The 54,536-nt window shown below is 65.4% G+C and carries 54 protein-coding genes, 1 tRNA gene and 1 pseudogene (1 of these 56 cut by a window edge); 33 read left to right on the forward strand and 23 right to left on the reverse strand.

Translation table 11 applies throughout. From position 1 onward, the window contains the following. Positions 1 to 127: 127 nt before the first annotated feature. Together K410_RS0105670 and K410_RS0105675 are read right to left on the reverse strand one after the other, a co-directional pair. A complete protein-coding gene (locus tag K410_RS0105670) occupies positions 128 to 400 on the reverse strand; it encodes a GlsB/YeaQ/YmgE family stress response membrane protein (protein ID WP_196235992.1) in 273 nt (90 codons plus the stop codon). Between the two features lie 42 nt (positions 401 to 442). Further along, positions 443 to 1,039: a YidB family protein gene (locus tag K410_RS0105675; RefSeq protein WP_028133945.1), complete on the reverse strand. Its 597-nt coding sequence runs from the start codon at positions 1,037 to 1,039 to the stop codon at positions 443 to 445. A gap of 161 nt (positions 1,040 to 1,200) precedes the next feature. Between K410_RS0105675 and K410_RS0105680 the strand changes: the two genes are divergently transcribed. Both K410_RS0105680 and K410_RS38310 read left to right on the forward strand, forming a co-directional pair. Next, positions 1,201 to 2,208 (forward strand): 2-dehydropantoate 2-reductase, encoded by a 1,008-nt coding sequence (locus K410_RS0105680; RefSeq protein ID WP_028133946.1) that lies wholly within the window; start codon positions 1,201 to 1,203, stop codon positions 2,206 to 2,208. Positions 2,209 to 2,225: 17 nt separating this feature from the next. Next, positions 2,226 to 2,441: a hypothetical protein gene (locus tag K410_RS38310; RefSeq protein WP_080672125.1), complete on the forward strand. Its 216-nt coding sequence runs from the start codon at positions 2,226 to 2,228 to the stop codon at positions 2,439 to 2,441. A 114-nt stretch (positions 2,442 to 2,555) separates the two neighbouring features. Here K410_RS38310 and K410_RS0105685 read toward each other — a convergent pair whose 3' ends face one another. Beyond that, positions 2,556 to 3,176: a hypothetical protein gene (locus K410_RS0105685; protein WP_028133947.1), complete on the reverse strand. Its 621-nt coding sequence runs from the start codon at positions 3,174 to 3,176 to the stop codon at positions 2,556 to 2,558. A 244-nt stretch (positions 3,177 to 3,420) separates the two neighbouring features. On the opposite strand from K410_RS0105685, the gene K410_RS0105690 reads away from it, so the two are divergent. The 8 genes from K410_RS0105690 to K410_RS36550 all read left to right on the forward strand — a co-directional run bounded on the left by K410_RS0105690 (position 3,421) and on the right by K410_RS36550 (position 11,881). After that, a complete protein-coding gene (locus tag K410_RS0105690; protein WP_028133948.1) occupies positions 3,421 to 4,938 on the forward strand; it encodes an AMP-binding protein in 1,518 nt (505 codons plus the stop codon). Positions 4,939 to 4,957: 19 nt separating this feature from the next. Continuing rightward, the gene (locus tag K410_RS0105695; protein WP_028133949.1) at positions 4,958 to 5,596 is read left to right on the forward strand and encodes an RraA family protein; all 639 of its coding nucleotides are present in this window, start codon (positions 4,958 to 4,960) and stop codon (positions 5,594 to 5,596) included. 27 nt (positions 5,597 to 5,623) lie between these two features. Further along, positions 5,624 to 5,995 (forward strand): cupin domain-containing protein, encoded by a 372-nt coding sequence (locus tag K410_RS0105700; RefSeq protein WP_028133950.1) that lies wholly within the window; start codon positions 5,624 to 5,626, stop codon positions 5,993 to 5,995. A gap of 47 nt (positions 5,996 to 6,042) precedes the next feature. Beyond that, positions 6,043 to 6,999: a tripartite tricarboxylate transporter substrate-binding protein gene (locus tag K410_RS0105705; protein ID WP_028133951.1), complete on the forward strand. Its 957-nt coding sequence runs from the start codon at positions 6,043 to 6,045 to the stop codon at positions 6,997 to 6,999. A 105-nt stretch (positions 7,000 to 7,104) separates the two neighbouring features. Further along, positions 7,105 to 7,181 (forward strand) — tRNA-Arg (locus K410_RS0105710). A gap of 256 nt (positions 7,182 to 7,437) precedes the next feature. Next, positions 7,438 to 8,565: a DUF2252 family protein gene (locus K410_RS0105715; RefSeq protein ID WP_049819946.1), complete on the forward strand. Its 1,128-nt coding sequence runs from the start codon at positions 7,438 to 7,440 to the stop codon at positions 8,563 to 8,565. A gap of 123 nt (positions 8,566 to 8,688) precedes the next feature. After that, the gene (locus K410_RS0105720; RefSeq protein ID WP_028133953.1) at positions 8,689 to 9,828 is read left to right on the forward strand and encodes an amidohydrolase/deacetylase family metallohydrolase; all 1,140 of its coding nucleotides are present in this window, start codon (positions 8,689 to 8,691) and stop codon (positions 9,826 to 9,828) included. 64 nt (positions 9,829 to 9,892) lie between these two features. Continuing rightward, the gene (locus K410_RS36550; RefSeq protein ID WP_049819947.1) at positions 9,893 to 11,881 is read left to right on the forward strand and encodes a caspase family protein; all 1,989 of its coding nucleotides are present in this window, start codon (positions 9,893 to 9,895) and stop codon (positions 11,879 to 11,881) included. An 88-nt stretch (positions 11,882 to 11,969) separates the two neighbouring features. Here K410_RS36550 and K410_RS0105730 read toward each other — a convergent pair. Beyond that, positions 11,970 to 12,696, reverse strand: a pseudogene (locus tag K410_RS0105730) (alpha/beta fold hydrolase). A 141-nt stretch (positions 12,697 to 12,837) separates the two neighbouring features. Between K410_RS0105730 and K410_RS0105735 the strand changes: the two are divergent. Continuing rightward, positions 12,838 to 13,818, forward strand: coding sequence for a helix-turn-helix domain-containing protein (locus K410_RS0105735; RefSeq protein ID WP_028133954.1), 981 nt, complete (start codon positions 12,838 to 12,840; stop codon positions 13,816 to 13,818). 16 nt (positions 13,819 to 13,834) lie between these two features. Here K410_RS0105735 and K410_RS0105740 read toward each other — a convergent pair whose 3' ends face one another. From K410_RS0105740 to K410_RS0105760, 5 genes are read right to left on the reverse strand one after another with little or no spacing between them, the layout of a single operon-like run. Then, on the reverse strand, positions 13,835 to 14,980 hold the full coding sequence (locus tag K410_RS0105740; RefSeq protein WP_028133955.1) for an acyl-CoA dehydrogenase family protein: 1,146 nt from the start codon (positions 14,978 to 14,980) through the stop codon (positions 13,835 to 13,837). 13 nt (positions 14,981 to 14,993) lie between these two features. Continuing rightward, positions 14,994 to 15,821 carry an SDR family NAD(P)-dependent oxidoreductase gene (locus tag K410_RS0105745; RefSeq protein ID WP_028133956.1) on the reverse strand — a complete coding sequence of 276 codons (828 nt, stop codon included), beginning with the start codon at positions 15,819 to 15,821 and terminating at the stop codon, positions 14,994 to 14,996. Between the two features lie 21 nt (positions 15,822 to 15,842). Next, positions 15,843 to 16,250 (reverse strand): MaoC family dehydratase, encoded by a 408-nt coding sequence (locus K410_RS0105750; RefSeq protein ID WP_049819948.1) that lies wholly within the window; start codon positions 16,248 to 16,250, stop codon positions 15,843 to 15,845. Next, positions 16,250 to 16,705 carry a MaoC family dehydratase N-terminal domain-containing protein gene (locus tag K410_RS0105755; protein ID WP_028133958.1) on the reverse strand — a complete coding sequence of 152 codons (456 nt, stop codon included), beginning with the start codon at positions 16,703 to 16,705 and terminating at the stop codon, positions 16,250 to 16,252. The genes K410_RS0105750 and K410_RS0105755 overlap by 1 nt, the downstream gene beginning before the upstream one ends. A 7-nt stretch (positions 16,706 to 16,712) precedes the next feature. Continuing rightward, complete coding sequence (locus K410_RS0105760) at positions 16,713 to 17,894, reverse strand: lipid-transfer protein (protein ID WP_028133959.1); 1,182 nt, start codon at positions 17,892 to 17,894, stop codon at positions 16,713 to 16,715. Between the two features lie 89 nt (positions 17,895 to 17,983). Between K410_RS0105760 and K410_RS36555 the strand changes: the two genes are divergently transcribed. The 3 genes from K410_RS36555 to K410_RS0105775 all read left to right on the forward strand — a co-directional run bounded on the left by K410_RS36555 (position 17,984) and on the right by K410_RS0105775 (position 21,045). Then, positions 17,984 to 18,727 (forward strand): TetR/AcrR family transcriptional regulator, encoded by a 744-nt coding sequence (locus tag K410_RS36555; RefSeq protein WP_049819949.1) that lies wholly within the window; start codon positions 17,984 to 17,986, stop codon positions 18,725 to 18,727. Further along, on the forward strand, positions 18,724 to 20,280 hold the full coding sequence (locus tag K410_RS0105770) for a long-chain-fatty-acid--CoA ligase (protein ID WP_028133960.1): 1,557 nt from the start codon (positions 18,724 to 18,726) through the stop codon (positions 20,278 to 20,280). Before K410_RS36555 ends, K410_RS0105770 begins: the two co-directional genes overlap by 4 nt. Before the next feature lie 147 nt (positions 20,281 to 20,427). Continuing rightward, the gene (locus tag K410_RS0105775) at positions 20,428 to 21,045 is read left to right on the forward strand and encodes an alpha/beta hydrolase family protein (protein WP_049820218.1); all 618 of its coding nucleotides are present in this window, start codon (positions 20,428 to 20,430) and stop codon (positions 21,043 to 21,045) included. Positions 21,046 to 21,048: 3 nt separating this feature from the next. On the opposite strand, the gene K410_RS0105780 is transcribed toward K410_RS0105775, so the two are convergent. Further along, positions 21,049 to 22,023 (reverse strand): ketopantoate reductase family protein, encoded by a 975-nt coding sequence (locus K410_RS0105780; protein ID WP_028133962.1) that lies wholly within the window; start codon positions 22,021 to 22,023, stop codon positions 21,049 to 21,051. A 164-nt stretch (positions 22,024 to 22,187) separates the two neighbouring features. Between K410_RS0105780 and K410_RS0105785 the strand changes: the two genes are divergently transcribed. Further along, entirely contained in the window at positions 22,188 to 22,991 is an 804-nt protein-coding gene (locus tag K410_RS0105785; protein ID WP_028133963.1) for an enoyl-CoA hydratase-related protein, read from the forward strand. Positions 22,992 to 22,994: 3 nt separating this feature from the next. On the opposite strand, the gene K410_RS0105790 is transcribed toward K410_RS0105785, so the two are convergent. Continuing rightward, a complete protein-coding gene (locus tag K410_RS0105790; RefSeq protein WP_028133964.1) occupies positions 22,995 to 23,267 on the reverse strand; it encodes a hypothetical protein in 273 nt (90 codons plus the stop codon). Between the two features lie 109 nt (positions 23,268 to 23,376). Here K410_RS0105790 and K410_RS0105795 point away from each other — a divergent pair, with 109 nt between their 5' ends. From K410_RS0105795 to K410_RS0105810, 4 genes are all read left to right on the forward strand, one after another. After that, entirely contained in the window at positions 23,377 to 24,741 is a 1,365-nt protein-coding gene (locus tag K410_RS0105795) for an FAD-dependent oxidoreductase (protein WP_028133965.1), read from the forward strand. 32 nt (positions 24,742 to 24,773) lie between these two features. Continuing rightward, positions 24,774 to 25,778: an ABC transporter substrate-binding protein gene (locus tag K410_RS0105800; protein ID WP_028133966.1), complete on the forward strand. Its 1,005-nt coding sequence runs from the start codon at positions 24,774 to 24,776 to the stop codon at positions 25,776 to 25,778. Positions 25,779 to 25,912: 134 nt separating this feature from the next. Continuing rightward, on the forward strand, positions 25,913 to 26,686 hold the full coding sequence (locus K410_RS0105805) for an ABC transporter ATP-binding protein (protein WP_028133967.1): 774 nt from the start codon (positions 25,913 to 25,915) through the stop codon (positions 26,684 to 26,686). Continuing rightward, the gene (locus tag K410_RS0105810; protein WP_028133968.1) at positions 26,679 to 27,497 is read left to right on the forward strand and encodes an ABC transporter permease; all 819 of its coding nucleotides are present in this window, start codon (positions 26,679 to 26,681) and stop codon (positions 27,495 to 27,497) included. Before K410_RS0105805 ends, K410_RS0105810 begins: the two co-directional genes overlap by 8 nt. Positions 27,498 to 27,649: 152 nt before the next feature. On the opposite strand, the gene gtdA is transcribed toward K410_RS0105810, so the two are convergent. Then, positions 27,650 to 28,690 (reverse strand): gentisate 1,2-dioxygenase, encoded by a 1,041-nt coding sequence (gtdA, locus tag K410_RS0105815; protein ID WP_028133969.1) that lies wholly within the window; start codon positions 28,688 to 28,690, stop codon positions 27,650 to 27,652. A 175-nt stretch (positions 28,691 to 28,865) separates the two neighbouring features. Between gtdA and maiA the strand changes: the two genes are divergently transcribed. Together maiA and K410_RS0105825 are read left to right on the forward strand one after the other, a co-directional pair. Further along, positions 28,866 to 29,498, forward strand: a complete 633-nt coding sequence (gene maiA / locus K410_RS0105820; protein ID WP_028133970.1) for a maleylacetoacetate isomerase — start codon at positions 28,866 to 28,868, stop codon at positions 29,496 to 29,498. Then, positions 29,488 to 30,000 (forward strand): MarR family winged helix-turn-helix transcriptional regulator, encoded by a 513-nt coding sequence (locus K410_RS0105825; protein WP_028133971.1) that lies wholly within the window; start codon positions 29,488 to 29,490, stop codon positions 29,998 to 30,000. Before maiA ends, K410_RS0105825 begins: the two co-directional genes overlap by 11 nt. A gap of 198 nt (positions 30,001 to 30,198) precedes the next feature. Here K410_RS0105825 and K410_RS0105830 read toward each other — a convergent pair whose 3' ends face one another. The 4 genes from K410_RS0105830 to K410_RS0105845 form a co-directional block, all read right to left on the reverse strand. Next, a complete protein-coding gene (locus K410_RS0105830; protein WP_028133972.1) occupies positions 30,199 to 31,812 on the reverse strand; it encodes a benzoate-CoA ligase family protein in 1,614 nt (537 codons plus the stop codon). After that, positions 31,809 to 32,960: an FAD-dependent monooxygenase gene (locus tag K410_RS0105835; protein WP_028133973.1), complete on the reverse strand. Its 1,152-nt coding sequence runs from the start codon at positions 32,958 to 32,960 to the stop codon at positions 31,809 to 31,811. Before K410_RS0105835 ends, K410_RS0105830 begins: the two co-directional genes overlap by 4 nt. Before the next feature lie 197 nt (positions 32,961 to 33,157). Then, positions 33,158 to 34,024, reverse strand: a complete 867-nt coding sequence (locus K410_RS0105840; RefSeq protein ID WP_028133974.1) for a cysteine rich repeat-containing protein — start codon at positions 34,022 to 34,024, stop codon at positions 33,158 to 33,160. 154 nt (positions 34,025 to 34,178) lie between these two features. Continuing rightward, complete coding sequence (locus K410_RS0105845) at positions 34,179 to 35,180, reverse strand: NADP-dependent oxidoreductase (RefSeq protein ID WP_028133975.1); 1,002 nt, start codon at positions 35,178 to 35,180, stop codon at positions 34,179 to 34,181. 434 nt (positions 35,181 to 35,614) lie between these two features. On the opposite strand from K410_RS0105845, the gene K410_RS0105850 reads away from it, so the two are divergent. Next, positions 35,615 to 35,815: a hypothetical protein gene (locus tag K410_RS0105850; RefSeq protein WP_028133976.1), complete on the forward strand. Its 201-nt coding sequence runs from the start codon at positions 35,615 to 35,617 to the stop codon at positions 35,813 to 35,815. Between the two features lie 371 nt (positions 35,816 to 36,186). Here the strand turns inward: K410_RS0105850 and K410_RS0105860 are convergent, their stop codons facing one another. Beyond that, positions 36,187 to 36,990, reverse strand: coding sequence for an ATP-grasp domain-containing protein (locus K410_RS0105860; RefSeq protein ID WP_028133977.1), 804 nt, complete (start codon positions 36,988 to 36,990; stop codon positions 36,187 to 36,189). Between the two features lie 234 nt (positions 36,991 to 37,224). Then, entirely contained in the window at positions 37,225 to 37,377 is a 153-nt protein-coding gene (locus K410_RS39270) for a hypothetical protein (protein ID WP_155253247.1), read from the reverse strand. On the opposite strand from K410_RS39270, the gene K410_RS0105865 reads away from it, so the two are divergent. The 3 genes from K410_RS0105865 (at position 37,376) to K410_RS0105875 (ending at position 40,501) form a co-directional block, all read left to right on the forward strand. Further along, the gene (locus K410_RS0105865; protein WP_028133978.1) at positions 37,376 to 38,149 is read left to right on the forward strand and encodes a ferredoxin--NADP reductase; all 774 of its coding nucleotides are present in this window, start codon (positions 37,376 to 37,378) and stop codon (positions 38,147 to 38,149) included. The two genes, K410_RS39270 and K410_RS0105865, sit on opposite strands and share 2 nt — an antisense overlap. 329 nt (positions 38,150 to 38,478) lie before the next feature. Then, positions 38,479 to 40,167 (forward strand): FMN-binding glutamate synthase family protein, encoded by a 1,689-nt coding sequence (locus tag K410_RS0105870; RefSeq protein ID WP_028133979.1) that lies wholly within the window; start codon positions 38,479 to 38,481, stop codon positions 40,165 to 40,167. 94 nt (positions 40,168 to 40,261) lie between these two features. Beyond that, a complete protein-coding gene (locus K410_RS0105875; RefSeq protein WP_028133980.1) occupies positions 40,262 to 40,501 on the forward strand; it encodes a PilZ domain-containing protein in 240 nt (79 codons plus the stop codon). 63 nt (positions 40,502 to 40,564) lie between these two features. Here the strand turns inward: K410_RS0105875 and K410_RS0105880 are convergent, their stop codons facing one another. Further along, positions 40,565 to 41,860 carry a hemolysin family protein gene (locus K410_RS0105880; RefSeq protein WP_028133981.1) on the reverse strand — a complete coding sequence of 432 codons (1,296 nt, stop codon included), beginning with the start codon at positions 41,858 to 41,860 and terminating at the stop codon, positions 40,565 to 40,567. Between the two features lie 239 nt (positions 41,861 to 42,099). Between K410_RS0105880 and K410_RS0105885 the strand changes: the two genes are divergently transcribed. Continuing rightward, positions 42,100 to 44,175 (forward strand): methyl-accepting chemotaxis protein, encoded by a 2,076-nt coding sequence (locus tag K410_RS0105885; RefSeq protein WP_028133982.1) that lies wholly within the window; start codon positions 42,100 to 42,102, stop codon positions 44,173 to 44,175. 215 nt (positions 44,176 to 44,390) lie between these two features. Here K410_RS0105885 and K410_RS0105890 read toward each other — a convergent pair whose 3' ends face one another. The 3 genes from K410_RS0105890 to K410_RS0105900 all read right to left on the reverse strand — a co-directional run bounded on the left by K410_RS0105890 (position 44,391) and on the right by K410_RS0105900 (position 47,962). Beyond that, positions 44,391 to 46,355, reverse strand: coding sequence for a carbohydrate porin (locus K410_RS0105890; RefSeq protein WP_028133983.1), 1,965 nt, complete (start codon positions 46,353 to 46,355; stop codon positions 44,391 to 44,393). 397 nt (positions 46,356 to 46,752) lie between these two features. Next, the gene (locus K410_RS0105895; RefSeq protein ID WP_028133984.1) at positions 46,753 to 47,016 is read right to left on the reverse strand and encodes a hypothetical protein; all 264 of its coding nucleotides are present in this window, start codon (positions 47,014 to 47,016) and stop codon (positions 46,753 to 46,755) included. Positions 47,017 to 47,155: 139 nt separating this feature from the next. Then, positions 47,156 to 47,962 carry a creatininase family protein gene (locus K410_RS0105900; RefSeq protein WP_028133985.1) on the reverse strand — a complete coding sequence of 269 codons (807 nt, stop codon included), beginning with the start codon at positions 47,960 to 47,962 and terminating at the stop codon, positions 47,156 to 47,158. Positions 47,963 to 48,114: 152 nt separating this feature from the next. On the opposite strand from K410_RS0105900, the gene K410_RS0105905 reads away from it, so the two are divergent. The 7 genes from K410_RS0105905 to K410_RS0105935 all read left to right on the forward strand — a co-directional run bounded on the left by K410_RS0105905 (position 48,115) and on the right by K410_RS0105935 (position 53,878). Beyond that, positions 48,115 to 49,137, forward strand: coding sequence for an ABC transporter substrate-binding protein (locus K410_RS0105905; RefSeq protein ID WP_028133986.1), 1,023 nt, complete (start codon positions 48,115 to 48,117; stop codon positions 49,135 to 49,137). Positions 49,138 to 49,241: 104 nt separating this feature from the next. Continuing rightward, a complete protein-coding gene (locus K410_RS0105910; RefSeq protein WP_028133987.1) occupies positions 49,242 to 50,057 on the forward strand; it encodes an ABC transporter ATP-binding protein in 816 nt (271 codons plus the stop codon). Beyond that, positions 50,054 to 50,872, forward strand: a complete 819-nt coding sequence (locus tag K410_RS0105915; protein WP_028133988.1) for an ABC transporter permease — start codon at positions 50,054 to 50,056, stop codon at positions 50,870 to 50,872. The genes K410_RS0105910 and K410_RS0105915 overlap by 4 nt, the downstream gene beginning before the upstream one ends. Further along, a complete protein-coding gene (locus tag K410_RS0105920) occupies positions 50,872 to 51,861 on the forward strand; it encodes a 2-hydroxyacid dehydrogenase (RefSeq protein ID WP_028133989.1) in 990 nt (329 codons plus the stop codon). The genes K410_RS0105915 and K410_RS0105920 overlap by 1 nt, the downstream gene beginning before the upstream one ends. Further along, positions 51,861 to 52,583 (forward strand): AprI/Inh family metalloprotease inhibitor, encoded by a 723-nt coding sequence (locus K410_RS0105925; protein ID WP_028133990.1) that lies wholly within the window; start codon positions 51,861 to 51,863, stop codon positions 52,581 to 52,583. The genes K410_RS0105920 and K410_RS0105925 overlap by 1 nt, the downstream gene beginning before the upstream one ends. Positions 52,584 to 52,682: 99 nt before the next feature. Next, positions 52,683 to 53,057, forward strand: coding sequence for a hypothetical protein (locus tag K410_RS0105930; RefSeq protein ID WP_028133991.1), 375 nt, complete (start codon positions 52,683 to 52,685; stop codon positions 53,055 to 53,057). Between the two features lie 116 nt (positions 53,058 to 53,173). Next, entirely contained in the window at positions 53,174 to 53,878 is a 705-nt protein-coding gene (locus K410_RS0105935; RefSeq protein ID WP_028133992.1) for a tetratricopeptide repeat protein, read from the forward strand. 80 nt (positions 53,879 to 53,958) lie between these two features. Here the strand turns inward: K410_RS0105935 and K410_RS0105940 are convergent, their stop codons facing one another. Then, positions 53,959 to 54,536 carry the final stretch of a HEAT repeat domain-containing protein gene (locus K410_RS0105940; protein ID WP_028133993.1) on the reverse strand. Its footprint extends 1,057 nt past the window's final position, so the window shows 578 of its 1,635 coding nt (coding positions 1,058-1,635); its start codon lies off the right edge, out of view; it ends in the stop codon at positions 53,959 to 53,961.

Here is a 54,536-nt window from a genome sequence, read left to right on the forward strand (position 1 = left end):
GCCCCCAATGATCAGAAACGACCGCCAGATGAGCTTAAGACTATGCCAAAATTAAACCGGACAGCCGTGGGTCAAGCCCGGGCATGACGATGCGGAGGCAGTGCGCCGCCCCTCTCGATTGAGATTGCTACCCCTTGATGACACCGCTCGCCACCAGCCGATTCCAGATGAACAGCACCACCACCGCGCCGATGGTTGCGGTGATGAAGCCGGCACCCTGGTCGGGGCTGTAATGGCCGATCGCCTGGCCGATCCAGGTGGCCAGAAACGCGCCGGCGATGCCGAGGATGGTGGTGAGGATGAAGCCGCTCGGATTGTTCGGCCCCGGCGCCAGCCAACGCGCGATGAGGCCGGCAATGAAGCCGACGACGATGATCCACAACAGGCCGCCCATGCTCATGAAAGTGCTCCCCTTCCCGAAACCGCGTCGATCGAGGTCCGATTAGATCCTGCCCGAGAGCTCGTCCTCGGTCGGCAGCCGTCCATCCGGCGTCAGATGATCGACCACCTGCGGCAGATATTGGCTGAGGCCGTTGAGCAGCTCCTCCCGCGGCAGGCCGCTTTGGGCGGACAGGCTGTCGATCTGGTCGGCGCCGAGCGCGCTGGCGAGATCGCCTGGCGCGATCGGCTTGTTCTCGCCCTTGCCGACCCAGGACTTCGCGGCGTCGCCATGGCCGCCCTGCTGCAGCTGGTTGAGAAGGTCGCCGAGGCCGCCGCTGAGTACGGTGCCGGCGGCGCCGCCCGCGAGCAGGCCGCCGAGCCCGCCTTTGAGCAGGCCTCCGAGACCGCCAAGACCGCCGCTATCAGGACCGCCGCTGTCGGCGGTGTTCGTGTTGACCGGCGGGGGCGCCGGCGTCGGCGACGGCTGCGGTGCCGTACCGGACTGGTTCGCGGTCATGTGCTTGAACGCCTTCCAGGCCAGCAGGCCGAGCAGCGCCATGGTCATCGGCGACATGCCGCCGGAGGATTTCTCGGTGCTCGGCGTCGAGGGGCCGCGCGGGCCGTTCTGCATGCCGTTGAGGACGTCGAGTAGACCCATGGTGTTCTCCTTTGGCGTCTCGTTCGGCGAGCGCTCGCCGCTGACTGCCCCCGGGGTGAAAACATATGGGGCGGTCATGACCGTTACAAGGCAGCGGCGACGCGATGGGCAGCGGGCTTTGCCTCTGCTATCGAAGGCTCGCCATTCAGGGAGCGAGCTCAGTGATGACGGATCGACCGATCGTGGTGGCCGGCGCCGGCGCCATCGGCTGTTTCGTCGGCGGCATGCTGGCGGCCGGCGGCCGCCGTGTCGCGCTCTTGGTGCGGCCGCGGGTGAAGACCGAGATCGAGCGGTTCGGCCTGCTTCTGACCGATTTCGACGGCTCGGAGAAAAAGCTCAGCTCAGGCCAGCTCGCGCTGTCGGAGAATCCTGCGATCTTCCACAATGCCGGCATCGTGCTCGTCACGGTGAAGAGCGCCGACACCGCCGCCATCGCGGATCAGATCGCGCTGCATGCGCCCGAGGATGCCGTCATCGTCTCGCTCCAGAACGGTATCGGCAATGTCGCGGTGCTGCGCGAGCGTCTCGGCGGCCGCCGCGTGCTCGCCGGGATGGTGCCGTTCAACGTGATCGCGATGGGCGAGGGCCGTTTCCACCGCTCGACCTCCGGCGACATCCATATCGGCGAGGACGCCGCGAACACGGCCGCTGCGCTCACGGTGCCCGGCCTCGCCGTGCGCCCAAGCGCTGACATCACCGGCGTGCAATGGGGCAAGCTGATCATCAATCTGAACAACGCGCTCAGCGCGCTCTCCGACATGCCGCTCGCCGCGCAATTGGCCAACCGCGACTGGCGCAGGCTGTTCGCCGACCAGATGGCGGAGGGACTTGCCGCGCTGAAGGCCGCCGGCATCACGCCGGTGTCCTCGACGCCGATCCCGATGAGCTGGTCTCCGACCTTGCTGCGGCTGCCGGATGCGATCTTCAGCGCGATCCTGGGGCGGACCATGAAGATCGATCCCGAGGCGCGCTCCTCGATGTGGCAGGACCTGAAACAGGGCCGCAGGACCGAGATCGACTATCTCCAGGGCGCCGTGATCGCGCTCGCCGAGCAAAACCATGTCGAGGTGCCGCTGATGCGCCGTATTGTTGCGCTGATCAGGGAGGCCGAGGCGGCCGGCAACGGACCGCCGCGCTTGACGCCGCAGCAGATCCGCGGCGGGACTTGAGCACGAGGAGAGGTGCGATGAAGCGTTACTGGATGATGGGACTGGCGCTGGCGACGCTCTGCGGCGCCGCGACGCTCGTCCATGCAAGGCCACCGACAGTCCAGAACTCTCCCGGCTATGACAGGCGGTTGCAGGAAAGCAGATCGCAGTTGGGCAGTTCGCCGACGACGGTAGCGCCAGTGGATGCGCCGGTGGTGAAACCAAAGCAGCGCAAGAAGAAACGCACGAACTAAGTGCGACGCTCTCGTGGGGTGGGCAAAGCGAAGCGTGCCCACGTATTCTTGCGACCGAGAGCGATGGTGGGCACGGCGCTGCGCACCTTTGCCCACCCTACAAGTCTGCGGGCTTCAGCTCTTCTTCGCAGGCTTGCTCGGGGTCGGGCTGAACAGCTTCTTCAGGTCGTTCAAGCTTTCCGACAGCCGCGGCCACTCGCAGGAGAATGAGCCCTTGGCGCAGGGCGCGCCCTTGCGCTGGCCGACGGTCTGCTGCACCTTCGGCCGCTCGACCGGCACCGGCACGCGCGCGACCTCGGTTCTCAATGCGACCTGCTGGATCTGCCGCGCCTGTTGCTCCTGCTGCTCGCGCTGCTGACGCGCGGTCGCTTGCGCCGCCTCGTTGTTGCGGCGCTCCCTGGCGAGATAGGCGGTGTAGGCTCCGTCGATCTTCTTCTGTTCCTCCGGCGTCGGATTGGGGCCGGCGATGTCGAAGGTGCGATCCTGCAGGAAGTCGTAATAGGAATAGCCGCCGCCCGGCTTGCGGCGGCCGGCGAACTTGGCGTTGCAATCGGCGAGCGCGGACGTCTTCTCGGCCTTCGTCGCGGCCTTCTCGGCGGCGTCGGCGCATTCCTCGAAATCGACCGGCGCGCGCTTCCACCATTGGGCCTGGGCATGCGGCAGCGTCAGCAGAAAAAATCCTGCTATGGCTACGGGAAACAGCGCCGCACGACGCAATGCGATCACGGACGACATTCTACGAGAGCATTCCTTGCAAAACTCAACCCAAACTGAGTCGAGTCGGATTTTTGCCTCTTTATCGCCGGCTTGTCACCCGTGGAACCCGGGAATTTCATGGCTGCGATGCTGACATTTTGTGCTTGACGTGGCGCAGGAGTCACAGCGTCGCGCCGGCCGGCTGCTACACTTCGCCTTGCGAGCGCCTCACCCGAGGCGAAGCCAAATAACACGAACCAAGAACGCGAAATGGAAACGCCCGATGCTGCTGCCCCTGTCCGACGTGCCGCGCTGGTACGCTGAACGCAAGCCACATGGCACAATCGCCGTCCGTCACGGGCAGGACACGCTGACATGGGACGCGCTCGAACGCGGCGCCAACCGGCGTGCGCGCGCGTTCGCGGCCAAGGGTGTCAAGCCCGGCGATTTCGTCGCGATCGGCTTGCCGAACGGCAATGCGTTCTTCGAGACCTCCTTCGCGGTGTGGAAGTGCGGGGCAACGCCGACCTCGCTGTCGTGGCGGCTGCCGCGCGGCGAAGCAGCCGCGGTGCTCGACATCCTCAAGCCCGCGCTGGTGGTCGGCGGCGAAGCCGACTGGAACGCGCCGAACCGTTTGCCGGGGGATTTCGTGCCGGAGGGATTTTCGGACGAGCCGCTCAATCCCCCGGTGGCGCGCTACTGGAAGGCGATGACCTCGGGCGGCTCGACGGGGCGGCCAAAAGTGATCCTCGATCATCATCCGGCGGTGACCGACACCGTCGCGCCGCCGCCGCTCAACATCCCCTTCGGAGTCTCGCTGCTCAATCCCGGCCCGCTCTATCACAACGCGCCGTTCATCGTGTCGCACTACGCGCTGTTCACCGGCGGCAAGCTCACCGGTCTTGCCAGGTTCGACGCCGAGGAGACGCTGCGGCAGATCGAGCGCGAGCGCGTGCAATGGGTCAATTTCGTGCCGACCATGATGCATCGGATCTGGGCGCTGCCAGAGCACGTGCGCAACTCTTACGACCTGTCGAGCCTGCAGACCGTCTTCCACATGGCCGCGCCGATGCCGCCGTGGCTGAAGGAGAACTGGATCGGCTGGCTCGGACCCGAGCGGATCTGGGAGCTCTATGGCGGCACCGAGCGGCAGGGCGCCTGCATCATCTCCGGCACCGAATGGCTGACGCACAAGGGCTCGGTCGGCAAGATCGGCGACATGGCGAAGCTGCGCATCATCGGCGAGGACGGCAACGACGTCGCGCCAGGCGAGACCGGCGAGATCTATTTCCTCAACAACGACGGCAAGGACGCCACCTATCATTATCTCGGCGCCGAGCCGAAGCGCCGCGCCGACGGCTGGGAATCGCTCGGCGACGTCGGCAGGCTGGATGCCGACGGCTATCTCTATCTCGGCGATCGCCTCGCCGACATGGTGCTGCGCGGCGGCGCCAACATCTATCCGGCCGAGGTCGAGGCCGCGGTCTCCGAGGCTCCCGGGGTGCGCTCCTGCGTCGTGGTCGGACTGCCCGATCCGGAATTGGGCCAGCGCGTGCATGCCATCATCGAGCCGGAGGGCGATGCGGACGGGCAGGTTATTGCCGACGGCATGGCGGATTTCCTCAAGGACCGGCTCAGCCGCTACAAGCATCCCGAGAGCTTCGAGTTCGTCAGCGTCCCGCCTCGCGATGATTCGGGCAAGGTTCGCAGAACATTGTTGCGCGACGAGCGCGCGGCGTGGATGAAGGAAGGGCGTGCTTTCCGGATTTGGCCGATGAAGACGCGAGCGCCCGCCGAGTAAGAAGGAAGGATCAAGGGATATGACGATCACCATCGCCGCCAACAGCGTGCCGAAGCCGCCGGCCGAGATCATCGAGGGTTTTCGGGATGCGCCGACCTCGGTCATTTCAGACAATCTGGCCCGGCTGCCGGGCGCGGTCGGGCTGAAACCCTATCATCGCGGGGCTAAGCTGGTGGGCACGGCCTTCACCGTGCGCACCCGTCCGGGCGACAATCTCGCCATCCATCGTGCGCTCGAGCTGGTCGGTCCCGGCGACGTCATCGTGGTCGATGGCGGCGGCGACGAGACGCGGGCGCTGGTCGGCGAGATCATGAAGAACATCGCGCAATGGCGAAAGGCCGAAGGCTATGTGATCGACGGCGCCATCCGCGACGTCGCCGCGTTCGCGGCCGACGACTTTCCCTGCTACGCCCGCGCCGTGATCCATCGCGGTCCCTACAAGAACGGGCCGGGCGAGATCAACGTGCCTGTGTCGATCGGCGGCAGCGTGATTGCGCCCGGCGACATCGTGGTCGGCGACGAGGACGGCGTGGTGTCGTTTCCAGCCGCAGGAGCCGCGGCGCTGCTGCAAGCCGTGCGGACCCAGGTCGCGCGCGAGGAGGAGACCCTGAAGGCGATCCGCGAGGGCCGCTACAAGGGCTCTTACGGCAAGTCCTGATCGAACGAGAATGAAGGAGAGAATGGCGTGAGCCAGAAGGACGAATTCCACAACATCGACGATCCCAGCGACGGCCTCTTCCGCGAGCTCGCCGCCGGCGTGGCCACGCGCATCTTCTCCGGCGAGCAGGCGATGCTGTCGGTGGTGACGCTGGCGCCGCATGCGCAGGGTACGCTGCACCATCATCCCGAGGAGCAGTGGGGCGTGCTGCTGGACGGATCCGCCGTGCGCGTCCAGGGCGATGAGGAGATTCCGGTGAAAAAGGGCGATTTCTGGCGCACGCCTGGCAACGTGCCGCACACCATGCGCGCCGGCTCCGATGGAGCCCGGGTGCTGGACATTTTCAGTCCGCCTCGGCCAGAATACAAGAAAGCGGGGTCGGGCTTCGGGACGACCTAAAGCGCCAAAGAGCAAACAAGCCGGGCGCAACAACAAGGGAGGGGACCATGACGATCACACGACGCACGCTCCTGGCCGCGCCGGCCATTCTCGCAATGACGCCGGCGATGGCGCAAGGGAGCAAGATCACGCTGGTCGTGCCGTTCCCGCCGGGCGGCTCGACCGACGCGATGGCGCGGCTGCTGCAGAGCAGCCTGCAAACCAAGCTCAATCGCATCGTCGTGGTGGAGAACAAGTCAGGCGCGGCCGGGGCGCTGGGCGCCGCGCAAGTCGCCAAGAGCCCGGCGGACGGCTCGACCTTCCTGGTCACGTTCGATTCCCATGCGGTGATCCCGTCGATCCTCGACAAGCCGCCGCTGGATGTCGAGCGCGAGCTGATGCCGGTGCTGTTGATCGGCACCGCGCCCTACGTGATCGCGGCCGGCGCAGGCCGCCCCTACAAGAGCTTTGCCGACGTCGTGGCCGCCTGCAAGGCAACGCCGGGTGCGGTGAAATACGCCTCGGTCGGCATCGGCACGCTCGGCCATCTCGCCATGACCGTGCTCGGCAGCAAGGCCGGTGTCGAGATCACGCACGTGCCCTATCGCGGCGGCGGGCCGGCGATGAACGACGTGCTCGGCGGTCATGTCGATCTCATCGCGGGATCGGCGGCGCTGGTCGCCGCCCAGCTCGGCACCAACATGCTGCGTCCGATCCTGCAGCTCGGCCGCGAGCGGCTGGCAGCCCTGCCTGACACCCAGACCGCGATCGAGGCGGGCTTTCCCGATTTCGAGACGCTGGCCTGGTGGGGCATCTTCGCGCCCGCAGGCACGCCGCCCGACGTCGTCGCAGCCTTCGCGGCCGCGTCCAAGGAGATCCTGAGCGAGCCCGCGACCGCCACCCAGCTGAAGGAGACGCAGCACATGACGCTGCTGCTCCAGGACGGCGCCGCCTTCAAGACCTTCTTCGACAAGCAGGTCGCCACTTGGGGCAAGGTGGTGAAGGACAACAATATCAGGGCGTAACTGGCCGGGCCGGGTCCTTGCGCATTGGTCAGGGCAGAGGGCTTCCGATCCCGCCGCCGCTTTGATATGTACACCCAGGCAACCCGTCCGTGCGGTGGGTTCCGCGGTCCCGTAGCTCAGCCGGATAGAGCGACGGTTTCCTAAACCGTAGGTCGGAAGTTCGAGTCTTCCCGGGATCGCCATTATTTCAGATGCGTGACGTGATTGCTGGGCCGACCCCCGGCGCGACTTGCGTCCTCCCCATCCTCTGGACTCACCCGTCTGTTCGCCTGTCGTCCCTGGCCGACGATGCGAGGTCAGATCATTCCGGCTAGCGGACGAGCAACGGCGGGGCTATCTTGCTCGCTCTCTGGTTGAATGGTCGAGTGTCTTGTTCCTTGTGCAGCAGGTCCTGTCCGCCGGCCTGCTCGCCGTCTTTCGCCTCGGGAAGCTCTCGCCGTGATCAAGCAAACGTCTAACCGAACCGGCGGGATCGCGCCGCGTTCATTTCTCGACGACAACAAGGAATTCGAGCGCTGGCTGCGCTCCGAATGCCAAGTCGTCGCGCGCGACCTCGAGGAAAAGCACAAGAGGATGAAGGACGACCCGTTCGTCTTCCTTCGTGCAACTTTCTTCCGCTGGGCCAGATGTATCGAAGCGATCTGCCCCGAGTTGAAGGACGCGCCGCGCGTGCCGTCGATCGGCGACACCCATATCGAAAATTTCGGGACCTGGCGCGACGTGGAGGGGCGTCTCGTCTGGGGCGTCAACGATTTCGACGAGGCCGCGATTATTGCCTATCCCTTCGATCTGGTGCGCCTTGCGACGAGCGCGCGGGTCGCCCCGAAGGCCAAGAAGAGGAAGGCGAGGGCCATGACCCACGTCGGCAATGGCGGCGCCGCCAAGGCGATCCTCGATGGTTACAAGACGGGCCTGACGCGGCCGCGGCCCTCGCTCCTGGATGAGCAGGCGAGCTGGATGCGCGCTTACGTGGCATGTACCGACGACGAACGCCAAGAGTTCTGGGACGAGGTGGGGAAGTATCCGCGGGCGACGCCACGATCCCCTGTTGCGGCCGCGCTCCGCAGCAAATTGCCGCCCGATGCCTCGTTTGGCCGCTTCGCGAGGCGCGTGGCAGGGGCCGGCAGCCTGGGCCGGCCGCGTTTCGTCGCCATCGCCGAATGGCGCGGCGGCCAAGTCGTCAGGGAGGCCAAGGCGCTGGTGCCGTCGGCCTGGGATTGGGCGCATGGCCAGCAGGGCAGGCTGCGCTTTCTCGACCTCGCAACGGGTCGATATCGCGCGCCCGATCCGCACCTCGCGCTCGAGCGTCAGAGCGGCTTCGTGATCCGGCGCCTTGCGCCCGATTCCCGCAAGATCAATCTTGGGGATCACGCGAACATGGAGGTGGAGCTCGATCTGCTCAACGTCATGGGCTTCGACATCGGCGCCATTCACGCCGCCGGAGGCGCATCGGAGAAGATCGCGGCAGACCTGAGGAAGCGCGACGTTAACTGGCTCCATGCTGCCGCAAAGGCTGCTGCCGCATTCGTCGAAGGTGATTTCAGGGAGTGGCGCAGGCACGGTTGACCGGTGAATGCCGGCTTCGCTCTCGGCGATTCCCGCGCTTTGCCTGGTTGGTGCAAGATTTGCTATAGGCGATCCGATCGCCCGCACCAGCCTTGCCACGCCCTGCCAATCCCGGAGACCCTGATGCCTTTCGACCTCATCCTGCGCGGGGGCCGCGTGATCGACCCGTCGCAGAAGCTCGATGCCGTGACCGATGTCGGCTTTGCCGGCGGCAGGGTCGCCGCCATCGGCAGCGCTCTCAAGGCGGATCCCGGCACGGATGTGCGCGACGTTTCGAAGTACATCGTGACGCCGGGGCTGATCGATCTGCATACCCATGTCTATTGGGGCGGCACCTCGCTCGGCATCGATGCGGAGGAATTCTGCCGTCGCTCCGGCGTCACCACGTCCATCGACACCGGCAGTGCCGGTCCCGGCAACTTCGCCGGCTTCCGCAAGCATGTGATCGAGCCGAGCCAGGTCCGCATCCTCGCGTACTTGCACGTCTCGCATGCCGGCATCTTCGGCTTCTCGCACCGGATCATGGTCGGCGAGAGCGAGGAGCTGCGGCTGATGAATCCGATCGAGGCGGCCAAGGTCGCCGATGCCAACCGCGACCTCATCGTCGGCATCAAGGTGCGCGTCGGGCTGCATTCTTCGGGCACGTCGGGGGCTGTGCCGCTCGATATCGCGCTCGAGGTTGCGAACGAGGTCGGCATGCCCCTGATGGCGCATATCGACCATCCGCCGCCGAGCTATGAGGAGGTGCTGGCCCGCCTGCGGCCCGGCGACGTGCTGACCCACGCGTTCCGCCCGTTCCCGAACACGCCGGCGACCGCGCAGGGCACGGTGAAGAAGGCGGTGCTGGAGGCGCGCGAGCGCGGCGTGCTGTTCGACATCGGCCACGGCAAGGGATCGTTCGCGTTCAAGACCGCGCGCGCGATGCTCGCCAACGGCTTCTATCCGGACACCATCTCGTCCGACATCCATCAGCTCTGCATCGACGGCCCGGCCTTCGACCAGGTCACGACCCTTTCGAAATTCCTGTGCATGGGCATGGAGCTGCCGGACGTGATCGCGGCCTCGACCGTGAACGCCGCGATGGCGCTACGCCGCCCCGAGCTCGGCAGCCTTAAGCCCGGCAGCGTCGGCGACGCCACACTTGTTACGGTGAAGCAGGGCCAGTTCGACTACGAGGACGTCGTCGGCGAGCATTTGATCGGCGACCGCAAGATCGTCTCGGAGGGCGTCGTCATCGGCGGCCGCTGGTGGCATCCGAATTGAGGCCCGTGAGGCGGCAATGAGAGATATGGTTCAAACCTCTTTCGCTCCTTCGGCTACGAGATTGATGCGAAAGGCTGCGGCATTCATTCTGCTCGTCTGCATCGCTTCGTTGCCGCTCGTGCCAGGTTGCTGGGCCGCATCGCAATCTCGCGACAATTGCAGAGACAAGGGCTACGACGCCGATGGAACAATCCAGGCTTGTACAGACCTTCTGCAAAAGCGGAGCTGGGACAGCTTCGTCCATCTTCACGTCCGTTCAAAAGCCTGGCTTGCGAAGCAGGATTGCGAGCGAGCCCTGACTGACGAAAACGAATCCATTCGCCTGTTTCTCAATGATCCACTCGTCGCACGCAAGAAGATGAGCGGGGAGGATCGGCGGTTCTTTCGAATGCACGGGTTCCTGGGAAAGATCGAAATCTATCTCACTTGTTTTCTGGACTACGACAAGGCGCTCTCGGTCGTCGAAGAAGCCATGGCGGTCTATCCAAATCAGACCGACCTGTATAACCGTCGCGGCCTCATCTACATCCAGACCAAGAATTTCGATCAGGCGTTCAGAGATCTGCAGCGAGCGATCGATCTGGCGGACAAGAAGGACGCTGCTTTCAACAACCGCGCAAGCGTCTTTAACGGTCTCGGAGATTTCGACAGCGCCATTCGCGATGCAGACAGCGCCATCGCCTTCAATCCGAAGAGCGGAGCCGCTTATGTCAACCGTGCTGTGGCCTTCAGTGGCAAGGGAGAGCAGGGCCGCGCCATCGAAGACATCGATACGAAACTCAAACTCGATCCAGACGACCAGGCGGGGGCGCTGGCTCTGCGCGGCAAATATCACTTGAAAAGGGGCGATCTGGACTCCGCGCTGACGGATGTCACTCGGTCGATCGTATTGTTCGAGAAGAACAAGGTCGCGCCGATTATCGCTCTTTGCGCGCGCGGAGATCTGTTCCGATTTCACGGGGAGTTTTCTCGCTCACTTGAGGATTTTGATCGAGCGATCCGTTCACGGACGGATTTTGCTGCCGCCTATACCGGTCGCGGACTAACCTATGAGCGAATGGGCGATCTGAAAAGCGCGCGGAGTGATTTCGAAAAGGCTCTTGGATTTCCTGCGCAGCAATATGACAGCAATCTCGAAGCGCAAACGACCGCGCGAGCAAGGCTTGCGGCGTTTGACTCGGGTCAAGCCCAGCCCGTCATACCCGCCTCGACCGGCAAGCCTGTGGCGCCGTTTGCGGTCGCCACACCGCCTCTGGCCGCACCTGTACTGACGCATCCTCGCTTGCAGGCTGGTCCCGAACGCCAGGGCCGGCGGGTCGCGCTCGTCATCGGTAACGCCGCCTATCAAAAAGCCGGAGTTCTCAAGAACCCCCTGAACGATTCCGAAGCTGTTGCCGCCGCCCTTCGAAATATTGGTTTCGACGAAGTGATGGTGGCGACGGATACGACGAAGGAGCGACTTACGGCGGTCCTCCAGGGGTTCGCGCGCGCTTCCGACGCTGCCGATTGGGCCGTGGTCTATTATTCCGGCCACGGCATCGAGATGGCGGGAAGAAACTATCTGCTTCCGATCGACGTTGTGCTGAGGACTGACCGAGACGTGCAGTTCGAAGCGGTGCCCGTTGATCAAGTGATGGCATCGATCGACGGTGCGCGTAAGCTGAAGCTGATCGTGCTGGACGCCTGTCGCAACAACCCATTCGCGGATACAATCAAGCGAACGGGTCCGCGCGAAGCCGTGACGCTCGATGCGAGCAACGTCGGCGAGGTCGGGACTCGCGCGGTTGGGCGGGGACTTGGCGAAATCAAGGTAAAGGGCGCTTCGCTCGTCGTTTTCGCGGCAAAGCATGGCCAGACTGCCCTTGACGGGGAAGGACGGAATTCGCCCTTTGCAATAGCGCTGGTTCAGCGCATTGCAACGCCTGGCGTGGAAATGAACAAGGTCTTTCGGCTCGTCCGCGACGATGTGTTGGAAGCGACCGCGGGACGGCAAGAGCCCTACACTTACGGATCACTGCCGGGCAGGGAGGACTTCTTCTTTGTCAGCAAATGATGTCGAGCACCTGATCGGGGCGAGGTCGTCTCCGAAGACGTCGTTCGGGCGCTGACGGCATCGCGGCCATGGAGGTCCTGCGCGCCGATCAGTCGCGTCCCGCCTCCATGATCGCCTTGGCAAGCCGCGCCGGATCGGAGAAGCACAGCTCGTGGCTTCCCGGCACCTGCACCAGGCGGAACAGGCCGAGCTTCTCCGACAACCGCGGATGCCAGCCATGGCTGTGCGGCAACGCGGTATCTTCCGTGCAGTTGATGTAGGACTTGGCCAGCGCGCATCTCGGCCGGATTGCTCTTGAGCGTGATCTTGTCGGTGAAGGTCGCCAGCGGATGCGGGTTGAGGATGTCATAGGCGCGCTGTGCGGTCTGTAGATCTGCGTCGTTGATGAAGGCTTCGCGCCAGATCGGGAACGGCAGCACGACCGAGCCGTCGCCGCGCTCGGCGGCGATCGCGTCGAACAGCCCGACATAATGCGGCGGCACCATGTCGTTGAGGCATTCGCCGTCGTTAGGCACGAAGGCATTCCAGTAGACCAGACGACGGATTCGATCGGGAGCAAGGTCGGCAACGCCGGTGATGATCATGCCGCCGTAGGAATGGCCGAGCAGGATCACGTCCTTCAGATCGTTCTCGGCAAGGTAGTCGGCAATCGACTGGATCGCTTCCTTCAACCCTGTTGTTTTGGTATCGCCCGGACGGTTGCCCTTGATGGTGGGGGTATGGACCTGATGGCCGGCCGCGCGGATCGGTGCCGCGACAGGTTCGAACTCGGCACCGGTGTGCCAGGCGCCATGGACGAGGACGTAGGTCGACATGTTGTGGCTCCTCCCGAGACTGTGATTAGATTGACGCCGCGCCGCTTTGGCCGGCAGCGGTGCCGCCGCACGTCAATTATGGATTGGCGGCTGATAAGGCGCTTGGCCGGAAGCGAACAGGATTGGTCTCGGAGTGAACCGATGCAGCAGGTCGAGCGCGCCATGCCGTCACGCCAATCGGCCTGGGATACTGCGGGCGTCCGGCCGGCCGAGCAATTTGCCTATTATCGTGAGGCGATCTGCCAGGCCTTCATGAATCTGACGCCGGAGCCGGCGGCCGCGCCCGGCTTTCCCGCCAGCGTCGAGCACGTCCGGCTCGGCGAGGCCGCGATCAACCGCGTCAGCTTTCCCGAGCATGTGGTGCGGCGCTCTGCGGCCGACATCGCGGCATCCGACCGCAGCTGCTTCTACCTCAACCTGAAGCTGGCGGGCCGCTGCCGCATCCAACAGGACGGCCGGGAGATCAGCCTGTCGCCCGGCCAGGTCGGCATCTTCGACAGCGATCGGCAGTTTGCACTTCTGCATGACCGCGGTCCGCAATTGCGCGTCGCCTCGTTCTGGGTACCGTCCGAGGTCTTGCGGGAGCGGTTGCCGGGATCGTTCGACGTCGCTGCGGCACGGGTCTCCGACGATGCCGTCGTCGGCCACCTCATCGTCGAGACCGCGCGCGCGCTCGCCGACGGCGCGCTGCGGATGACCGAAGACGAGGGGACGAGGCTGTTCCGGGCGCTGATCGAGCTGGTCGCCGTAAGCCTGTCGCGGCGTGGCCGGGCAGGTGCTGCGGAGACCGAGAGTTTCGCCGATGCAACCACGCTGGCATTGAAGCGCGCCATTCACCGGCGGCTCCGCGAGCCCGGCCTTACGGTCGCCGATGTCGCCGGCGCCGTGGGCATCAGCGAGCGCTACGTGCACAAGCTGCTGGCGCGATCGGGCTCCAGCTTCACCGAATACGTCATATCCTATCGCCTCGACGGCGCGGCCAGGGATCTCAGCGATCCCGCGATGACGGATCGTGCGATCGGCGCCATCGCGTTCGATTGGGGCTTCTCGGATCTCTCCCACTTCACGCGGCGCTTCAAGCAGCGCTTCGGCTGCCGTCCGCGCGACTGGCGCGCGCGGTGATTGACAGCGACCTGATCTACAAGGATCTTGCGATCAACAGCTTCATGATCTCGTTGGTGCCGCCGTAGATCTTCTGGATGCGGGAATCGATGAAGATGCGCGAGATCGGGTATTCCTGCATGTAGCCGTAGCCGCCGAACAGCTGGAGGCATTCGTCGGCGGTCTCGACCTGCTTCTCCGAGCACCAATATTTCGCCATCGACGCCGTGACGGTGTCGAGGTCGCCGGCGACGAGGCGCTCGATGCACCAGTCGACAAAGACGCGCGCGATCATCGCCTCGGTCTTGCGCTCGGCGAGCGTGAAGGCGGTGTTCTGGAAATCCATCAGCGGCTTGCCGAAAGCTTTGCGCTCCTTGGTGTAATCGGTGGTGAGCTTGACCGCGCGCTCCATCGAGGCGACGGCGCCGACCGCGAGCGCAAGGCGCTCCTGCGGCAGCTGCTGCATCAGCTGGACGAAGCCCTGGCCTTCCTCCTTGCCGAGCAAATTCTCCGGCGGCACGATGACGTTGTCGAAGAACAATTCCGAGGTGTCGGAGGCGTGCAGGCCGATCTTGTCGAGGTTGCGCCCGCGCTTGTAGCCGTCGGCGCCCGCGGTCTCCACCACGATCAGCGAGATGCCTTTTGCGCCAGCTTCGCCGGTGCGCGCGACCACGATGACGAGATCGGCGGCCTGGCCGTTGGTGATGAAGGTCTTCTGGCCGTTGATGACGTAGGAATTGCCCTGCTTCTTCGCCGTGGTCTTCACCGCTTGCAGGTCCGAGCCGGTGCCGGGCTCGGTCATGGCGATGGCGCCGACCATCTCGCCCGAGGCCATCTTCGGCAGCCAGCGCTTCTTCTGCTCCTCCGAGCCGTAATTGAGGATGTAATGCGCGACGATGGCGCTGTGCACGGAGACGCCGGTGGTCAGTTCCGGCACCGTGCTTTCGAGATCGTCCAGCACCGCGGCGTCATAGGCGAAGGTGGCGCCCAAGCCGCCATATTCCTCCGGCACGCTCGCGAGCAGCGCGCCCATCTCGCCGAGGCCGCGCCACGCGAAGCGGTCGACCATCTTCTGCTCGCGCCATTTTTCGGCATGCGGCGCGAGATCCTTGGCAAGATATTTCCGGAACTGGTCGCGGAACGTGTCCAGTTCTTCGGTCATCCACGACGATCGGTATTGCATCAGCGCCTCGCTCTCAGACAATCAGGCCGCCGCCGGCGACCACCACCTGGCCGCTGATATAATTGGATTCCGGGCTGCAGAATAGATAGACGGCGTCGGCTGCCTCTTCCGGCGTGCCGCCGCGGCCGAGCGGGATCATCCGCGACATCGCCTCCAGCATCTGCGGCTGAACGCCGACCTTGATGTCGCGGCCGGCGACGTCGATGGTCTTCTGCTGCGCCTCGATCGGCTGGGTCAGGCGGGTGTTGATGAGGCCGAAGGCGACGCAATTGACGTTGACCTTGTAGCGGCCCCACTCCTTGCACATGGTCCGGGTCAGCCCGATCAGCGAGGCCTTGGCCGAGGAGTAGCTCGCTTGACCGGCATTGCCGTAGAGGCCTGCGATCGAGGAGATGTTCACGACCTTGCGGAACACCTCGCGCCCTTCCTCGGCTTCCTTCCTGGCAAAGACGCGGATTGGCTCGGCGGCCGCGCGCAGAAGCCGGAACGGAGCGACGAGATGGACGTCGAGCATGGCCTGAAACTGCTCGTCCGTCATCTTCTGGATGGTGGAGTCCCAGGTGTAGCCGGCATTGTTGACGATGATGTCGAGCCCGCCGAACTTGTCCAGCGCGGCGCCGACGAAGCGGTCGGCGAAGCCCGCTTCCGAGACGCTGCCGTTCACGGCGGCGGCGTCGCCGCCGAACGCCTTGATCTCCGCGGCCACGGCGTCGCCGGGCTCGGCATCGAGGTCATTGACGACAACCCTGGCGCCCTCGTGCGCGAGCTTCAGTGCGATCGCGCGCCCGATGCCGCGGCCCGACCCGGTGACGAGTGCGACCTTTCCCTGCAGTTTTGCCATTTTGAATGATTCCTCTTGCTGTTACAGCGCGACGATGGCGCTGCCTTCGAGCTTGACTTCGCCGCGATCGTCCCTGGTCGTGAGCGCAAGCCTTGCGCGCCGCTCGCCGGCTTCGGCGAACAGCTCGGTTACGGTGCCTTCGCATGTCAGCTGGGCGCCGAGCTGGGTGATGGCGACGAACCGCGTCGCAAAGCTGCGGAGCTTCGACGGCGGCACCGCATCCGTGAGTGCCTGCCCGAGATAGGCCATGACCAGCATGCCGTGGGCGAACACGTCCGGAAATCCGGCTGCCTTGGCGAAGTCGATATCGACATGGATCGGATTGTGATCGCCCGATGCGCCGCAATAGAGTGCGAGGGTATGGCGGGTGATCGGCGGAAAGGCCTTGTGGACGATGCGGTCGCCGGCCTTGATGTCTGCGGATGCCATCACGACGCCACCTCATTACGGACGACGATGGTGCGCGCGGTATCGGCGACATGCACGCCGTCCTGGTTGGTCACCTCGCATCGGATGCCGATCAGCGTCATTGCCCCGCCCTTCTTCTCCGTCACGCTGGCCACGCGTGGCCGGAACGTCAGGGTGTCGCCGACCAGAACCGGCGCGTGATAGACGAAGCTCTGCTCGCCATGCAGCACGCGGGCGAGGTCGATGCCGAGCGCACTGAACATCTCGAAGGGGTCATCGACGTCCATCATCTCCAGGCAGAACAAATAGGTCGGCGGCACCGGGATGCCGGCGAATCCGGCCGTCCGCGCCGCATCCGCGTTGCGGTAGACCGGGTTCTCTTCACCCAGCGTGTTGAGGAAGTAGCGGAGGCGGCCCGGCTCCACGCGCGCGGTGACGGGCGTGAAGCTGCGCCCTACGGCGGACTGATCGACCATGCGGATATCAGTGCCGCTTGTAGAGCGTGACGACGCAGGCGCCGCCGAGGCCGAGATTGTGCTGGAGCGCGACCTTGGCACCCTCGACCTGCGTGGAGCCGGCCGTGCCGCGCAGCTGCCGCGTCAGCTCGTAGCACTGCGCAAGCCCGGTGGCGCCGAGCGGATGTCCCTTCGACAGCAATCCGCCGGACGGGTTGGTCACGATCCGGCCGCCATAGGTGTTGTCGCCGTCATTGATGAACTTGCCGGCTTCACCCTCGCCGCAGAGACCCAGCGCCTCGTAGGTGATGAGCTCGTTATGGGCAAAGCAGTCGTGCAGCTCGACGACGTCGAGATCGCCGGGCCCGATGCCGGCGCTTTCATAAACACGGTTCGCCGCCTCTTTCGCCATGTCGTAGCCGACCAACTGCATCATGTCGCCGGCCTTGAAGGTCGAGGGGGTGTCGGTGGTCATGGCCTGCGCCGCGATGCGCACCTCCTTGCCGATGCCGTGCTTGTCCGCGAAGCGCTCGGACACCAGCACGGCGGCCGCGCCGCCGCAGGTCGGCGGGCACGCCATCATGCGCGTCATCACGCCCGGCCAGATCACCTGGTCGTTCATCACGTCGTCCGCACTGACTTCCTTGCGGAACAGCGCGAGCGGATTGTTCCTGGCATGGCGGCTCGCCTTGGCGCGCACCTTGGCGAAGGCGTCGAGCGGGGTGCCGTATTTCTTCATGTGGCTGAGGCCGGCGCCGCCAAAATAGCGCAGCGCCAGCGGAATGCCGGGAGCGTCGATCAGCTGGTCCGCAGCCGCATCGAATTCCTCGAATGCGCTGGGGCGATCGGTATAGACGCTGCCGAGCGCGCCGGGCTTCATCTGCTCGAAGCCGACCGCCAGCACGCAATCCAGCGCTCCGCTCGCGATCATCTGCCGCGCCATGAACAGTGCGGTTGAGCCGGTCGAGCAATTGTTGTTGACGTTGACGATGGGAATGCCGGTCATCCCGATATGATACAGCGCGCGCTGTCCGCAGGTGGAATCGCCGTAGACGTAGCCGGCATAGGCCTGCTGCACCTTGTCATAGCCGAGCCCCGCATCGGCGAGCGCCAGCTTGACCGCCTCCGTCCCCATCTCGTGATACGGCGCGCTGGCGCCCGGCTTGGCGAAGGGGATCATGCCGACCCCTGCGACGATGACGTCAGACATCGCTTCCTCCCAAATAAATTACCCGTTGGACTTTTTCTTACCCTTGGGTAACATATCGGTCGATGCCCACGAGAGTCAACCGACCGAGCATGGATTCAGCGCCGCCCGTTCCGCCCTCATTGCCGTCATCGTCGCCCTGGCTGCCGTTCGAGAGCCGCCGCCGCGCCCGCGACGAGAAGCGCGAGGCGGTGCTGCGCGCCGCCGTGCAGCTGTTCCTGGAGCAGGGCTATCACCGCGTGACGCTGAACGAGGTCGCTGAGCGGCTGAACATCACCAAACCCGCGCTGTACAATTACTTCCGCGGCAAGGACGAAATCCTGTTCGAATGCTGGTCGATGGGCGCCGAGCTCGTCGACAGCGTCATCACCGAGATCAACGCCGGCGGCGGTTCGGGGCTCGTCAAGCTGCGCAAGCTAGTGCACGCCTATGCCGCGCTCATGGCGACCGATTTCGGCGCGAGCCTGGTGCGTTTCGACCTGCGCGATCTGGCCGCGCGAAACGCCGCCGTCGCGCGCGCTGCCAAGAAGCGGATCGACGCCACGTTCCGGCGATACATCGCCGCAGGCACGGCCGACGGTTCGATCAGGCCCTGCGATCCCAAGCTTGCAGCCTTCGCGATCGCGGGCGCGCTCAACTGGATCGGCCACTGGTATCAACGGGGCGGCGAGCTCTCGCCGACCGAGATCGCGGACGAGTTTACGGTTCGGCTGACGGAAGGCTTGGCAACCGAGAGCCGGCAGCAAATCACAAAGAAGACGCCGAGGGCGCCGCAACGGCGCAACTCAGGACGCAAGACAGCAGGGAAGAAGCGTACAGGAGGAGGAACGAGATGAACATCACGCACGGGCTGCGGCGCGCGCTGCAGATCAACCCGAAGGGGCTCGCCACCGTCTATGGCCAGCGGCGTCGCAGCTGGGGCGAGCTCGGCGGACGTGTTGCAAGGCTGGCCGGCGGCCTGCATTCGCGCGGCGTCAGTGCTGGGGATCGCGTCGCCGTGCTGTCCTTCAACTCGGATCGCTACCTCGAGCTTTATCTCGCGACCGGCTGGGCGGGCGGCGTGATCGTGCCGCTCAACATCCGATGGAGCGCCCTTGAGAACGAGGGTGCGCTGCGCGACTGCCGCGCCTCCGTTCTCTTGGTCGACAAGGCCTTTGCGCAGGTCGGCGCGCAGCTCGCCGGCGCCATTCCGGGGCTGAAGCTGATCTATGCCGACGACGGCGAGGTGCCGGCCGGAATGGAGAGCTATGAGGATCTGATCGCGGGCAGCGCGCCCGTTGCCGATGCCATGCGCAAGGGCGAGGATCTCGCCGGCATCTTCTACACCGGCGGCACCACCGGGCGTTCCAAGGGCGTGATGCTCAGCCACCAGAACCTGATGGCCAACGCGCTCAACGCGCTCGGCGAAGGACTGTTTCCGGCGAGCACGATGTATCTGCACGCGGCGCCGATGTTTCACCTCGCCAACGGCGCGGCGATGTATTCGCTGCTGCTCTCCGGCGGCTCCAACGTGATCGTTCAGGGCTTCACGCCCGAAGGCGTGATGGCTGCGATGCAGAACGAGCGTGTCACCGACGTGCTGCTGGTGCCCACGATGATCCAGATGCTGGTCGACCATCCCGCGATCGGAAAGTACGACCTGTCGTCGCTCCAGCACATCATCTACGGAGCCTCGCCGATCAGCGAGGCGGTGCTCGACCGCGCCGCGCGCGCACTGCCGCATGTACGTTTCACCCAGGCCTACGGCATGACCGAATTGTCGCCGATCGCGACGCTGCTGCATGCGAACGAGCATGTCGGCGAGGGACGCAGCAAAGGGCGTCATCGCGGGGCGGGCCGCGCCACGCTCGGCTGCGAGGTGCGCATCGTCGACGAGAACGACCGGCCGGTGCCGGCGGGCGCCGTCGGCGAGATCGTGGTGCGCGGCGACACCGTGATGATGGGCTATTGGGAGCGGCCGGAGGAGACCGCGCGCGCCGTCGTCGACGGCTGGATGCACACAGGCGATGGCGGCTACATGGACGAGGACGGCTTCATCTATGTCGTCGACCGCGTCAAGGACATGATCATCTCGGGCGGCGAGAATGTGTACTCGGTCGAGGTCGAGAACGCGCTGGCGCAGCATCCGTCGGTGCTGCAATGCGCGGTCATCGGCGTTCCCAATGAGCAATGGGGCGAGCAGGTCCACGCCGTCGTGGTCAAGCGCGGCGGCGCCGAGGTTTCGCCCGGCGAGCTGATCGAGTTTACCAAGACGTTGATTGCCGGCTACAAATGTCCGCGCAGCATCGAGATCACCGAGGCGCCGCTGCCGCTGTCCGGCGCCGGCAAGGTGCTGAAGCGCGAGCTGCGCAGGCCGTTCTGGGAGGGACGGGAACGGCGGGTCAGCTAGGGCCTTCGCTCGCGGGATGCGCGTGAGGTTTCCTGTTTTCAGATCGGGGTCGCGCAGGTACCATTGAGAGCATTCATCGGGAACACGGTCTTGCTCGAAGCGCGCGAGCTCAAGCTCGACATCGAACGCATCGGTACGGTCTCGGCGATGCTGATGCGACCGGACCATGCGCGCGCCTGCTACGTGCTGGCGCACGGCGCCGGCGCCGATATGCGGCATTCCTTCATGGAGAAGGTCGCGGAGGGGCTGGCAAGCCGCGGCATCGCGACCTTGCGCTTCAATTTCCCTTATATGGAAGAGAAGAAGGGGCGTCCTGACCAGCCGGCGATTGCGCACGCTGCGATCCGTGCGGCGGTCGCCGAAGCGGCACGGCTGTGCCGCGGGGTGACGCTCATCGCCGGCGGAAAGTCGTTTGGCGGGCGCATGACCTCGCAGGCGCAGTCGAAGGCACCGCTGCCTGATGTGAAGGGCCTCGCCTTCCTCGGCTTTCCCCTCCATGCCCCCAAGAAGCCGTCGTCCGAGCGGGCCGAGCATCTCGCCGGCATCGCGATCCCCATGCTGTTCCTGCAGGGCACGCGCGATGAGCTTGCCGATCTCGGTCATCTCAGGCCCGTCATTGCGGCGTTGGGGGGAAAGGCGACGCTGCATGAGATCGTAGGCGGCGACCATTCGTTTGCGGTGTTGAAGAAGTCCGGCCGCACTAACGACGAGGCGCTGACCGAGGTGCTGGACACGCTCGCGGCTTGGATCGATCGAATCGCCTGAGGCTCACGCCGCGTAGAGGCCCTTGTCGCGTGCCTTCTGAATCGCCAATGCGGCGATCAGGTCCAGCGTCGGCGTCGACAGGCCGGCGGCGCGCGCGAAGGCCTGCGGCGCCTTCACCAGCACGTCGATCTCCATGGCGCGGCCGAGTTCGTAGTCCTGCAGCAGCGAGGGCTTGTGGTTGGGGGCGGGGCCGCTGCGGGTCACCCGCTTGACCTCGGGAATGAAGTGCTGGGCGATCTCGTTGGCCTCGTTCAGCATGCGCGGAATGACGTCGGCAAAGGCCGGGTCGTCGCGCACGCCGCGCGCGGTCTGACCGGTGAGCAGGCACAGCACCGACAGCGACATGTTGGTCAGCAGCTTTGACCAGATCGCCTCGCGGATCTCGGCCACCGGCGGCGATTCCAGTCGGGCATCGTTCAACGCGTTGCGGAGCTTCGTGATGCGCTCGCAATGGCGATCGTCGCATTCGCCGATCAGGAGGCGGTTGCGGTCCGGCGTGAGGTTGTGCACGACGCCCGGCGCGGTCACCTCGTTGGAGGAGAAGACGACGCCGCCGATGATGCGCTCCTTCGGGATGCAGGCGCGCAGCCGCCCGCCGGGGTCGAGGAAGGAAATATCCGGCGGCGTCGGATGCCGCGGCGGCAGGCCGATGCCGTACCACCAGGGAATGCCGTTCTGCGCGAACACGATGGCGGTATCGTCCTGCAGCAGCGGCTTGATGCTGGACACCAGCCCCGGCAGCGCGGTCGCCTTCAGCGTCGAGATCACGACGTCCTGCGGGCCGAGCTGAGCCGGATCGCCTGTTGCGTTCACCTTGGCGCCGACCTCGGAATCGCCGACCCGCAGCTTGAGGCCGCCTGCGCGCGCCGCCTCCAGATGCGCACCCCGCATCACGCATGAAACGTCATGGCCGGCGCGGGCGAGCCGGACCGCGATGTGGCTGCCGACGGCGCCCGCGCCGAAAATGCAGATGCGCATGATGATTCCGTCCTGTCCCTTGCCTGTCCGTTGGTGCCACCCGGGCAGCAGCATGACACAAGCCGCCATGCGATGGGCGCGACCGCCCCACGCTGGAAAGATATGGATCGGGACGCAGCGCCTCGGCCATAGTGCACGCCAATCAAACGACCGGAGGATTGCCGATGACTGCCAGCCCCGTCCTGTGGACCCTTGATGAGCGTGGGGTTGCCACCGTCACGTTGAACCGCCCGGAGGTCAACAACGCCTATGACGGCGCGCTGATATCAGGCGTGCTCGCGGCCATGGATGATCTGGGGACGAAGCCTCACCTGCGCGTCGTCGTGCTCAAGGGCAACGGCAAGCATTTCCAGGCCGGCGCCGATCTGAAATGGATCAACGGCGTTCGGCCGCAATCGGCCGAAGCGAACGAAGCGGCCTCGCGTGCGACCTTCGAGGCGGTGCAGCGGCTCAACACGCTGCCTATACCGACCGTTGCGCTGGTGCAGGGCGGCTGCTTCGGCGGCGGCACCGGCGTGATCGCGGCCTGCGACGTCGTGATCGCCGCGGACAACGCGTTGTTCTCGATCACCGAGGTACGCTGGGGCCTGACGGCGGCGATCATCATCCCGCAGCTCTGCGATGCCATCGGCGTCCGTCAGGTCCGCCGTTTCGCGCTCACCGGCGAACGTTTCGGCGCCGAGGACGCCCGCCGCATCGGTCTCGTACACGAGGTCGTCCCGCTCGCCGAGCTCGAAGCTGCGGGCAGCAAGGTGGTCGAGCAATTGCTCGCCAACGGGCCCGAGGCGATGGCCGAGACCAAGAAGCTCGCGCTGGAGAGCTCGTTCGGCGGCATGGCGGTGGACGATGCCGCCTACACCCGGCTCGTGCAGCTGCATTCGCTCAAGCGGCAGAGCGCGGAGGCCGCGGAGGGACTGGCGTCGTTTGCCGAGAAGCGTGCGGCGAATTGGAGCGGCGCGAAAAGCTGAGCATCAGCAGCCGCGGCAGATGTTGTTGATGCTGCGATAGACGGCCTCATCGTCCTGCCGCATCTGCCGCATCGATTCGAGCGTGCTGCTCTCTTGGGTGGTCGGGGCCGGCTTGCGCTTCGCCGCCAGCTCAAGCTCCTGCTGCTTGTAGCAGGCTTCGCGCTCCGGCTTGGCCTGGATGAAGCGGCAGTTCTGCTCCACGGCTGGGGCGGGAGCAGTGGAGATCGAGAGGGCAAGTAATGCGGCGAAACAGTATCTGACGATGGTCGAATCCATGGCCGCTTTGTCTCAGGTTCGCTGGCGGTGAGCAACCGCGATCTTGCGACGAGGGCGTCTGCCGGCTAATCCGTGATCCTGTTCAAAGGGTTTTGGGAAGGGACGCGCCATGCCGGCCGTGACGATCGAAGAACCGGCACGACAGGTGCCGCTCTATGGCGAATATGAAGTGGTCGTGCTCGGTGGCGGCCCGGCCGGCATCATCGCGGCAGCGTCCGCGGCGCGCGCCGGGCGCAAGACGCTTCTGATCGAGCGCTACGGTTTCCTCGGCGGCATGGGCACGGCGGCCGGCGTCACCAATTTCTGCGGCCTGCATGGCAATGTCCATGGCGAGCACCGGCGGCTGGTGCAGGGCATGGCCTCCGAGCTGCTGGCGCGGATCGACCGTCTGAACGGCCTGAACGCGCCGCACCTGATCCTCGGCAAGGTGTTTGCGCAGGCCTATGACACTGCCGCCTACAAGATCGCGGCCGACGAGCTGCTCGCCAGCCACAAGGTGCACATCCTGTTCCACGCGCTCGGCGCCGGCGTCGTGATGGGCGACAGCAGCCGCATCGACGCCCTGCTGGTGGAGACCAAGGCCGGCCGGCAGGCGGTGCGGGCGGACATCTTCATCGACTGCTCCGGCGACGGCGATCTCGCGGTCTGGGCCGGCGCGCCGTTCGAGATCGGCGACGCGCACGGCCATCCGCTTTACCCTTCGATGATGCTCCGTCTCAACGGCATCGATCCCGCGCGGGCGGGCGAAGCCTGGCGGACCATTCCGCAATTGATGGAGAAGGCCCTCGCCGCCGGCACGCATCAATTTCCGCGGAAAAGTGCGATCGTGCGGCCGCAGAAATCCGGCATCGAATGGCGGGTGAACTTCACGCAAGTGGCGCGCGAGGACGGCTATGCCATCAATGGCGTCGAGCCCGACGATCTCACCCGCGGCGAGATCGAGGGCCGCAAGCAGGCGCTCGCCGCCTTCGAATTCCTGCGCACCGTGCCGGGCTTCGAAAAGTCCTACATCGTGGACCTGCCGCCGCAGCTCGGCATCCGCGAGACCCGCCGCATCACGGGCGGCTACCAGCTCAGCGGCGAGGACGTGCTCGGCTGCGCCTCGTTCGATGACTCCATCGGCGTCAATGGCTGGCCGATCGAGGCCCATGTGCCCGGCGACGTCGTTTTCACCTTCCCGCCGATCCCGCAATCCCGCGGCTATAACGAGCTGCCCTATCGGATGCTGGTGCCCGAAGGCGTCGACAACCTGCTGGTTGCCGGCCGCTGCGCCTCCATGACCCATGAGGGCCAGTCCGCGGCGCGTGTGTCCGGGGCCTGCTTCGCGATGGGAGAGGCCGCCGGCTCCGCCGCCGCGCTGGCGCTCTCAGGAAACCGGATGCCACGCGAAATCCCCATTGAAAAATTGCAGGAAACGTTGAAACAACAGGGTGCCTTCATCGGCCGGGACCAAAGGGTGCCGGAAGGATTGTGACGGGCGGCAAGAGAACAAAGCGGAGGAAACGGATGATCGGAATGGTGCGGCTCGCGCTTGCGGGCCTTCTGGCGATCACGGCGATGGGCGCTGCAAGGGCCGAGGACGCGCTGAAGGCCAGGATCGGCGTGCTCCGCCTGTCCTCCTCCGCGCCCGTCTTCATCGCGCAGGACAAGGGCTATTTCCGCGAGGCCGGCCTTGAGGTCGAGCTGAAATTCTTCGACGCGGCCCAGCCGATCGCGGTCGCGACCACCTCGGGCGACGTCGATTTCGGCATCACCGCCTTCACTGCGGGGCTCTACAATCTCGCCGGCAAGGGCACGCTGAAGGTGATCGGCGGCATGAGCCGCGAGAAGGCGGGCTATCCCCTGATCGGTTATTTCGCCAGCAACAACGCCTATGCGGCCGGCCTCAAGACGCCAAAGGACCTCGCCGGCAAGCGCGTGGCGATGACGCAGGTCGGATCGAGCTTTCACTATTCGCTCGGCCTGCTCGCCGACAAATACGGCTTCAAGCTCGCGGACGTGAAGATCGTGCCGCTGCAATCGCTGTCGAATGCGGCGGCGGCGCTGAAGGGCGAAACCGTCGATGCGGCGCTGCTGCCGATCTCGACCGCGCGCAAGCTGATGGACGAGGGCGGCGCGAAATTCCTAGGCTGGGTCGGCGACGAGACGCCTTGGCAGCTGGGCGCGGTGTTCGCCTCGCCGAAGACGTTGACCAACAAGGCGCTGGTGACAAAGCTGCTCGGCGCCCTGGCCAAGGCCGACCGCGAATATTACGACGTCATCCTCGCGGCAATGAAGGACGGTGTCGCGCCGATCAACGACAAGACCAAGCCGCTCCTGGAGATCATCGCCAAGTACACCAATCTGCCGGTCGAGCAGGTGGTCGGCAATTGCGCCTATATCGATCCCGACGGCAAGCTGGACGTGAAGAACGTCGACAACCAGATCAAATGGCTGCAGGAGCAGGGCTTCGCCGACAAGGGGTTTGACGCGGAGGCGATCATCGCGAAGGAATTTGTGAAGGCGGATTGATGTTTGCTGTCATTCCGGGGTGATGCGAAGCATCGAACCCGGAATCTTGAGGTTCCCCGGTGCGCAATTGCGCACCTGAGGTCTGGTCATTCGGACCATCCCGGAACGACGGAGAACAGGATAGACGAGACCGTATGGACCTGATCGCCAGCCACATCTCCCACCGCTTCGGCGATCTCGCCGTGCTCGACGATGTCTCATTCACCGTCAGCGCCGGCGAGGTGGTCGCGGTCGTCGGGCCCTCGGGCTGCGGCAAGAGCACGCTGCTGTCGATCCTCGGTGGGCTGCTGCAGCCGACCTCGGGCGCGGCCGAATTGCGCGGCTCGCCGCCGGCGGACAGCCTCAATCCGCTGACCTTCGTGTTCCAGGATTTCGCGCTGCTGCCCTGGGCCACGGTCGAGCAGAACGTCGAATTCCCGCTGCTGCATGCCCAGCTTTCGGCGGCGCAGCGCCGCGCGCTGGTCGACGATGCCTTGCACCGCACAGGGCTGACCGATTTCCGCAAGACCTATCCGAAGCAGCTCTCCGGCGGCATGCGCCAGCGCGTCGGCATTTCGCGCGCGCTGGCGGTGAGACCTGCCATCCTGCTGATGGACGAGCCGCTGTCGGCACTGGATTCGCAGACCCGCGAGCTCTTGATGGAGGATTTCGTCCGCCTGCTGGCCGATGGCGGCATGGGCGCTGTCTATGTCACGCATAATCTCGAAGAGGCGGCGCGGCTCGCCGATCGCATCGTGGTGCTGTCGCGCAGGCCCGGTCGCATCCGCGAGGTCGTGACCGTGCCGATGACGCGCGCCGAGCGCGGCGAAGCCGCGGCGCGCGAGAAGCTGCTGGCGGTGCAGACCCGGATCTGGTCGCTGATCCGCAACGAGGCGATCGACGCCGAGCGCGAGGTCCAGCATGCTTGATCGGGCGGGCCTCCCTGCAAAGGACGAAGCGACGCGGCGCGTCGGTTTCCGTGGCGCCGGCTTCGTGCCCGCGAGCAGCCGCTACGGCGGGTGGATCGCGCTCGCCCTCGTCATCGCGATCTGGCAGGCCGCTGGCAGCGCCGGGCTCGTCAATGCGCTGTTTCTGCCGACGCCCGCGGCCATCGTTCGCGCGATCTATCAGCTCGCGATCTCGGGGGCGCTCTGGCAGCATGTGTCCGCCTCGCTGCTGCGCATCGGCGTCGGCTGGCTGCTCGGTACCGCCGCCGGCGTTGCCGTCGGCTTTGCCATCGGCTTGTCGCGGCTGGCGCGCAGCGTCGGCATCACCTTCATCTCGGCGCTGTTCCCGATCCCGAAGATCGCGCTGCTGCCGCTGCTCATCCTTTGGCTGGGCATCGGCGAGGAGCCGAAGATCGCGACCATTGCGCTCGGGGTATTCTTCTCGACCGCGATCTCGGTCTATAGCGGCGTCGACGCCGTGCCGCGCAACCTGATCCGCATGGCGCAGAGCTTCAACGTTCCCTTCGCCACCATCGTGCGCAAGGTGATCTGGCCCGGCGCGTTGCCCGCGATCCTCGCCGGCTTCCGCATCACCGCCTCCGTCGCGCTGCTGCTCGTCGTCAGCGCCGAGATGATCGGTGCCCAATACGGCATCGGCGCCTTCGTGCTGCAGGCCGGAAATCTCATGCAGACCGATCAGCTGCTCGCCGGCGTCGTCATCCTGTCGGTGTTCGGGCTGGCGATCGGCAAGGTGATCGGCTGGCTGGAAACGAGGTTGTTGCACTGGCGGTAGCTGCGAACGCAAAGATGATGAGGACGCAGGCGAGCGCCACAAATCAGGTCGTCTTGCCCGGGCTTGACCCGGGCATCCACGTCTTTCCTCGGGCGTAGCGGCACGTGGATGGCCGGGACAAGCCCGGCCATGACGGAGGATAGAGCGGCGCCTCACGCGTTGCCGCGATCTTCCCTGAACAGATCCAGCTTCTGCTGCACCGGGCGGTCCGAGAAGCTGAACAGCACGGCGTCCTCATCCGTCTCATGCGTCACCCAGTGCCAGCTCGGCACCACGAACAGATCACGCGGGCCCCATTCGAACACGGCATCGCCGATCCGGCTGCGGCCCTTGCCCTCGATCGGACAGAACACGGTGGCATCGGTCGAGCGATAGCGCGCGGTCTTGAAGCCCTTGGGCAGCAGCTGGATGAAGGTGCCGATCGTCGGCATCGCGAAATCGCCGGTCTCGGGGTTGCTGAACTTCAGCTTCAGGCCGTGGCAGGCGTCCCATTCCTGGCTGGTCCTGGCCTTCTCCAGCGCCTCGCGCGTATAGGCATAGGGATAGCTGAAGATCGGCGAGGTCTTCGATGAGCGCTTCACGTCGACCGGCAGCAGATTGTGGCCATAGCGCGCAAAGCTGTCGCCGGCGGGCCTTGTGATCTTCTGCTGGTCCTCCTTGGCCCCTTCAGCAAAGGAGCAGTCGAAGAACTGCACCAGGGGGATGTCGAGGCCGTCGAGCCAGAACATCGGCTGGTCGGTCTCGTTGGAATGATCGTGCCAGGTCATCGACGGCGTGATGATGAAGTCGCCCGGCTCCATCGCGGTGCGCTCGCCGTCGACGGCGGTATGCGCGCCCTTGCCTTCGAGCACGAAGCGCAGCGCCGACTGGCTGTGCCGGTGCGCCGGCGCGACGTCGCCGGGCACCACCATCTGCACGCCGGCATAGAGCGAGGTCGTGATCTTGGACTGGCCGCGCAGGCCGGGATTCTCCAGCACCAGCACGCGCCGCTCGGCCTCCCGGGCGGTGATCAGCTTGCCGGCTTCGATCATGTAGTCGCGGATGACGTCGAATTTCCACAGATGCGGCCGGCAGGCGCTCTTCGGCTCCGGCGTGATCAGATCGCTCATCACCGTCCACAGCGCGGTGAGGTTTTCGCCGTCGATCTTCCTGTAGAACGCCTCGCGTTCCGGCGTCTTGGTCACGGCTTCCATGGCGGCGCTCCCGATCGGTTGTTGATTGACAGTATACTGACGATCTAGGTAGCGTCAATGCTGGCAGATGTTGTTGCTGTCATTCCGGAGCGATGCGATAGCATCGAATCCGGAATCTCGAGGTTCCGGGTTCTCGCTTCGCGAGCCCCGGAATGACAGAACGAGGGAGGTCTCGATGAAGCTGCACGGCTATTTCCGCTCCAGCGCCGCCTACCGGGTGCGGATCGCGCTGAACCTGAAGGGCCTCAAGGCCGCGCATCTGCCGCACCATTTGCGCAAGGGCGAGCAATGCACGCCCGCCTATCTCGCCATCAACCCGCAAGGCCTGGTGCCGGCATTGGAGGACGATGCCGGTGCGGTGCTGACGCAATCGGTCGCCATTATCGAATGGCTCGACGAGACGCACCCCCATCCGCCGCTGCTGCCGAAGGATGCGCTGCAGCGCGCCAAGGTGAGGGCGTTTGCGCTGGCGATCGCCTGCGACACCCATCCGCTGCAGAACCTGAAAGTGCTGGCGCGGCTGCGTGAGCTCGGCCTGCCCGAGGACAAGGTCCAGGACTGGGCCGCCTGGGTCAACCGCGAAGGCCTGGCGGCCTGCGAGATCCTGATCAAGGACGAGCCGGGTCCGTTCTGTTTTGGCGATGCGCCGACGCTGGCCGATCTCTGTCTCGTGCCGCAGCTCGCCAATGCGCGCCGCTTCGGCGTCGACGTCTCGGCCTATCCGCGCCTGCTGGAGGCCGAAGCCGCCGCCAAGGCGCTGCCGGCGTTCGCCGAAGCTGCGCCGGAGAAGCAGCCCGATGCCGAGTAAGCCGCCCGCTCCGATCACGATCGACGCCGTCTATGCCGCGCCGGGCTATCTGTTCCGGCGCATGCAGCAGATCGCGGTCTCGATCTTCATGGAGGAGTGCAAGGCGTTCGACCTGACCCCGGTGCAATATGCGGCGCTGATCGCGATCCACACCCATCCCGGCATCGACGCCACGCGGCTGTCGGCGGTGATCGCCTTCGACCGCTCCACGCTCGGCAGCGTGATCGAGCGGCTGCAGGCCAAGGACTATGTCGAGCGCAAGCCGGCGCCCGAGGACAAGCGCATCAAGCTGCTCCATCTGACCAAGTCCGGCGCCGCGATCCTGCGCGAGATCATCCCGGCCGTCGAGCGCGCCCAGGCGCGCATGCTGGAGCCGCTGAAGCCGGCGGACCGCAAGACGCTGATGGGACTCCTGTCGCAGCTCGTCGACCTCAACAACGAGGCCTCACGCGTGCCGCTGCGGGCCGAGGATGCGCTGGAGCATCTGGGCAAGACGGGGTGAGGGGATGCGTGGCGCGATGGTCGGGCTCCACACACCGCCGTCGTCCCGGACAAGCGAAGCGCAGATCCGGGACCCCATACTCCGCAGCAGTAAACTGGCGAGGACAGGTAATGACCAGCTCGCACAGGAAATACTGCTGCGGCGTATGGGTCCCCGCCTTCGCGGGGACGACGCCGAATGTGTGGCGATGCCGTCGCCCTACATCCTCAACAGCGCCTGCCGGTCGATCTTCCCGGTGCCGGTCTTCGGCAGCTCGTCGGTGAAGATCACCTCGCGCGGATATTTGTAAGGAAGCAGCCTGCCCTTGACGTAATCCTGCAGCCGCCGCGTCGTCTCACCCGGGTTGGCAGCGCGGTTGTTCATCACCACCACCGCCTTCAGCGTCATGCGGCGATCCGGCAGCTCGGCGGCGAACACCGCGCATTCGCGGATCTCGGGGTGGTCGGCAAGGCACAGCTCGACCTCGAGCGGATAGACCCACTGGCCGGAGATCTTGATCAGATCATCGGCGCGGCCGCGGAAGAAGTGGAAGCCGTCGGCATCCCTGACGAAGCGGTCGCCGGTGTAGATCCACCCTTCCTCGCGGATGGTCTCGGCGGATTTGTCCGGCCGGTTCCAGTACAGCGGCGTGTTGGAATCGCCGCGGACCCACAGGATGCCTTCCTCGTTGTCGCCGACCTCGCGACCGTCCTTGTCGCGCAGCGCGACCTCGTAGCCGGGGACGCGCAGGCCCGCGGCGCCGAGCTTCTTCTGCCCGGGCCGGTTGGAGAGATAGATGTGCAGCACCTCGGTGGAGCCGAGGCCTTCGACGATCTCAAGGCCGGTGAGCGCCTTCCAGCCGTTGAAGACCTCGGCCGACAGCACTTCGGCGGCGGAGAGCGCCATGCGCAGGGACGAGAAGTCGGTCTTGTCCGCGCCTTCGGCCTTGGTCAGCGCCGTATACAGCGTCGGCAGGCCGAAGAAGACCGTGGGCCTGTGCTGCGCGATCGCTGCGAAGATCGCCGCGGGTTTCGGCTGGCCCGGCAGCAGCAGCGTCGCAGCTCCCGCCGAGAACGGGAAGGTGACGGAATTGCCGAAGCCGTAGGCGAAGAAGATCTTCGGCACGGAGAAGCAGATGTCGTCCGGCGTCAGCTGCAGGATGTTCTGCGCGAAGGCGAGATCGCTGTAGGCCATGTCGTGCTGGAGATGCACGATGCCCTTGGGCCGGCCGGTCGAGCCGGAAGAATACATCCAGAACGCCATCTCGTTGCGATGCGTGGAGGCTTCGGCCAGCTGGGTCGGGAATTGCGCCAGCCAGTCGGCCGCCGCAACCGCTCTCGGCGCCGCGTGATCGCCCACCGCGCCGTTGGCGACGATCAGCGTATGCAGCCTGGTGTCCTTGCAGGCCTCCGCATTGAAGCGCGCGCAGAATTCGGCGTCCGCCACCGCAACTTCAGCTCCGGAATCGGCGAGATAGAATTGCAGCAGGTCGGGCGGCGTCAGCGTGTTGATCAGCAGCGGCACGAAGCCGGCGCGTACCGCGCCGAAGAACGCGGCCGGATAGGCCGGCGTGTCGTCGAGGAACAGCAGCACGCGGTCGCCGCGCTTCAGACCGAGCGAAGCAAAGCCGTTGCCCCAGCGGCAGGCTTCCGCGCACAGCTCGGCATAGGTCTGCGTGCCCGCGGGCCCCAACAGCGCCAGCTTGTCGCCGCGGCCCTTGGCGAGGTTGTCGAACAGCACCCGGCTGGCGTTGTAGATCTCGGGAACGGCAAAGCCGATCTCGCGCACTCCTGCGCTGTCGGCGGGCACCCGGTCGCGAATCTCGTCGCTCATGCCTCGTCTCCGCCGTCGTTTCCGTCATCCTTGGCCGCCTCGTAACGGGCCATGAAGGCCGGCGACATCGCACGCAGCCGGGAATCGTCGATACGGCCGGAGCGGGTGATGTAGCTGTAGGCGAAATCCATCAGCGGAAGCTTCATGTGCTGGGCGAAGTGCTCGTACCAGAACGCCGAGGTGCGCGCGGCATTGACGAGCTTCTGCACCACCGGCTTGCGGGCGGCCTGGTAGCGATGCAGGGCGGTCGCAAGATGCGCATCCGATTCCAGCGCCTTGACCAGCGCGATGGCGTCCTCGATCGCAAGCCGCGTGCCCGAGCCGATCGAGAAATGCGCCGAGTGCAGGGCGTCCCCGAGCAGCACCATGTTCTTGAACGACCAATGCTCGTTCCAGACCCAGGGGAAGTTGCGCCAGACCGATTTGTTGGACACGAGGCAATGGCCGCCCAGCGTGTCGGCGAACACCTCCTCGCAGACGCCCTTGGACTGCTCGACGTCCTTGTAGGCGAAGCCATAGGCCTGCCAGGTCGCGTGGTCGCATTCGACCAGGAAGGTGCTCATGGCCGGCGAGTAGCGGTAATGATGAGCGTTGAAGGCGCCGCGATCGGTCTTCACGAAGGTCTGCGACAACGTGTCGAAGCGCTTGGAGGTGCCGTACCAGACGAACTTGTTGGAGGAGTACGACAGCGAGGTGCCGAAATCGCCCTCATAGGCGCGGCGCACCAGCGAGTTCAGGCCGTCGGCGGCGACGATCAAATCGTGGCCATGGAGCTGGTCGATGGCGTGGATCTGCGTGTCGAAGCGGGGCGTGACGCCGACGTCGAGCGCGCGCTGTTGCAGGAATCGCAGCAGCTCCAGCCGCCCGATCGAGGAGAAGCCGACCCCGTCGATGGCGACGCTGTCGCCGCCGAGGTTCAGCGTGATGTTCTCCCAGCTCTCCATGTGCGGCGCGATCGCATCGACCGTCTCGGGGTCGTCGGCGCGCAGGAATTCCAGCGCCTGGTCGGAGAACACGACGCCAAAGCCCCAGGTCGCGTCGGCCGGGTTCTGTTCGAACAGGTCGACCTGATCCTCGGGGTGACGCTTCTTCCAGAGATAGGCGAAATAGAGCCCAGCGGGGCCCCCGCCAATCACGGCGATCCGCAACGTCTGCCTCCCTAATTGACAGTATACTTACTATCTAGGGGTAGACTAATGTGCTCCGGCGTCCGGCGCCAGCGGAATTATCCGCCGAGCGCGGGCGCCGAAACTCATCGTCGGACACACGTTTTGCGCGCATCCGAACCGTCAGATCCGAATCATAGCGAAACCGCGCCGGCTTGGCTATTCGCGGGTGAGACCAGCTATCGCGCCGCGAATCGCGCCAGCACGTCCCTGCACGCCGGCGACAGCGACGCGGCATTGCTGGCCAGGCACTGAACGATGCGGCCGCCGCCGGCCTCGACGCCGGCGCAGATGGTGCGGATGTCGGCGCCGCAGGCCGATTGGGCGACGAACAGCTGTTCGCGCGGCCGCAAGGGGCGCAGCACGAGCACGGTCGGCGCCGCGGCAGGCGCGGCTGCCGCGGCCCCCGTCGGCGCGGTGGGGGCGGCCGCGCCAGCGCCGGTCGCAGCGCTGACGGCCTTCTCGCAGGCTGGCGAGACCTTGGCCTTGTTCTTCTCCAGGCATTCGAGCGCGGCCGTTCCGCCCGGTGGCACGCTGGCGCAGACCTTGGGATAATCGCCGCGGCAGGAGCTCTTGATCGCAGCAAGCTGCGCGCTGCTGGGCTGCTTGGGCGCGGCGGCCTTCGGCGCCGGTGGCGCTGCGGCCGGCTTCGCAGCGGGAGCGGATTCAGCCTTCGGTGCGGCAGGTGCCGGCGCCGGCTCGGCTTTGGGGGCCGCTTCCTTCACCGTTTCCTTGGGTGCAGCTTCGGTCTTCGGCGGAGTGGGAGCAGCCTCGGACTTCGGCGCCGCCGGCGGAGCGATCGCGCGAACCGCGGTCTGGCATCCCGGCGAGAGGCTCGACACGTTCTTCTGCAGACATTGAACCGCCTCAACCCCGCCGGGTGTCACGCTCGAGCAATGCGCCATGAAGTCCGAGCGGCATGCGGACCGGATGGCGCTCTTCTGGGCGTCGGTCGGCGCCTGCGCGAACGCGCCTGTTGCAGTTGCGAACAGTGCCGCCGCCAGCAACGCCTTGCGCGTTGCGCCTTGTTTCAACGTGTTGACCATCCGGATGAATTCCTGCCCCTGTCGATATCGTTCGACGCTTCATCAAGGTCGCGCGCAGTCGTCGCGAGTGATGCTTCCCGAGCAACATCATTGGCCGCTTCGGCCGCCACCGCAAGCAGATTGTGCCGGCGCGGCGACGATGTGCCGGCGTGGTTCAGAGCCTGACCATGCGCTTGCCGCGGTTCTCGCCGGCGAGCAATCCGATCAGCGCCTTCGGCGTATTCTCGAGGCCGGCGATGATGTCTTCCTGCACCTTCAGCTTGCCGGACTTGACCCAGGCCTGGAGATCGGCGAGCGCGCGCTGGCTCTCCTTCATGTAGTCCATCACGATGAAGCCCTGCATGACGAGCCGCTTCACCACGATCAGTCCCGGCACGCCGCGCGGGCCGTGCGCTGCGGGCACGCCGTCATATTGCGAGATCGCGCCGCAGCAGGCGATGCGGCCGTAATTGTTCATCTGCGGCAGGCAGGCTTCGAGAATGTCGCCGCCGACATTGTCGAAATAGACGTCGATGCCCTTCGGCGCGGCGGCGCGCAGCGCCTTGAACAATGCGCCGTCCTTGTAATCGACGGCGGCATCGAAGCCGAGCTCGGAGGTCAGCCAATTACACTTCTCAGCGCCGCCGGCGATGCCGATGACGCGGCATCCCCTGATCTTGGCGATCTGCCCGACGATCGAGCCGACCGAGCCCGCCGCCGCCGAGACCACCACGGTCTCCCCCTCCTTGGGCTTGCCGATCTCGAGCAGGCCGAAATAGGCGGTGAGGCCGGCGATGCCGAACACGCTGAGCAGATGCGTCATCGGCTCGAGCTTCGGCATCTTGGTGAGATGCTTCGCCGGCACCGCGGCATATTCCTGCCAGCCGGTGTCGCCGAACACGATGTCGCCGGGCGCAAGCTCGGGCGCCTTCGAGCTGACGACCTCGGCAATGGCGCCGCCGGCCATCACGCTGTTGGCCTCGACCGCGGAGCGATAGGTCGCGCCGTGCATCCAGGCGCGGTTGGCGGCATCGAGTGAAATGTATCGCACGCGCAGCAGGGCTTCGCCGTCTTTCGGTTCCGGCATTGCGCCGTCGATCATCCTGAAATGCTCGAGGCCGAGCTTGCCGCCGGGTTTTTCGACCAGCAGGATCTGGCGATTGGCGTTGCCGCTCATGGCGTTTCCCTCATTGATGTCTTGACGATTATTGATGCAGCCGCCGCAAACGAGACGTGCTAGCCGCATGTGTTGCGCGCCGCACGAAGGCTAGAGCGCCGCGTTCGCTTTCACAACGGGAACATCCTGCCAACGGCTGGACACCGACATCCTGCTCTCCGGCGGCCGGGCGCGCCACAACGCGCGGATCTAAATTCGCGTTTCCGCGACACTCGTCCGCCGGGCAAGCGGCTTCGTTCATGTCGCAGTTCGAAAGATAGAGCTGCGGATTTCTAGTTGCGAAGCGGACGACGCGACGTTGATTTGCACAGCTTCGGAGGTTGAATTCTCTCCGGCAGACTACTTAGGGGACTCGCCCTAAGATAAGCCGCGCAATCGCGCGGCCCGGCGGTTCCGTTTAACAATGCCTTGCGGAACAGAGTTCGGAGAGCCCAATGAATCATTCGATTTATAGCGCCGACCGCGCCACTCACGCGAGGATCGTCATCGTCGCGCTGCTGGTTGCTACGGCCGTCGCCGGTCTTGCCGTTTCCCTCCACGCCGGCGCGAGAACCGTATCGGTCGAGAGAACCGCCGTATTCAAGCCTGGCAAGCCGGTGGTTCTGAGTGGTTTGTCCATCGTTGCCGCTCCCTGACCCGGAGATCCGCGATGCGCGTGAGCAGAATCGAGAGCGGCGTTGCCACCGAGCCGTTTGACCCGGCGTTTTGGTCCGTCGCAGTCGCCCTCGGCGGGGCGGTGGTCTATCTCGCCTGCCTGATCTAGCGCGCCGGGAGCCTGTCGGCGGCCGCTGCGGTCTTGCGAGAATCGCAGCGTGCGCGCCGCCGTATCTCTTTGTTGTTTGCGCTGGCGCAACCGACACGAGCAGGACGTGCGATAATGTCTTAGAGCTTGGCGGCTCTCTCTGAAACTCGATGCAGTTGCCGGGGTAACGAGGCTCGGTACTCCGGGCCTCGTTCCATTTTGCCGATTGGCTGTCGCAGGATATCGGCGGCCAGCGCTGGCGGCTCAGTGCTCTGGCTCGAACACCCGGTCCAGCGCCGCGTCGTACGTCGCTTGCACCAGTTCCGGATGCAGCTTCGCCAGGGCCTCCATCATCACGCCGGAATTGATCTCGAGCACGCGCCATGCACCGTCGACGCGAACCACGTCGATCGACGCAAAGACAATGCCGATGGCGCGCGCAGCGTCGACCGCGAGCTTGACGCAGGCCGTGCGGACATCGCCATCCTCCAGCAGCACCGGCCTTGCGCCGGCATCGAGATTGTGTCGCCAATCCGTGCCGCGCCGCTTGCTGTAGACGACGCGCGGCACGTCATCCAGCAGCACCACACGCACCTCGTCCTCGATCGCGACATAGGGCGAGATCACGAGCCCCGCGCTCATCGAGAAGACCTCGCTGGCCGCGCGGTCGAGTTCTGCCTCGGTCGCCACCTTGAACACCGAGCGGCCCGATGTTCCCTCGTTCGGCTTCACCACCAACCCTTGCGGATTGTCGCCAAGCAGCTCGAGCATGGCCTCCCGCCAGCCGGCGCCAACCACGTTGCTGCCCAGCTTCGGATTGAGGAAGAGCTGGTGCGGAATGCAGGGCACGCGCTCCAGCCTCAGCACCTCGGCAGTGGCCGATTTGTCGCTGGCGAGACGGTGCGCGATCGCGCTGTTGAGGCCGATGTCGTAGCCGAAGGCGAAGCGGCGCTTTTCGCCCCAGCGCATTGCGATCAGCCAGCCGTCAGCGCGGACATCGACGGCGATGCCGTGATCCGCGCAATAGCGCCGGATCGCCTGCACGAAGATTCGCTCGCCGCCTGCCAAATCGCCTGTCATGTCTCTTGTCGTTCCCCGTCGCCGAAAGCCGCAAAAATGCGGGCAACGGCGTCAATCGCGCGGAAAATCAGAGCTATTCTTAATGAAATTCTCGCGAGCGCTACGGAAATTAAGTGCTGCAATAGAGCCCCGGAGGGAAAAGAAATTGCCCGTCCTGCAGGCGAGGCAGCAAATTCATTAATGATGCGTCCAATTCCGCTGCAAATGCCGGTTTGATCGGCATCAATTGCAGCCGAAACGAGGTTGATTATTGGTCTCAATGGCGTAGATCACACACGCGAAATCCTCCGCCATGGCAATGGTGTCCGCCCTGTTTTCAGGGCCGGGCAATGCTGTTGCCCGAAAACCGCAATTATTCGGAATATCGAAAATCATGAGCGCGTTTTACCGAGAGAAGGTTCTTTCCGTTCAGCACTGGACCGACACGCTGTTCAGCTTCCGCGCCACGCGCGACACCGGCTTCCGCTTCCAGAACGGCCAGTTCGCCATGATCGGCCTCGAAGTCGACGGCCGTCCGCTGCTGCGCGCCTACAGCATGGCAAGCGCCAATCACGAGGAAGAGCTCGAGTTCTTCTCGATCAAGGTGCAGGATGGCCCGCTGACCTCGCGCCTGCAGAAGATCAAGGAAGGCGACACCATCCTGGTCGGCCGCAAGGCGACCGGCACGCTGATCACCGACAACCTTCTACCCGGCAAGCGGCTGATGCTGCTTTCGACCGGCACCGGCCTCGCGCCGTTCGCGAGCCTGATCAAGGACCCCGAGGTCTACGAGCAGTTCGAGTCCATCGTGCTGGTGCACGGCTGCCGCCAGGTCTCCGAGCTCGCCTATGGTGAGAAGCTCGTGGCCACCTTGCGCGAGGATGAACTCTTCGGCGAGCTGCTCGCGGACAAGCTCGTCTACTATCCGACCGTAACCCGCGAGCCGTTCAAGAACCGCGGCCGCATCACCGACCTCATCAGCTCCGAGCAGATCTTCAACGACATCGGGCAATCGCCGCTCGACATCGCAACCGACCGCATCATGATGTGCGGCAGCCCGGCGATGCTGGAAGAGCTGAAGGTGATGTTCGAGAGCCGCGACTTCATCGAAGGCAGCGGCAACAAGCCCGGCCATTTCGTGATCGAGAAGGCGTTCGTCGAGCGGTAAGCTCGTCACGCTCTCGTGCCCCGGACGCAGTGCTGCGCCCCCGGCGATGCAAAGCATCGTCCGGTGCGATGCGCTGCAGAGCCGGGGCCCATCTCACCCATCGTGTGCTGTTGCAGTCTGGATCCCGGGTCTGCGCTTGCCCGGGACACGGCTCATTTGCGGCCGTTGCCCGCCCCTCATCAATTTATCCCCTCTGCTGCACCGCAAAACCCGCCGTCAGGCTGATTGATTTGTCTCGGCCGAATTCGCTAGCCTGAAACAAGGGCCGCGTCATATCCGTATGACCGGTGGAGGCGTATTGTGGCGCCTTCTGGCGAGAGGATCGGATCGTGGCCGAGGACAACAAGACGCAGCAAGCCCCCAAGCGCCTGCCGCTGGCGGAAGAGGGGATCATGGAGACCCTGCTGCTGCCGTTCTCGCCCCGCTTCATCGTGCTGACGATCTGCGCGGTCGTCACCGCGCTCCTGATCGGTATCGGCCTCGCCGACCGCAAGATCTTCGACATCATGCTGGTGCCGATCCTGATCTTCGGCGCGCTGACGCTGCTCGGCGTGCGCGATCTCCTGCAGAAGAGCCACGCGGTGCTGCGCAATTATCCGATCTCCGCGCATATCCGCTTCCTGCTCGAAGAGATCCGGCCCGAGATGCGGCAATATTTCTTCGAGAGCGAGAAGGACGGCATGCCGTTCTCGCGCGACACCCGCGCGGTGGTCTATCAGCGCGCCAAGATGGAGCTCGACAAGCGTCCGTTCGGCACCCAGGAGGACGTCTACCGCGAGGGCTATGAATGGATGCACCACTCGGTGTCACCGAAGACTCATGCCCAGGAGAAATTCCGCATCACCATCGGCGGTCCCGATTGCAGGAAGCCCTATTCGGCCTCGGTGTTCAACATCTCCGCGATGAGCTTTGGCGCGCTCAGCCCCAACGCGGTGCGGGCGCTCAATGCCGGCGCCAAGAAGGGCGGCTTCGCGCACGACACCGGGGAGGGCGGCGTCAGCCCCTATCACCGCGAGATGGGCGGCGACATCATCTGGGAGATCGGCTCCGGCTATTTCGGCTGCCGTCATCTCGACGGCACCTTCGATCCCGAGGCGTTCGCGCGCGTCGCCGGTGACGACCAGATCAAGATGGTCGAGCTCAAGGTCAGCCAGGGAGCCAAGCCCGGCCACGGCGGCGTGCTGCCGGCGGCAAAGGTCTCGGAGGAGATCTCCAAGATCCGCGGCGTCGCGATGGGCGAGGACTGCATCTCCCCGGCCTCGCACCGCGCGTTCTCCACCCCAACCGGCATGATGCAGTTCATCGCCGAGATGCGCCGCCTCTCGGGCGGCAAGCCGACCGGCTTCAAGCTGTGCATCGGCCATCCCTGGGAGTTCCTGGCGATCTGCAAGGCGATGCTCGAGACCGGCATCTATCCGGACTTCATCGTCGTTGACGGCAATGAAGGCGGCACCGGTGCGGCGCCGCTGGAGTTCATGGATCATCTGGGCATGCCGATGCGCGAGGGCGTCAGTTTCGTCCACAACGCGTTGATCGGCATCAATGCGCGCGACCGCATCAGGATCGGCGCCTCCGGCAAGATCGCCACCGCCTTCGACATGGCGCGCGCCATGGCGATCGGCGCCGACTATTGCAACTCCGCGCGCGGATTCATGTTCTCGCTCGGCTGCATCCAGTCGCTGAGCTGCCACACCGACCGCTGTCCGACCGGGGTGGCGACGCAGGACCCGACGCGCGCACGTGCGCTCTACGTGCCGCTCAAGATCGACCGCGTGCATAATTATCACCACGCGACGCTGCATTCGCTCACCGAGCTGATCGCCGCCGCCGGTCTCGAGCATCCGCAACAGCTGCGCCCGATCCATTTCAGCCAGCGGACCTCGACGACCCAGGTGCGATCCTTCGCCCAGCTCTATCCGGAGCTGCGCCCGGGCGAGCTGCTCGAAGGCACCGCGGACCCGCGCTTCAGCGACGCCTGGCGGATGGCGCGGGCGGACACGTTCCAGCCAGCGCTGTAGCAGTTGCCCCACCGCGATACCGGCGTGCGCAAGACGCGGCGGGAGTCGAGCGGGCCTTTAACGGTTGGTTCAACTTTGGGTGTAAGTTGGACCCATGGACGAACGGCGCGACAAGGCAAGGCATCGCGTGCTGAAGGCCGGAACGATTGAGTTCGGCGGCGGCGCGATCGATTGCACCGTGCGCAACCTGTCCGACACCGGCGCCGCGCTCGACGTCACCAGCCCCCTCGGCATTCCCGAGCATTTCACTCTGTTCGTTCCGGTCGACGCAAAGCATCTCGCTTGCACGGTGGTCTGGCGCAAGGAGAAGCGGATCGGCGTGAGATTCGGGTGAGGGGTGAGTTCAGGTAAGGTCGCGCGGGGGCCAAATCGGCGCGCACTCGCGCTATCGCTCAGTTCACCCCGTCTCGACTTCACTCAACCGGCTCGCCAGGATCTTGTCGATCCTCCGCCCGTCGAGATCGACCACCTCGATATGCCAACCGCCGAAGTCGAAGGCGTCGCCGGCATCGGGTAGCGCGCTGAATTGTTGCAGCACCAGGCCCGCCACCGTGTTGTAGCGGTGCGGCGGCAGTTCGACGCCGAGCAGATCGCCGAATTCGTCGACCGGCATCCAGCCGGAGATCAGGAGCGAATCGTCCGCGCGCCTGACATAGGCCGGCTCCGGCGGTCCCGCTTCGGAATGGAAGGCGCCGACGATTGATTCGAGGATGTCGGTGGCCGTCACCATGCCCTCGAAGCCACCGTATTCGTCGTAGACGAAACCGACATGAACCGGAGCGGTCCTCAGAATGGTCAGCACGTCGCGCGCGTCCGCCGACGCCGGGATGCCGGGCGCCTCGCGCACCAGTGCGCGCAGATCGGGGTTGCGCTCGTTCATATAGGCGACCAGCAAGTCCTTGGCCTGGAGCACGCCGATCGGCTTGTCGCGGTCGCCGTCGGAGACGGGAAAGCGCGAGTGCGGGCTGTTGGCGATGATCTCGCGAATCTCCTCAGGTGGGGCGTTCAGGTCGATCTCGTCGACCTCCGTGCGCGGCGTCATGACTGCGCCGACAGGGCGATCGCCGAGCCGCATCACGCCGGCGATCATCTCCTTCTCGCCCGGCTCGAGCACGCCCGCGCTCTCGGCCTCGCGGACGAGGTGATGGATCTCGTCCTCCGAGACCTTTTCCACGGTTCTGCCGCCGCGGCCGAGCAGCGTGAGGATCAGCTTTCCGGAGACGTCGAGCAGGAAGACGAGCGGCAGCGATATCTTCGCCAGCACATGCATCGCGGGCGCGACGCGGACCGCGATGCTTTCGGGATCGCGCAGCGCCACCTGCTTCGGCACCAGCTCGCCGACGATCAGGGTGGCGTAGGTGATGAGGGTGACGACGAGGCCGACGCCGACGATGTCGGCAACGCCGCGGGAGAGGCCGAGCTCGAGCAGCCATTGCGTCAGCCGCTGTCCGAGCGTCGCGCCTGAGAACGCGCCGGAGAGCACGCCGACCAGCGTGATGCCGATCTGCACCGTCGAGAGGAATTTGCCGGGATCGGCCGCCAGCGCCAGCGCCCGCTCGGCGCCGCGCACGCCCTTGGCCGCCAGCAGCGACAGCCGCGCCGGACGCGACGAGACCACGGCCAGCTCGGACATGGAGAGCAAGCCGTTGATGACGATCAGGACGACGACGATGACGAGTTCGACGGAGAGCATTGAGGTTCCGAGGTAAGGGAGTGTGGCCGCATGAACGGCACCCTGTCTCGATATAGGTATTCAGCGCGGAAATGCCGTCAATCTTCGCACCCGCCGCCCGATGGAACCCATAGGCGACGAAATCCCGGGCATCCGCGACCGCCGGCACTCCGCGGAACTACGGAGCGATGCTTAACGACCCCTTCATGGCCGGCAGCTAAGTTTTCGACATAGCAGAAATGTATTCGGGAGACCCCAAGATGCGAATCGGGAAACTTTTTGCGCTGTCGATGTTGACGGTGACGGTCTTTGCGGTCGTCCTCGGCGCCGAGGTGCTGATACCCCAGACGCGCATCTTCACGAACCGCTCCGACGCGATCAAGACGGTCGACGCCTTTGGTGCGATGTTGACCGTCAGTCAGCACGTCGCCGGACTTCGTGCGCCCTACATCTCCCCGATCTTCCAGGAAGGCGCTGCGACACCGGCCCAGATCGAAGTTACCGGGAAGGCCGCCAAGGCGGCCGATGCCGGATTCGAGGCGGCAAGGCGCGCCATCATGGTGCTCGACGACAGCGCAGCGATGATCGACGCCCTCGATCGCGCCGCCCGACGGCTCAAGGACGTCTACACGGCGGCAGATCGCGCGATGAGTGTCCCCCTGGCGGCGCGCGACAGCGCTGTGGTCAAGGGCTTCCTTCCCGCCGTTGCCGAGGTCATCAGCAATATCGAGCCGATCATGAACCAGCTCGAAGGCCAGGTCGTCAACGTCGATTCCTCGCTGGCAGCGCTCCTCAGCCTGGCGCGAACCGCGCAGGATCTGCGTGTCTCGGCCGGCAGCCGCGCTGCCACCTTGTCGCCGGCGTTGTCGGCACGCCGCCCGCTGGTTGCGGCCGAACTCTCGTTGATGGACCGCATGCAGGGACGCGTCGAAGCCGATCGCGAGCGCATCGAGGCCGGCATGCAGCAGCTCGGCAATCCGCCCCGGATCGCCGCCGCGCTGAAGGCGGCGACGGAGTCCTATTTCGGAAAAGCAGGCCCGGTCGTGGATCAGGAGATGCCCGCGGCCCGCGGCGACGGCAAGTATGGCGTCAACGCCGACGAGCTGGCGAAGGTCATCGTCCCCGCCATCCAGATGTTCTACGGCGTGCGCGACGCCGCGCTGGCCGAAGCGGCCGAGCGCGCCACGGCTGCGCGGAACGGCGCCCTCGCGATGCTCGCACTGGCCGGCGTCGCCGTGCTGGCCCTGCTCGGAACGCTCGGTGGCGTCACCCTGATGCTGCGCAGGCGCGTGGTGACCCCGCTCGGCCGGATCGCGGACGTGATCGGAACGCTCGCCGCCGGCCGGCACGATGTCGAGATCCCCACGACCGGTCGCGACGACGAGATCGGCCGGGTGGCGGGCTCGCTGCAGCACTTCAAGGATTCGCTGCTCGCCAAGAAGGCCGCCGACGAGGCCGCTGCGGCCGAGGCCGAGGCCAAGCTGCGGCGCAGCCAGCGCATGGATCAGATCGCGCGCGAGTTCGAAGCCATGATCGGCGATGTGATCAACACGGTGTCGTCGGCCTCGTCCGAGCTGGAAGCATCCGCGGGCACGCTGACGAGCACGGCCGATCAATCGGAGAAGGTCACCGCAACCGTCGCGGCCGCCTCCGAGCAGGCCTCCACCAACGTGCAGACCGTTGCCGCGGCGGCCGAGGAGATGGCCTCGTCGGTCGACGAGATCAGCCGCCAGGTGCAGGATTCCGCGCGCATCGCCGGCGAGGCGGTGCAGCAGGCGGGTCGGACCAACGACCATGTCGGCGAGCTCGCCAAGGCTGCAGGGCGGATCGGAGATGTCGTCGAGCTGATCAGCCAGATCGCGGGCCAGACCAATCTTCTCGCCCTCAACGCCACCATCGAGGCGGCCCGCGCCGGCGAGGCCGGGCGTGGCTTCGCCGTCGTCGCCTCCGAGGTCAAGGCGCTCGCCGAGCAGACCGCCAAGGCGACCGGCGAGATCAGCCAGCAGATCTCGGGAATCCAGACCGCGACGGAGGAGTCCGTCGGCGCCATCAAGGCGATCGGCGATACCATCACCCGCATGTCGGAGATCGCCTCCGCGATCGCCTCGGCGGTCGAGGAGCAGGGCGCGGCGACGCGGGAGATTTCCCGCAACGTACAGCAGGCCGCGCGCGGCACCCAGCAGGTCTCCGCCAGCATCGTCGACGTGCAGCGCGGCGCGAGCCAGACCGGCTCGGCATCGGCCAACGTGCTGACGTCGGCAAGATCGCTGTCCGGCGAGAGCAGCCGTCTCAAGGTCGAGGTCGGCAAGTTCCTCGACGCAATCCGCGCGGCGTAGGACGTCTCTCGCTGCTTGTGTGATGCAATCGCATTGAAGAGCTACGTGCCCGCGGCCCATCCTTCGAGACGCCCGCCTATGGCGGGCTCCTCAGGATGAGGACGGACTGTGCGGCAGCTATTTCCAGATGCGCCGACGTTGCTTAGCCTCATCCTGAGGAGACCGCGAAGCGGTCGTCTCGAAGGACGAGGCGCGCGCAGTGCAGTCGCTTCGACTCAGAATTCCCCGTGCAGCCGTCCTGAGAACACCGACACCGGGCCGCGGTCGGCGTTGTAGGCGGGGTTGACGATCAGCTGGTAGTCGGCGGTGAAGGTCAGCGCCTTATTCAGCGCGTAGGCGTAATAGGTTTCCAGCACGCGTTCCCTGCGGTAGTTGAGCCGGCCGTCGCCGATCAGCGGGCCGAGGCCGCCGGCGGCGATGAAGTCGCGATGGTCCTGCGACAGCGCGTTGACGGCGCCGGCGATGGCGACGACGTCGTCGGGCCGGCCCCAGGTCGTGCCCTTGACCGAGACGCCGCCGGACAGGCTGCGGTCGATGTCGGTGAAGGCCATGATCTCGTTGCGGCCGTCGTTCCAGCTCCAGCGGCCGAACACGCCGATGTCGGCGGCGATCGCCTGTTCGAGGTTGAGCGCGTAACCGTATTTGATACGGCCGCGGCGGGTCTGGCTGATGTCGACGCCGAACGCGGGATTGTCCAGCGTCTCGCGATAGCTGCCCGCAAAGGCGCTGTTGACGAAACCGAGCACGCGCAGCTTGCCGGGCTGGCCGAACAGCGAATAGCGGGTCTCGAGCTCCGCGACATACTCGCCGCGGCGACCGACATTCATGTCGAAATTACTGGAGTTCGATTCCGCGCCGATCAGGAAATAGCCGGCGCGCAGGGCCCATTGCTTCTGGTTCAATTCGGCGGTGGCGCCGTAGCCGAGGCCGAGCTTGTCGGCGGCGTAGTCGAAAGCGCCGGAGGCCCAGATCGACCAGTTCATGAAATCCTTGCGCGGATCGTGCGCGTAGGCATTGCCGTCGAACACGTCGACCACGGAAAACTTGCCGACCTGCAGGGTCAGGCGCGAGACGTCGACCTTGCTCGCGAGCTGAAGCTGGCCGGAGGCAAGCTCCTCCTGCTCGCCGCCGAAGCCGAAGGTGTGGCGCACGAACAGCCGCGAGGCGTTGAAATGCGGATAGGGGAAGCCGGATTTCTGCGCTTCGCCGTTGGGGAAGCCGGCGGCGCCCGTCGTGTTGTTGAAACCAAATCCCTGCAGCAGCTCGGGGTTGAAGTAGACCTCGCCGCCGTCCCACAGCCGCGCATTGAGATAGAGCGAATTGCTCCAGGTCTGCTGAAAATCCGGTGACGGCAGCAGGCTGTTCGGTCCGGTATAGGGCGCGCGGAACGCGGGGTAGCCCTGGCCCAGCGCGGTCGACTGGCCGTGAATCTCCCAGCGGCTGGACTCGGTGTCGGTCACATCCGACGTCGGGTTGTAGGTCGGCACGCCCGGCCAGTCGATCTTGCGATTGAGGCCGAGCCGCAGGCTGTGAAGATCCATCGACGAGGAATATTGCCCGCCCGAGGGGAAGGTGACGTTGGCGTTGTCGTACTTGCTGTAGAGATATTCGAGCCGCGCCGTCCAATGCGGCGCGAAGGCGTATTCGACGCCGCCGCCCGCGGTCCAGCCCAACCGCGTGTGCAGCACTTTTTCTTCCACGCCGTTGTTCGGCGTCGAGAGAAAACGCTCGCCGGTGAAGGCCGCGCCGCCGGTGGCGTAGACCAGCCAATTGCCATTGGCGTAACCGAGCCGCGCGCGCAGGCTCGCGACATAGTCCCAGCGTTCCTCCGCGAAGGACAGCGCGGTCCCCGTCGACGACACGACATGGTTGGAGGGCAGATAATTCGGAAAGGAGATGTCGCCTTCGACGCCGAGCAACAGGCCCGAAGTGAGGCGCCAATTGTAACCGGCCTGGACGCCGCCGGTCGCGCCGGTGAAGACGTTATTGTCGGTCGCCAAGGTGGGATCGGTCAGCGTCGCCGAGGACGTGCCGCGGGTGACGCCGGCATGCGCGCCGATATAGAGGCCGGTCCAGTCGTACACCGCCTTCAGCGCCGGCGCCTTGAGCGGCAGATCGGCCGCGCGGCTTACTGCGGGAAAAGCCAGCACACCCGAGGCAATCGCCGCAGCCGTCCGCAAGGTCCTGTAGCGGTGATTTCTCAACGTCAAAACGCACGCCCCCAAACGCGAATGTCATCCATCCACCGCGACATCCCTGCCGATTCGCGGCGGCCCTGTCATCAGTCTTAGGCGCCTGCGTACCGCCGAGATGACCTCGGCCCGAGCCGACTTCGTCCCAAGCTCCTGAACTCAAGACAAGTCTTATTGCGACTAATTCGCAATAGCAACTACATCCGGATCGCCACTGAGGATGGATCGCATCGCTGTATGACGAGACTGCAACAATCCCGCGGCCGCTCACATGAATGACCCCGCCCGGGGGGACAACCGGGCGGGGTCGGGGGCACGACACGGGGTGGATGAGGCGCCCGTGTCGGACGCAGGATCCACGTGAGATCGGCCTCAGATACTCAAATCAGTAGCAGGTACGAACGCGGCCGACGTACTGGCCGAAGGCGTTGTACTGGGCGACCCAGCCGCAGCGGTGATAGCCGTGATAATAGGGGTCGTTGCTGGCGGCGATCGCGGAGCCGACGACGGCGGCGGTGGCGATGCCGGCGCCCACACCCCAGACCCAGCCGGGCTGCTTGGCCTCGGCCTGCGAGGTGGTGGACACGATGCTGCCGGTCAGGGCGAGCGTGGCGAGAGCGGCGGCGGCAAGCTTGGTCTTGATCGACATGAGAAACTCCATCCGGGTTGAGGCGGTCCGTTGTGGCCCGCGTGCCCAGTTGGACGGAGGCTCCTCGCGTCCGGTTCGAAAGCGGCAAATCCGCTGCCGCAGGCGCGCCCTTTCCTGAATGATTCCAGAACTATAGTGGCTAGCCGAGGGGCCCCTTGGCGAGCCTGTTCACGTCGAAGTTATCGACCTCGTTCAGCAACTCGCAAAAGGCGCGCGCGCCCTGGTCGAGCAGTTGCTCGCCTTTCGCCGGCTCGGCCAATGTCGCGTTGCCGATGGCGCCGCTGGCGTTGAGATCCTGCGCCTGCCAGGCGAACGGCGCGGGCCGCTGCGTCGACAGCCAGCGATATTGCTTTTCAAGGGCGATGCTGCTCGCGGCAAAATCGGCGATCGCGGCTTGACGCACCTGATCGGGATAGCGCGCCAGCATGATCGAGGTCTCGATCGCGCCGCCATGAATGCCGTGGCGCACTTCCTCCGCCGGAAACAGTCTGTCGGCGCCCGACAGCCGCGACCACGACGTCGTCACCACGAACAATCTTTGGTGCGCGCGAAGATCCTGTGCCACCAGCATCATCGCTGCGCTGTTGCCGCCATGGCTGGTGATGATGACGAGTTTCTTCACGCCGCGCCGCGCGATGTCCTCGCCGATTCCGGTCCATCGCTTCAGCGCGACCTCGGTCGGCAGCGTCTGCGTGCCCGGATAGTCGATATGCTCGGTGGAGATCCCGACCGGCTCAACGGGCAGGAACGTCACTGGGACGCTTCCGGGCAACAGCTCGCGCGTGCGCGCCAGATAGGCGTCCGCGATCAGCACGTCTGTCGTCAGCGGCAGATGCGGGCCGTGCTGCTCGGTCGCTGCCAGCGGCAGCACCGCGATCCAGCGCGCCGTCTCCGCCGGGGGCACACCGGTCCAGCGGATCTCGGTCCAGTCGCGGGGCGGCGTCATCGAGGTTTCTTTGCCCGAATTTGTCACGTAATTTGGGTATCAGGGGATGCGGACCCGGCCGGCTCGCGTCCCCTGATGTCATGCGGTTCTATCGCGTTGCGCTCATATGAGCCAGACGCGATTGGGCTTGAAGCGAACGACGGAGTGCCATTATGACCCATTTTCATCTGCGGCGGACGCTCACAGCGGGCCTCTTCGCCGCTCTCGTCGCTCTCGCGCCGGCGCGGGCCGAGACGCTCGACAAGGTCACTTTCGGCACCAATTGGGTCGCCGAGGCCGAGCATGGCGGCTTCTTCCAGGCGGTCGCCGACGGCACTTACAAGAAATACGGCCTCGACGTCACCATCGTCCCCGGCGGTCCGAACGAGAACAACCGGATGCTGCTGATCGCCGGCAAGATCGATTTCTTCATGGCCGCGAACACGCTGATGTCGTTCGACGCGGTCGCCAACAACGTCCCCGTCGTGACCATCGCCGCGATCTTCCAGAAGGATCCGCAGGTGATGCTGACACAGCCGGACGCCAAGGTCGGCAAGCTCGAGGACCTCAAGCCGCTGACGTTGTTCATCTCCAAGGAGGGCATGGGCAGCTATTTCCAGTGGCTGAAGTCGGAATACGGCTTCAGCGAGAAGAACGTCCGCCCCTATAATTTCAATCCGCAGCCCTTCATCGCCAACCCCAAGAGCGCGATGCAGGGCTACGTCACCTCCGAGCCCTTCGCGGTCGAGAAGGCGGCGGGCTTCAAGCCCAACGTGCTGCTGCTGGCCGACTACGGCTTCAACACCTATTCGACCCTGATCGAAACCCGCCGCGACATCGTCGAAAAGAAGCCCGATCTGGTCCAGCGCTTCGTCGATGCCTCCATGGTGGGCTGGTACAATTACCTCTATCGGGACAATTCCGCCGGCAACGCCATGATCAAGCAGCTCAATCCTGAGATGACCGACGATCTGCTCGCCTATTCCGTCGCCAAGATGAAGGAGCACGGCATCGTCGATTCCGGCGATTCCTTGAAGAACGGCATCGGCGCGATGAGCGACGAGCGCTACAGCTCGTTCTTCAACAAGATGGTCAAGGCCGGCGTCGTGAAGGCGGATCTCGACTTCCGCAAATCCTACACGCTCCGCTTCGTCAACAAGGGCGTTGGCCTCGAGCTGCGTCCGAACAAGCCGTAACGCATGTCGAGATTTGGCACGCAGGTGCGGCTCGGGCTCACCTCTCCCCGTTGGGAAGAGGTGAAAGACGCGGCTCGACCGAGCCTCGACAGAACCAGCGCGCAATGACAGCGCGCTCGACCTCGTCCGCCGTCGAGGCCAGCCTGACGGCTCTCGCCGTCAGGCTGCGCGGCGTGACCAAGACCTACGACAACGGCGTCATGGCGCTCGGCCCGTTCGACCTCGCGGTGCGCAAGGGCGAGTTCATCTCGCTGCTGGGCCCGTCCGGTTGCGGCAAGTCGACAGTGCTGCGGCTGATCGCGGAGCTCAGCGCGCCGTCCTCCGGGATCGTGCGGGTGGCGCGCCGAGAGGGCGAGCTGCAGCCGGGTCACGGCATCGGCTTCGTGTTCCAGGAGCCGACCCTGATGCCCTGGGCCAATGTGCGCGAGAACGTGCGGCTGCCGCTGAAGCTCGGCGGCGTGGCGAAGGCCGAGGGGCGCGCGCGTGCCGACGCCGTCTTGGCCAGCGTCGGGCTCGCCGATTTCGCCGAGGCCTTTCCGCGCGAGCTCTCCGGCGGCATGAAGATGCGGGTGTCGCTGGCGCGCGCGCTGGTCACCGATCCCGACATCCTGCTGATGGACGAGCCGTTCGCCGCGCTCGACGAGATCACGCGCTTCCGCCTCAACAACGATCTGCTCGCGCTGTGGCGGGCTCTCGGCAAGACCGTCATCTTCGTCACCCATTCGGTGTTCGAATCCGTCTATTTGTCGCAGCGTGTTGTGGTGATGACGGCACGGCCGGGCCGCATCCAGGCCGATATCCGCATCGAGACGGTCGAGCCGCGCGGCGAGGAATTCCGCACATCGACCGCTTACGGCGACTATTGCCGCAGGGTCTCCGGCGCGCTGGCGCCGTCCTATTCGGGGCGGCCGCTGCTATGAGCGCCCCGCCCGAGAGCAATTCCAGGCCGCGAGGCGCGCAGCGTGCGCTGCGCCTGGTGCTTCCCGTCATCGTGTTCGCGGCCGGCCTCATCGCCTGGGAGTTGGTGGTCCGTATCAAGGAGATCCCGCCTTACGTGCTGCCGGCGCCCTCGATCATCGTTCTGACGCTGATCAAGGATTGGCAGGTGCTGTCGCAATCGCTCGTGACCACGCTGCTGACCACGCTCGAAGGGTTTGTCGCCGCTGGCGTCGGCGGCATCGCGCTGGCGCTGCTGTTCAACCAGTCGAAATGGGTGGAATACTCGCTGTTTCCCTACGCGATCGTGCTCCAGGTCACCCCCGTGATCGCGATCGCGCCCCTCTTGCTGATCTACCTGGAACAACAGACCGCGGTGGTGGTCTGTGCCTTCATCGTCGCCTTTTTTCCGGTGCTGTCCAACACCACGCTCGGGCTCAATTCGGTCGATCGCAACCTCGCCGGCCTGTTCCAGCTCTATGGCGCGTCAAAGCCGCAGACGCTGCGCTTCCTCAAGCTGCCGGCGGCGCTGCCTTACATTCTCGGCGGCCTGCGCATCGCAGGCGGCCTGTCGCTGATCGGCGCGGTCGTGGCCGAGATCGCGGCGGGAACCGCGGGCGCCGGCTCCGGGCTCGCCTACAGGATCGCGGAATCAGGCTATCGATTGAACATACCCCGCATGTTCGCAGCGCTGCTGCTGTTGTCGCTGGCCGGGATTGTCATCTATGGGGTGCTGGCGCTAGTTTCGCACCTCGTTTTACGGCGCTGGCATGAGAGCGCGCTTGGAGAGGAAAACTGATGGCTGCCGGTTCGATTTCGTCCGAAAAGATCGACCTTCTGATCTATGGGCCGGTGCGGCCGATCCTCGAGAACGGGTTTTCCGATCATTTCGTCGTGCACAAGGCCGAGACGCACGGCGACCTCGAACGGCTGACGCCGGCGATCCGCGAGAAGATCCGCGGCGTCGCCGTGACCTATCACACCGTGCGGGCCGACAGGGGAGCACTGTCGCAGCTGCCCAAGATCGAGATGGTGGCGAGCTTCGGCGTCGGCTACGACCACGTCGATGCCAAATACGCGGCCGAGCACAACATCATCGTCACCAACACGCCCGACGTGCTGACCGAGGAGGTCGCCGACGTCGCGATGGGCCTTCTGATCGCCACCTTGCGCGAGTTCATCAAGGCCGACCGCTACGTCCGCTCCGGGCTGTGGCAGACGCAGAACTATCCGCTCAGCGTCGGCTCGCTGCGCGACCGCAAGGTCGGCATCGTCGGCATGGGCCGGATTGGCCAGGCCATCGCGCGTCGGCTCGATGCCTCGCTGGTGCCGGTGGTCTATCACTCGCGCAACCCGTCCAAGGACGTCTCCTACAAGCACTATCCCGACCTGATCGAGATGGCGAAGGCGGTGGACACGCTAATGGTGATCGTGCCCGGCGGCGCCTCGACCAACAAGATGATCAATGCCGAGGTGCTCAAGGCGCTCGGCCCGCGCGGCGTGCTGATCAACGTGGCGCGCGGCTCCGTTGTCGACGAGCCGGCGCTGGTTCAGGCGCTGAAATCGGGCACCATCCTCGCCGCCGGCCTCGATGTGTTCGCGGCCGAGCCGAACGTGCCGGACGAGCTCAAGGCCATGCAGAACGTCGTGCTGCTGCCGCATATCGGCTCGGCCTCGGTGGTGACGCGCAACGCGATGGACCAACTCGTGGTCGACAACCTCAAGGCCTGGTTCGCCGGCAAGGCGCCGTTGACGCCGGTGGCCGAGACGCCGTTCAGGGGACGCTGATGCGAAGTCTTCGGGCCGTCGCATTCGCCGTCGCGGCCTCTTTGGCCGCGATCGGCGCCGTCGCGGCCTGCCTGGCCGCGATCGGCGCTGCCCATGCGCAGGATGCGGCGAGCCTGAAGAAATCGATGCCCGGGCAGTGGGAGCTCTCGACCACCGAGCGCAGCAAGACCTGCGTCGTCACGATGAAGGGCGATGCCGCAGGCCAGGGTTACAAGCTGGAGCTGGAGCCGGCCTGCAAGACCGCGCTGCCTTTCACCAAGGACATCGTCGCCTGGAGCGTCAGGGGCCTCGACATCGTGCGCCTGCAGGATGCGGCCGGTGAAGCCGTGATCGACTTCACCGAGGTCGAGGCCGGCATCTTCGAGGGCCTGCGCCAGGGCGAGGGCGTCTACATCCTGCAGGATCTCGCCGCGGCCCGCTCGATGGCCAAGTCGATGGACCAGATGATCGGCGACTGGGCGATGGTGCGCGGCAACGGCCAGCCGGTGTGCGGGCTGACGCTGACCAACACCGAGGCGGGCCCCGACAATTTCCAGGTCTTCCTCAAGCCGAGATGCGACGCCGCCATCGCCCAGTTCAATCCGGCGCAATGGCGGCTCGAGCGCGGCCAGATCATCCTGATGTCGAAATCGGGCGATGCCTGGCAGTTCGAGGCCGACGACAACGCGCAATGGCGGCGCGTCCCCGACACGGCAGATCCGCTGATCATGCTGCGGCAGTAGGCGGCCCGGCATTCGCCGCCGCCCGCCGCCGCGCGAAGGCGGAACCCGCAGACCGGGCATCTCGTTGACGGAAGAGGTGATTTCGTTGGGAGATCCGGCATGGCCAAGCGCATCCTCGCGATCGGCATCGAACCCGGCAATGCGGATTACAGTGCGTTTCCTCAGCTCTCGCCCGAACATGTCCGCAGCTACATCGAGGCCCAGCTGCTGCGTCTGCGAGGCCTCGGCTTCGAGGTCACGAGCTGCCTGATCGATCTCGATGCGACGGCCGAGGCCGCCGTGACCGCCGCCCTGCGTGAGGAGCACTTCGACTGCATCGTCATCGGCGCCGGCCTGCGCGAGCCGAAGGAGCGCCTCGTGCTGTTCGAGAAGGTCCTCAACCTCGTCCACCGCCTCGCGCCCGAGGCCGCGATCTGCTTCAGCACGACCCCCGCTGACACCGCCGAAGCCGTGCAGCGCTGGATCGAGCCGTGACGGGACGAACTCGGACGGGCCAAGATCCGCTGGTTTGGGAGTTCTTGCCGCATTCGAACTTTTCCTGCGCCTCGGGCGACCAAGACGGAATGGCTCAAATGCGATCGGGCTTTGACATGAAAATCGTTGCCCTGGCTTTTTCGTGCCTTCTGCTGCTCGCGATGCCCGCCAGCGCGAATGACACGCGCACCTTTGATGCGATGGTCGTGTTGGCCAATCGCGGAGATGCCGAGGCGCAATATCATGTCGGCATGATGCACAACAACGGCATCGGCACGCAGCAGGACCGCAGCCGGGCCTTCGAGTGGTTTCAGAAATCGGCCGCGGGCAACGACCCCCTGGGGGCCTACAAGCTCGGTTGCTATTATGACGGACAAGGTGCCGGCATTGTTGCGACCGATGCGGATCAAGCACTGAAATACAAGCTCGTGTCCGCCAGGGCCGGCTATGCGCGCGCTCAGCACGATGTCGCCCTGATGTATGACAGGAGAGGCAACTCGGAAGAAGCGCTGAAATGGTGGAGGACGGCTGCCGATCAGGGGCTTCCCGAAGCCCTCTTCAGCCTGTCTCGCGCCTATTCGGCCGGAAAGGGAGCGCCGAAAGACTTGTCCCTGTCGTATGCCTATTTCAAACTCTCGAAGGTGGCGCCGGCGAAGAACGTGAACGAGATGGCTTCCATGTTGTCCAAGCCTGAGCTCGAGAAGGCCGAGAAACTGGTTGCCGCATGGAAGCCGCAACCGACCGCCTTGACGCTCAAGGCATTCGCCGGCATCACGGCCGCGGAAGAGCACCTGAAAGCCGCCAGGAACCAGGCGTTCTGATTGGCCTAGATCAGCCGCAGCCCGCGCAGGCTCGCATGCCCGTTCGTGCCCACGATGATATGGTTGAGCGCAGTCACATCTTAGTGGCGCTCTGCGAGCACAGCAGACAGCGCCGCCTCCGCAGCCGTCCTGACCTCATCGCTTGGATCGTGGTGTAGCGCCTCCAGGGCGCCGATGGCACCAGACGCCCGGGACCCAATGGCCTTGAGGCCAAGCGCCGCCTCCCGCCTCAAGTCGGCGCGGTCCATCCCCTCGAGCAATTTCACCAGCATGGGAACGGTGCTCTCATCCCCCGTGATCTTTGCCAGCGCGATTGCCGACCACGCCGCCAGTCCCAGCTGCGGTGAATGCAATTGCGCGCGTAGCAATTCAGCCGCCGCGTGAGCGGCGGGCCCGATCCGTCCCAGCGCGTCCGCCGCCCATTCGGCGCGCGGATCCTCCAGCTGCCGGATAATGTCGGACAGCACAGGCACCGCCGCTGCACCAATGCGAGCAAGCGCAGTTGCTGCCGCCGACACAACGATGTTGCTGTCGTGTCCGAGTGCTGCTGTCAGCTCTGCAAGCACAGCGGAATCGCTCGAGCCCATGGACCCTAATGCATCGGCCGCGGCCCACTGCAAATCCCAATCATCGGATTCCAGCGCTGCAAGAACCTGAT

Source organism: Bradyrhizobium sp. 22 (assembly GCF_000482425.1).
Lineage (GTDB): Bacteria > Pseudomonadota > Alphaproteobacteria > Rhizobiales > Xanthobacteraceae > Bradyrhizobium > Bradyrhizobium japonicum_B.

What these genes read in the sequence shown, in the direction of transcription:
- K410_RS0105865 (WP_028133978.1), top strand. Translation starts at nt 37,376, where the DNA reads ATGAGCGCGTTTTACCGAGAGAAGGTTCTTTCCGTTCAGCACTGGACC.
- K410_RS0105845 (WP_028133975.1), bottom strand. Translation starts at nt 35,180, where the DNA reads ATGAGCGGCAACGCCAATCGCCAGATCCTGCTGGTCGAAAAACCCGGC.
- K410_RS0105720 (WP_028133953.1), top strand. Translation starts at nt 8,689, where the DNA reads ATGCCTTTCGACCTCATCCTGCGCGGGGGCCGCGTGATCGACCCGTCG.
- K410_RS0105770 (WP_028133960.1), top strand. Translation starts at nt 18,724, where the DNA reads ATGAACATCACGCACGGGCTGCGGCGCGCGCTGCAGATCAACCCGAAG.
- K410_RS0105760 (WP_028133959.1), bottom strand. Translation starts at nt 17,894, where the DNA reads ATGTCTGACGTCATCGTCGCAGGGGTCGGCATGATCCCCTTCGCCAAG.
- K410_RS0105690 (WP_028133948.1), top strand. Translation starts at nt 3,421, where the DNA reads ATGCTGCTGCCCCTGTCCGACGTGCCGCGCTGGTACGCTGAACGCAAG.
- K410_RS0105930 (WP_028133991.1), top strand. Translation starts at nt 52,683, where the DNA reads ATGGCCAAGCGCATCCTCGCGATCGGCATCGAACCCGGCAATGCGGAT.
- K410_RS0105675 (WP_028133945.1), bottom strand. Translation starts at nt 1,039, where the DNA reads ATGGGTCTACTCGACGTCCTCAACGGCATGCAGAACGGCCCGCGCGGC.
- K410_RS0105785 (WP_028133963.1), top strand. Translation starts at nt 22,188, where the DNA reads ATGACTGCCAGCCCCGTCCTGTGGACCCTTGATGAGCGTGGGGTTGCC.
- K410_RS0105905 (WP_028133986.1), top strand. Translation starts at nt 48,115, where the DNA reads ATGACCCATTTTCATCTGCGGCGGACGCTCACAGCGGGCCTCTTCGCC.
- K410_RS38310 (WP_080672125.1), top strand. Translation starts at nt 2,226, where the DNA reads ATGAAGCGTTACTGGATGATGGGACTGGCGCTGGCGACGCTCTGCGGC.
- K410_RS0105795 (WP_028133965.1), top strand. Translation starts at nt 23,377, where the DNA reads ATGCCGGCCGTGACGATCGAAGAACCGGCACGACAGGTGCCGCTCTAT.
- K410_RS0105910 (WP_028133987.1), top strand. Translation starts at nt 49,242, where the DNA reads ATGACAGCGCGCTCGACCTCGTCCGCCGTCGAGGCCAGCCTGACGGCT.
- K410_RS0105925 (WP_028133990.1), top strand. Translation starts at nt 51,861, where the DNA reads ATGCGAAGTCTTCGGGCCGTCGCATTCGCCGTCGCGGCCTCTTTGGCC.
- K410_RS0105840 (WP_028133974.1), bottom strand. Translation starts at nt 34,024, where the DNA reads ATGGTCAACACGTTGAAACAAGGCGCAACGCGCAAGGCGTTGCTGGCG.
- K410_RS0105875 (WP_028133980.1), top strand. Translation starts at nt 40,262, where the DNA reads ATGGACGAACGGCGCGACAAGGCAAGGCATCGCGTGCTGAAGGCCGGA.
- K410_RS0105810 (WP_028133968.1), top strand. Translation starts at nt 26,679, where the DNA reads ATGCTTGATCGGGCGGGCCTCCCTGCAAAGGACGAAGCGACGCGGCGC.
- K410_RS0105935 (WP_028133992.1), top strand. Translation starts at nt 53,174, where the DNA reads ATGAAAATCGTTGCCCTGGCTTTTTCGTGCCTTCTGCTGCTCGCGATG.
- K410_RS0105780 (WP_028133962.1), bottom strand. Translation starts at nt 22,023, where the DNA reads ATGCGCATCTGCATTTTCGGCGCGGGCGCCGTCGGCAGCCACATCGCG.
- K410_RS0105830 (WP_028133972.1), bottom strand. Translation starts at nt 31,812, where the DNA reads ATGAGCGACGAGATTCGCGACCGGGTGCCCGCCGACAGCGCAGGAGTG.
- K410_RS0105685 (WP_028133947.1), bottom strand. Translation starts at nt 3,176, where the DNA reads ATGTCGTCCGTGATCGCATTGCGTCGTGCGGCGCTGTTTCCCGTAGCC.
- K410_RS0105850 (WP_028133976.1), top strand. Translation starts at nt 35,615, where the DNA reads ATGAATCATTCGATTTATAGCGCCGACCGCGCCACTCACGCGAGGATC.
- K410_RS0105775 (WP_049820218.1), top strand. Translation starts at nt 20,428, where the DNA reads ATGCTGATGCGACCGGACCATGCGCGCGCCTGCTACGTGCTGGCGCAC.
- K410_RS0105825 (WP_028133971.1), top strand. Translation starts at nt 29,488, where the DNA reads ATGCCGAGTAAGCCGCCCGCTCCGATCACGATCGACGCCGTCTATGCC.
- K410_RS0105790 (WP_028133964.1), bottom strand. Translation starts at nt 23,267, where the DNA reads ATGGATTCGACCATCGTCAGATACTGTTTCGCCGCATTACTTGCCCTC.
- K410_RS0105745 (WP_028133956.1), bottom strand. Translation starts at nt 15,821, where the DNA reads ATGGCAAAACTGCAGGGAAAGGTCGCACTCGTCACCGGGTCGGGCCGC.
- K410_RS0105740 (WP_028133955.1), bottom strand. Translation starts at nt 14,980, where the DNA reads ATGCAATACCGATCGTCGTGGATGACCGAAGAACTGGACACGTTCCGC.
- K410_RS0105900 (WP_028133985.1), bottom strand. Translation starts at nt 47,962, where the DNA reads ATGACGCCGCCCCGCGACTGGACCGAGATCCGCTGGACCGGTGTGCCC.
- K410_RS0105800 (WP_028133966.1), top strand. Translation starts at nt 24,774, where the DNA reads ATGATCGGAATGGTGCGGCTCGCGCTTGCGGGCCTTCTGGCGATCACG.
- K410_RS0105895 (WP_028133984.1), bottom strand. Translation starts at nt 47,016, where the DNA reads ATGTCGATCAAGACCAAGCTTGCCGCCGCCGCTCTCGCCACGCTCGCC.
- K410_RS0105750 (WP_049819948.1), bottom strand. Translation starts at nt 16,250, where the DNA reads ATGGCATCCGCAGACATCAAGGCCGGCGACCGCATCGTCCACAAGGCC.
- K410_RS39270 (WP_155253247.1), bottom strand. Translation starts at nt 37,377, where the DNA reads ATGATTTTCGATATTCCGAATAATTGCGGTTTTCGGGCAACAGCATTG.
- K410_RS0105805 (WP_028133967.1), top strand. Translation starts at nt 25,913, where the DNA reads ATGGACCTGATCGCCAGCCACATCTCCCACCGCTTCGGCGATCTCGCC.
- gtdA (WP_028133969.1), bottom strand. Translation starts at nt 28,690, where the DNA reads ATGGAAGCCGTGACCAAGACGCCGGAACGCGAGGCGTTCTACAGGAAG.
- K410_RS0105670 (WP_196235992.1), bottom strand. Translation starts at nt 400, where the DNA reads ATGAGCATGGGCGGCCTGTTGTGGATCATCGTCGTCGGCTTCATTGCC.
- K410_RS0105920 (WP_028133989.1), top strand. Translation starts at nt 50,872, where the DNA reads ATGGCTGCCGGTTCGATTTCGTCCGAAAAGATCGACCTTCTGATCTAT.
- K410_RS36555 (WP_049819949.1), top strand. Translation starts at nt 17,984, where the DNA reads ATGGATTCAGCGCCGCCCGTTCCGCCCTCATTGCCGTCATCGTCGCCC.
- maiA (WP_028133970.1), top strand. Translation starts at nt 28,866, where the DNA reads ATGAAGCTGCACGGCTATTTCCGCTCCAGCGCCGCCTACCGGGTGCGG.
- K410_RS0105705 (WP_028133951.1), top strand. Translation starts at nt 6,043, where the DNA reads ATGACGATCACACGACGCACGCTCCTGGCCGCGCCGGCCATTCTCGCA.
- K410_RS36550 (WP_049819947.1), top strand. Translation starts at nt 9,893, where the DNA reads ATGCGAAAGGCTGCGGCATTCATTCTGCTCGTCTGCATCGCTTCGTTG.
- K410_RS0105915 (WP_028133988.1), top strand. Translation starts at nt 50,054, where the DNA reads ATGAGCGCCCCGCCCGAGAGCAATTCCAGGCCGCGAGGCGCGCAGCGT.
- K410_RS0105695 (WP_028133949.1), top strand. Translation starts at nt 4,958, where the DNA reads ATGACGATCACCATCGCCGCCAACAGCGTGCCGAAGCCGCCGGCCGAG.
- K410_RS0105735 (WP_028133954.1), top strand. Translation starts at nt 12,838, where the DNA reads ATGCAGCAGGTCGAGCGCGCCATGCCGTCACGCCAATCGGCCTGGGAT.
- K410_RS0105880 (WP_028133981.1), bottom strand. Translation starts at nt 41,860, where the DNA reads ATGCTCTCCGTCGAACTCGTCATCGTCGTCGTCCTGATCGTCATCAAC.
- K410_RS0105885 (WP_028133982.1), top strand. Translation starts at nt 42,100, where the DNA reads ATGCGAATCGGGAAACTTTTTGCGCTGTCGATGTTGACGGTGACGGTC.
- K410_RS0105755 (WP_028133958.1), bottom strand. Translation starts at nt 16,705, where the DNA reads ATGGTCGATCAGTCCGCCGTAGGGCGCAGCTTCACGCCCGTCACCGCG.